General features: G+C 49.1%; 55 protein-coding genes and 2 tRNA genes. 32 read left to right on the forward strand and 25 right to left on the reverse strand.

Going from position 1 to position 57,296, the window contains the following annotated elements:
- Positions 1–501: 501 nt before the first annotated feature.
- Together ACN4EG_RS12625 and ACN4EG_RS12630 are read right to left on the reverse strand one after the other, a co-directional pair.
- A tRNA-Leu gene (locus ACN4EG_RS12625) sits at positions 502–583 on the reverse strand.
- Between the two features lie 82 nt (positions 584–665).
- Entirely contained in the window at positions 666–998 is a 333-nt protein-coding gene (locus ACN4EG_RS12630; protein WP_431629887.1) for a hypothetical protein, read from the reverse strand.
- 92 nt (positions 999–1,090) lie between these two features.
- On the opposite strand from ACN4EG_RS12630, the gene ACN4EG_RS12635 reads away from it, so the two are divergent.
- Positions 1,091–1,405, forward strand: a complete 315-nt coding sequence (locus ACN4EG_RS12635; protein WP_431629888.1) for a hypothetical protein — start codon at positions 1,091–1,093, stop codon at positions 1,403–1,405.
- Between the two features lie 126 nt (positions 1,406–1,531).
- A complete protein-coding gene (locus tag ACN4EG_RS12640) occupies positions 1,532–1,903 on the forward strand; it encodes an alr0857 family protein (RefSeq protein WP_431629889.1) in 372 nt (123 codons plus the stop codon).
- Here ACN4EG_RS12640 and ACN4EG_RS12645 read toward each other — a convergent pair.
- Positions 1,830–3,254: a 2-succinylbenzoate--CoA ligase gene (locus ACN4EG_RS12645; RefSeq protein WP_431629890.1), complete on the reverse strand. Its 1,425-nt coding sequence runs from the start codon at positions 3,252–3,254 to the stop codon at positions 1,830–1,832. The genes ACN4EG_RS12640 and ACN4EG_RS12645 overlap by 74 nt on opposite strands.
- Before the next feature lie 412 nt (positions 3,255–3,666).
- On the opposite strand from ACN4EG_RS12645, the gene ACN4EG_RS12650 reads away from it, so the two are divergent.
- On the forward strand, positions 3,667–4,578 hold the full coding sequence (locus ACN4EG_RS12650) for an Rpn family recombination-promoting nuclease/putative transposase (RefSeq protein ID WP_431629892.1): 912 nt from the start codon (positions 3,667–3,669) through the stop codon (positions 4,576–4,578).
- A gap of 136 nt (positions 4,579–4,714) precedes the next feature.
- Positions 4,715–4,891, forward strand: coding sequence for a hypothetical protein (locus ACN4EG_RS12655; RefSeq protein ID WP_431629893.1), 177 nt, complete (start codon positions 4,715–4,717; stop codon positions 4,889–4,891).
- 51 nt (positions 4,892–4,942) lie between these two features.
- On the opposite strand, the gene ACN4EG_RS12660 is transcribed toward ACN4EG_RS12655, so the two are convergent.
- The 3 genes from ACN4EG_RS12660 to ACN4EG_RS12670 all read right to left on the reverse strand — a co-directional run bounded on the left by ACN4EG_RS12660 (position 4,943) and on the right by ACN4EG_RS12670 (position 7,124).
- Complete coding sequence (locus tag ACN4EG_RS12660) at positions 4,943–5,887, reverse strand: o-succinylbenzoate synthase (protein WP_431629895.1); 945 nt, start codon at positions 5,885–5,887, stop codon at positions 4,943–4,945.
- A 59-nt stretch (positions 5,888–5,946) separates the two neighbouring features.
- Positions 5,947–6,888 (reverse strand): 2-carboxy-1,4-naphthoquinone phytyltransferase, encoded by a 942-nt coding sequence (gene menA, locus ACN4EG_RS12665; protein WP_431629897.1) that lies wholly within the window; start codon positions 6,886–6,888, stop codon positions 5,947–5,949.
- Positions 6,889–6,965: 77 nt separating this feature from the next.
- On the reverse strand, positions 6,966–7,124 hold the full coding sequence (locus tag ACN4EG_RS12670) for a hypothetical protein (protein ID WP_431629899.1): 159 nt from the start codon (positions 7,122–7,124) through the stop codon (positions 6,966–6,968).
- A 262-nt stretch (positions 7,125–7,386) separates the two neighbouring features.
- On the opposite strand from ACN4EG_RS12670, the gene ACN4EG_RS12675 reads away from it, so the two are divergent.
- The 7 genes from ACN4EG_RS12675 (at position 7,387) to ACN4EG_RS12705 (ending at position 15,851) form a co-directional block, all read left to right on the forward strand.
- Entirely contained in the window at positions 7,387–8,802 is a 1,416-nt protein-coding gene (locus tag ACN4EG_RS12675) for an isochorismate synthase (RefSeq protein WP_431629901.1), read from the forward strand.
- A 71-nt stretch (positions 8,803–8,873) separates the two neighbouring features.
- Positions 8,874–10,730, forward strand: coding sequence for a 2-succinyl-5-enolpyruvyl-6-hydroxy-3-cyclohexene-1-carboxylic-acid synthase (gene menD / locus ACN4EG_RS12680; protein WP_431629902.1), 1,857 nt, complete (start codon positions 8,874–8,876; stop codon positions 10,728–10,730).
- Positions 10,731–11,187: 457 nt separating this feature from the next.
- Positions 11,188–11,709: a hypothetical protein gene (locus ACN4EG_RS12685; RefSeq protein WP_431629904.1), complete on the forward strand. Its 522-nt coding sequence runs from the start codon at positions 11,188–11,190 to the stop codon at positions 11,707–11,709.
- A gap of 160 nt (positions 11,710–11,869) precedes the next feature.
- A complete protein-coding gene (locus tag ACN4EG_RS12690) occupies positions 11,870–12,853 on the forward strand; it encodes an alpha-ketoacid dehydrogenase subunit beta (protein WP_431629905.1) in 984 nt (327 codons plus the stop codon).
- Between the two features lie 153 nt (positions 12,854–13,006).
- Positions 13,007–14,428 (forward strand): protein translocase subunit SecD, encoded by a 1,422-nt coding sequence (secD, locus tag ACN4EG_RS12695; protein ID WP_431629906.1) that lies wholly within the window; start codon positions 13,007–13,009, stop codon positions 14,426–14,428.
- Positions 14,425–15,408 (forward strand): protein translocase subunit SecF, encoded by a 984-nt coding sequence (secF, locus tag ACN4EG_RS12700; RefSeq protein ID WP_431629907.1) that lies wholly within the window; start codon positions 14,425–14,427, stop codon positions 15,406–15,408. The genes secD and secF overlap by 4 nt, the downstream gene beginning before the upstream one ends.
- A 17-nt stretch (positions 15,409–15,425) precedes the next feature.
- A complete protein-coding gene (locus ACN4EG_RS12705; protein ID WP_431629908.1) occupies positions 15,426–15,851 on the forward strand; it encodes a hypothetical protein in 426 nt (141 codons plus the stop codon).
- Positions 15,852–16,208: 357 nt separating this feature from the next.
- Here ACN4EG_RS12705 and ACN4EG_RS12710 read toward each other — a convergent pair whose 3' ends face one another.
- Both ACN4EG_RS12710 and ACN4EG_RS12715 read right to left on the reverse strand, forming a co-directional pair.
- Positions 16,209–17,363: a hypothetical protein gene (locus tag ACN4EG_RS12710; RefSeq protein ID WP_431629910.1), complete on the reverse strand. Its 1,155-nt coding sequence runs from the start codon at positions 17,361–17,363 to the stop codon at positions 16,209–16,211.
- Between the two features lie 397 nt (positions 17,364–17,760).
- The gene (locus ACN4EG_RS12715; protein WP_431629912.1) at positions 17,761–18,441 is read right to left on the reverse strand and encodes an Npun_F0813 family protein; all 681 of its coding nucleotides are present in this window, start codon (positions 18,439–18,441) and stop codon (positions 17,761–17,763) included.
- A gap of 457 nt (positions 18,442–18,898) precedes the next feature.
- On the opposite strand from ACN4EG_RS12715, the gene ACN4EG_RS12720 reads away from it, so the two are divergent.
- From ACN4EG_RS12720 to ACN4EG_RS12760, 9 genes are all read left to right on the forward strand, one after another.
- Positions 18,899–18,971, forward strand: a tRNA-Arg gene (locus ACN4EG_RS12720).
- Positions 18,972–19,567: 596 nt separating this feature from the next.
- A complete protein-coding gene (locus tag ACN4EG_RS12725; protein WP_431629913.1) occupies positions 19,568–20,176 on the forward strand; it encodes a DedA family protein in 609 nt (202 codons plus the stop codon).
- A 142-nt stretch (positions 20,177–20,318) separates the two neighbouring features.
- On the forward strand, positions 20,319–20,975 hold the full coding sequence (locus tag ACN4EG_RS12730) for a VTT domain-containing protein (RefSeq protein ID WP_431629914.1): 657 nt from the start codon (positions 20,319–20,321) through the stop codon (positions 20,973–20,975).
- Positions 20,972–22,708 (forward strand): ABC transporter ATP-binding protein, encoded by a 1,737-nt coding sequence (locus ACN4EG_RS12735; RefSeq protein WP_431629915.1) that lies wholly within the window; start codon positions 20,972–20,974, stop codon positions 22,706–22,708. The genes ACN4EG_RS12730 and ACN4EG_RS12735 overlap by 4 nt, the downstream gene beginning before the upstream one ends.
- Positions 22,709–23,149: 441 nt before the next feature.
- Complete coding sequence (locus ACN4EG_RS12740) at positions 23,150–23,368, forward strand: hypothetical protein (RefSeq protein ID WP_431629916.1); 219 nt, start codon at positions 23,150–23,152, stop codon at positions 23,366–23,368.
- Positions 23,369–23,803: 435 nt separating this feature from the next.
- On the forward strand, positions 23,804–24,355 hold the full coding sequence (locus tag ACN4EG_RS12745; RefSeq protein ID WP_431629917.1) for a hypothetical protein: 552 nt from the start codon (positions 23,804–23,806) through the stop codon (positions 24,353–24,355).
- Entirely contained in the window at positions 24,352–25,527 is a 1,176-nt protein-coding gene (locus ACN4EG_RS12750) for a hypothetical protein (RefSeq protein WP_431629918.1), read from the forward strand. The genes ACN4EG_RS12745 and ACN4EG_RS12750 overlap by 4 nt, the downstream gene beginning before the upstream one ends.
- A 576-nt stretch (positions 25,528–26,103) precedes the next feature.
- A complete protein-coding gene (locus ACN4EG_RS12755) occupies positions 26,104–26,379 on the forward strand; it encodes a hypothetical protein (RefSeq protein ID WP_431629919.1) in 276 nt (91 codons plus the stop codon).
- Positions 26,376–26,516: a hypothetical protein gene (locus ACN4EG_RS12760; protein ID WP_431629921.1), complete on the forward strand. Its 141-nt coding sequence runs from the start codon at positions 26,376–26,378 to the stop codon at positions 26,514–26,516. The genes ACN4EG_RS12755 and ACN4EG_RS12760 overlap by 4 nt, the downstream gene beginning before the upstream one ends.
- Before the next feature lie 900 nt (positions 26,517–27,416).
- On the opposite strand, the gene ACN4EG_RS12765 is transcribed toward ACN4EG_RS12760, so the two are convergent.
- From ACN4EG_RS12765 to phoU, 4 genes are all read right to left on the reverse strand, one after another.
- On the reverse strand, positions 27,417–28,304 hold the full coding sequence (locus ACN4EG_RS12765; protein ID WP_431629922.1) for a hypothetical protein: 888 nt from the start codon (positions 28,302–28,304) through the stop codon (positions 27,417–27,419).
- Positions 28,305–28,718: 414 nt separating this feature from the next.
- Complete coding sequence (locus ACN4EG_RS12770; protein ID WP_431629923.1) at positions 28,719–29,330, reverse strand: flavin prenyltransferase UbiX; 612 nt, start codon at positions 29,328–29,330, stop codon at positions 28,719–28,721.
- 134 nt (positions 29,331–29,464) lie between these two features.
- Positions 29,465–31,870 carry a ribonuclease R family protein gene (locus tag ACN4EG_RS12775; protein WP_431629924.1) on the reverse strand — a complete coding sequence of 802 codons (2,406 nt, stop codon included), beginning with the start codon at positions 31,868–31,870 and terminating at the stop codon, positions 29,465–29,467.
- Between the two features lie 543 nt (positions 31,871–32,413).
- The gene (gene phoU / locus ACN4EG_RS12780; RefSeq protein WP_431629926.1) at positions 32,414–33,067 is read right to left on the reverse strand and encodes a phosphate signaling complex protein PhoU; all 654 of its coding nucleotides are present in this window, start codon (positions 33,065–33,067) and stop codon (positions 32,414–32,416) included.
- 453 nt (positions 33,068–33,520) lie between these two features.
- Here phoU and ACN4EG_RS12785 point away from each other — a divergent pair, with 453 nt between their 5' ends.
- Positions 33,521–34,489 (forward strand): hypothetical protein, encoded by a 969-nt coding sequence (locus tag ACN4EG_RS12785; protein ID WP_431629927.1) that lies wholly within the window; start codon positions 33,521–33,523, stop codon positions 34,487–34,489.
- 179 nt (positions 34,490–34,668) lie between these two features.
- Positions 34,669–34,929: a DUF2584 family protein gene (locus tag ACN4EG_RS12790; protein ID WP_431629928.1), complete on the forward strand. Its 261-nt coding sequence runs from the start codon at positions 34,669–34,671 to the stop codon at positions 34,927–34,929.
- Between the two features lie 49 nt (positions 34,930–34,978).
- On the opposite strand, the gene ACN4EG_RS12795 is transcribed toward ACN4EG_RS12790, so the two are convergent.
- From ACN4EG_RS12795 to ACN4EG_RS12835, 9 genes are all read right to left on the reverse strand, one after another.
- Positions 34,979–35,752 carry a hypothetical protein gene (locus ACN4EG_RS12795; RefSeq protein WP_431629930.1) on the reverse strand — a complete coding sequence of 258 codons (774 nt, stop codon included), beginning with the start codon at positions 35,750–35,752 and terminating at the stop codon, positions 34,979–34,981.
- 31 nt (positions 35,753–35,783) lie between these two features.
- A complete protein-coding gene (locus tag ACN4EG_RS12800; RefSeq protein ID WP_431629931.1) occupies positions 35,784–36,149 on the reverse strand; it encodes a methyltransferase family protein in 366 nt (121 codons plus the stop codon).
- A 159-nt stretch (positions 36,150–36,308) separates the two neighbouring features.
- The gene (locus tag ACN4EG_RS12805) at positions 36,309–36,653 is read right to left on the reverse strand and encodes a hypothetical protein (RefSeq protein WP_431629932.1); all 345 of its coding nucleotides are present in this window, start codon (positions 36,651–36,653) and stop codon (positions 36,309–36,311) included.
- Between the two features lie 77 nt (positions 36,654–36,730).
- Positions 36,731–37,066, reverse strand: coding sequence for a hypothetical protein (locus tag ACN4EG_RS12810; protein WP_431629933.1), 336 nt, complete (start codon positions 37,064–37,066; stop codon positions 36,731–36,733).
- Positions 37,067–37,333: 267 nt separating this feature from the next.
- Positions 37,334–37,855 (reverse strand): hypothetical protein, encoded by a 522-nt coding sequence (locus ACN4EG_RS12815; RefSeq protein WP_431629934.1) that lies wholly within the window; start codon positions 37,853–37,855, stop codon positions 37,334–37,336.
- Between the two features lie 132 nt (positions 37,856–37,987).
- Positions 37,988–38,692, reverse strand: coding sequence for a hypothetical protein (locus tag ACN4EG_RS12820; protein WP_431629935.1), 705 nt, complete (start codon positions 38,690–38,692; stop codon positions 37,988–37,990).
- 299 nt (positions 38,693–38,991) lie between these two features.
- Positions 38,992–40,095, reverse strand: a complete 1,104-nt coding sequence (locus ACN4EG_RS12825) for a tRNA (guanine-N1)-methyltransferase (protein ID WP_431629936.1) — start codon at positions 40,093–40,095, stop codon at positions 38,992–38,994.
- 62 nt (positions 40,096–40,157) lie between these two features.
- Positions 40,158–41,717, reverse strand: a complete 1,560-nt coding sequence (locus tag ACN4EG_RS12830; protein WP_431629937.1) for a pyruvate kinase — start codon at positions 41,715–41,717, stop codon at positions 40,158–40,160.
- A gap of 136 nt (positions 41,718–41,853) precedes the next feature.
- On the reverse strand, positions 41,854–42,843 hold the full coding sequence (locus tag ACN4EG_RS12835) for a CHAD domain-containing protein (protein ID WP_431629938.1): 990 nt from the start codon (positions 42,841–42,843) through the stop codon (positions 41,854–41,856).
- 500 nt (positions 42,844–43,343) lie between these two features.
- Here ACN4EG_RS12835 and ACN4EG_RS12840 point away from each other — a divergent pair, with 500 nt between their 5' ends.
- Complete coding sequence (locus tag ACN4EG_RS12840; protein ID WP_431629939.1) at positions 43,344–44,852, forward strand: DUF697 domain-containing protein; 1,509 nt, start codon at positions 43,344–43,346, stop codon at positions 44,850–44,852.
- A 45-nt stretch (positions 44,853–44,897) separates the two neighbouring features.
- Here the strand turns inward: ACN4EG_RS12840 and ACN4EG_RS12845 are convergent, their stop codons facing one another.
- Both ACN4EG_RS12845 and ACN4EG_RS12850 read right to left on the reverse strand, forming a co-directional pair.
- Positions 44,898–45,743 (reverse strand): Uma2 family endonuclease, encoded by an 846-nt coding sequence (locus tag ACN4EG_RS12845; protein ID WP_431629940.1) that lies wholly within the window; start codon positions 45,741–45,743, stop codon positions 44,898–44,900.
- 182 nt (positions 45,744–45,925) lie between these two features.
- Entirely contained in the window at positions 45,926–46,909 is a 984-nt protein-coding gene (locus ACN4EG_RS12850) for a phosphotransferase enzyme family protein (RefSeq protein WP_431629941.1), read from the reverse strand.
- Between the two features lie 553 nt (positions 46,910–47,462).
- Between ACN4EG_RS12850 and ACN4EG_RS12855 the strand changes: the two genes are divergently transcribed.
- On the forward strand, positions 47,463–48,197 hold the full coding sequence (locus tag ACN4EG_RS12855) for a GntR family transcriptional regulator (protein ID WP_431629942.1): 735 nt from the start codon (positions 47,463–47,465) through the stop codon (positions 48,195–48,197).
- A 23-nt stretch (positions 48,198–48,220) separates the two neighbouring features.
- On the opposite strand, the gene ACN4EG_RS12860 is transcribed toward ACN4EG_RS12855, so the two are convergent.
- Complete coding sequence (locus ACN4EG_RS12860; protein ID WP_431629943.1) at positions 48,221–49,099, reverse strand: metal ABC transporter permease; 879 nt, start codon at positions 49,097–49,099, stop codon at positions 48,221–48,223.
- 33 nt (positions 49,100–49,132) lie between these two features.
- A complete protein-coding gene (locus tag ACN4EG_RS12865; protein ID WP_431629945.1) occupies positions 49,133–50,011 on the reverse strand; it encodes a metal ABC transporter ATP-binding protein in 879 nt (292 codons plus the stop codon).
- Positions 50,012–50,233: 222 nt separating this feature from the next.
- Between ACN4EG_RS12865 and ACN4EG_RS12870 the strand changes: the two genes are divergently transcribed.
- From ACN4EG_RS12870 to ACN4EG_RS12905, 8 genes are all read left to right on the forward strand, one after another.
- On the forward strand, positions 50,234–51,298 hold the full coding sequence (locus ACN4EG_RS12870; protein WP_431629946.1) for a metal ABC transporter solute-binding protein, Zn/Mn family: 1,065 nt from the start codon (positions 50,234–50,236) through the stop codon (positions 51,296–51,298).
- A 553-nt stretch (positions 51,299–51,851) separates the two neighbouring features.
- Entirely contained in the window at positions 51,852–52,058 is a 207-nt protein-coding gene (locus ACN4EG_RS12875) for a hypothetical protein (RefSeq protein WP_431629947.1), read from the forward strand.
- Between the two features lie 215 nt (positions 52,059–52,273).
- Positions 52,274–53,353, forward strand: a complete 1,080-nt coding sequence (gene leuB / locus ACN4EG_RS12880; RefSeq protein ID WP_431629949.1) for a 3-isopropylmalate dehydrogenase — start codon at positions 52,274–52,276, stop codon at positions 53,351–53,353.
- Between the two features lie 197 nt (positions 53,354–53,550).
- Entirely contained in the window at positions 53,551–54,087 is a 537-nt protein-coding gene (locus ACN4EG_RS12885) for a hypothetical protein (protein WP_431629951.1), read from the forward strand.
- Positions 54,088–54,330: 243 nt separating this feature from the next.
- On the forward strand, positions 54,331–54,915 hold the full coding sequence (locus tag ACN4EG_RS12890; protein WP_431629952.1) for a low-complexity tail membrane protein: 585 nt from the start codon (positions 54,331–54,333) through the stop codon (positions 54,913–54,915).
- Positions 54,916–55,179: 264 nt separating this feature from the next.
- On the forward strand, positions 55,180–55,383 hold the full coding sequence (locus ACN4EG_RS12895) for a hypothetical protein (protein WP_431629953.1): 204 nt from the start codon (positions 55,180–55,182) through the stop codon (positions 55,381–55,383).
- A gap of 188 nt (positions 55,384–55,571) precedes the next feature.
- Positions 55,572–56,633, forward strand: a complete 1,062-nt coding sequence (locus ACN4EG_RS12900; protein WP_431629954.1) for a permease — start codon at positions 55,572–55,574, stop codon at positions 56,631–56,633.
- A 31-nt stretch (positions 56,634–56,664) separates the two neighbouring features.
- The gene (locus ACN4EG_RS12905; protein WP_431629956.1) at positions 56,665–57,138 is read left to right on the forward strand and encodes a Tab2 family RNA-binding protein; all 474 of its coding nucleotides are present in this window, start codon (positions 56,665–56,667) and stop codon (positions 57,136–57,138) included.
- Positions 57,139–57,296: the final 158 nt, after the last annotated feature.

The following is a 57,296-nucleotide window of genomic DNA, read 5'->3' on the forward strand; positions in this document are numbered from 1 at the left end:
AACGCAGCAGGCTTGTGGAACTTCTACTTAGATGCAGCATAAGTTAGATAACAGTCAGGGCAAACCCTGTCCCAGAGCTGGTTTTATTTCCCAACAACTCTAATGTCATTCCAGACTTGGCGCGGGCTCATCGATCGAGGTTTTTGCAACATTGATCCGTTCGTTTTCCCAGGATTGGATCGATCGAGGTTCTAGCAAAGGCGATCGGCTCATTTTCCCAGGACCCCGTCCACGGAAGCAGAGAGGGTGGTCATTGAGAGCGATTGTGTTTCTTTCTCCCTCATTCGTGTGATGCAAAGTTCGATCGCCACCTCCAAAATCCTGAGTAAAATCGAAGAGGAATGTTGAGCCTGAGGGCAACCATATGAATGTCTGCTCTACGGCGATCGATTCGGTTACAGATTGATACGATCGAAGGTGGAAGGGGTTCGATCTAGAAATTGTGACCCTAGCTTAAAGTGCTCAGTAAGGCAAGGTTTAATAGATAGACTTAAAACCTGATGCGGATGAAAGGACTTGAACCTTCACTTCGTGAGAAACCAGAACCTAAATCTGGCGCGTCTACCAATTCCGCCACATCCGCGTGACATGTACCACTATAGCAAAAAAAAATCCATTCGGGCGATCGGAGCACAATCTTCCCAACCCCGATCGCCCAAACCGCCTCAGGACAAACTGTCGGGATGGATAGGCACCAAATTGCCTTCGGTGGTGAGGCCCAAAAGAATTTCTTCGCCCGATCGAATAATTCGACCCGAAATCGAGCATCTTTCCTCGCGCTCAGATGTAGCGTTAAAAGTCGCGCGGATGTCAGAACTGGACACATTCGTAAACAGGTCATTGGAGCGCTGCTGCACATAATTCCAAAGGATATCGCGTATGAGCGCCTGATAACCCTGATTGCCCGAAAGCGTTTTAAGTCGTTCCTTTAGTTCTCGCTCTAGACGAATGCTCGTGACTTCCATTTCTGTGGTGGGGATGCGGGTTAGTGCTTGCATGACAGTCTTCCTCCAAAAAAACTAGACAGGGGTGTATTACGAGTGTAGTATTTTAATTGTAATCTGTCGAAGCCTCATACTACATTTTTGCCATGAATACGCTACGACTGCTACCCCTGCTAGATTTACAAGATTTGCGAGTGTTTCTCGTGCTGGCAGTGATGCAGGTCGTTGCTGGGCATCTGATGATCTCTTGGCACCGAGCGATCGCTTGGCAAACTGTGTTCCCCGGAATCGTACCGCATAAGCTTGTAGATCCACGAAATATTGTTTGTAAATCCTCTCTATATCGAATTTTTAGCAGTTTTCTACTACTGCTCCACCTTAAACCAGCGAGTCTTCAGCCTTCTACTTTCCCACACCACCACCGCAGCCGCAGCCATGCCGCAACCCTCATGGCCTGCTAACCCTCGAAACCATTGAAAGCATTGTCGTTTCGTGTCTCCGCTTCCCCAGGGTTTGAAGCGGAGCTTTCTTATCGTCATCCACTTTCGTTAATGCCAACCTAAAAAAATTTAATAGGTCAGAGGAAAATGCTGAAAATTACCTATACGGAAACGGGGGTCTATTTAGAGCGCCTCTATTACACCCTAGAAGAACTCGTTGCAATGCGGGTGTCCTTGGCAATGCGTCTGGGCCAGCGGCTCTGCGTCGAACCGGGAACGGCGACAATTCTGTTGCCCCTTCGCTATAAAAATGCCCTGAGCGCCCTTGATCGGGAAACCGAGATTGCTTACTGCGTCTGCGATTCTGAGTTTCTAGAAGTGGAACTGCACGGCACTTGGATCGCCCAAGATGTCCAGATTCAAGACGGGGTATTCATTACAGAAGTTAGTGATCGGGCGGAATATATTCTGATGAAATTGTGGCGGGATTCGCGGGATTTCCTAGCCTTGCCACGATGAGGGATCGTAAAAACGCTCGATTAATTTTTCCTTGGGGGTTGCGAGGCAGTTGGTCTAGGGCAATCCATTTTTTTGGCTGTTTGTACCGACTCAGTTGTCCCGCGATCGCCCGTTGGAGTTCCTCGACGGGCATTTCCGGCTGACGGGGCACATAGGCCGCCGCCACCTGTTGGCCCCAAGTGGGATCATCCAGCCCCAAGACACAAACATCTTGCACCCATGGAGTCGATCGAATCACCGCTTCCACTTCAGCGGGAAAAACATTTTCCCCCCCAGTAATAATTTTGTCGCTGGCCCGCCCCAGCAGATGCAGATATCCCGCTTCATCTAAGTAACCCACATCATCGGGAATGAACTGCGCTGGGTCACTGGAGTCAGCGTCGCTCGCGATCGTTCGATCGGGGAAATAACCCACCATGCGCGATCGGGCTTGAATGGCGATCGTGCCCACACTTCCCGCTGGCAAAGGGTCACCCGCTGCTGATTGGATCATAATTTGGGCATGGGGTAAGGGTCGGCCAGCCCCAGTTTTGCCCGCGAGAAATTCCGCTGGCTTTAGCGTAGCTACTTGGGAGGCCGTTTCCGTCATACCGTAGGTTGGGGCGATCGGCCATTGCCGCGATCGCGCTTCCCGCAGCAGCCCGTCCCAGGCCGGAGCACCCCCCAGCAGAATTGCCCGCAGCGATCGTAGAAAACTCGAATCGATCGGGGATTGCATCAACCGTTGCAACTGCGTCGGCACGAGGGACAGAAAAAATTCCTCTGGTGCAATGGGTGGTAACTCGCCAGATTCCAACGATTTCCAATCCTGGAGACACAGTTGCCCCCCGGTGATCAGCGATCGTAAAAACTGCATCAAGCCGCTGACATGGTAAAGCGGCAAAACGCAGAGGGAATGGATGCGATCGACGGCAAAGTGGGCCTGCATCCCCAGAACCGATGCCCGCAACGTTTCCCAAGTATGTACCGCAAACCGCAGTTGGCCGGAGGTACCCCCAGTGGGAATCAGGATGCTGGATGCGTGCTTTCGCAATGGCGGCGGAACTGTGCCCCAGAGGTCGCTCGGTTGCACAAGGTGATTCAGTTGTTGCCATTCTTGCGCACCCCAATCGGGATTGCACAGGAAGAGGACGCTAGGGCAAGAACAGGCAGCCAAAAAGTGAGCGAGAAATTGGCTGGGTTCCCGTTCCGCTAGAAAAATAATGGGTCGGCTAGTGGGTTGATCTGGCGATCGAACACCCGCCTGAAGGTGATCCAAGCGCTCCTGAGCGAGTTCCAACACCTGCCGCTGATCAACCCCGATGAGCCAAGGTTCCGTCGATCGTTGCTTGAAAAGATCTAAAGGCGTCATAGGCACAAGCTCTCAATCACCAGTTCTCATCACGCGATCGGTATTTTAAAACTCGCGCTTGTTTAATTTTAAGATCTTGTTTGCAATGAACAATATGAAAATTATGATTTGTTTTGGTACATTTTTTGTGTTTCGATTTGATAAAACTTGTAAGAAACCAAAGTATTTCAGGATTTTTACCAAAAATTGCTTTGATGTCTTTCAATCAAGAATTTAAATGATTACTCCATTAATCACCCAGCACTCTATTTTTCATCCTAATATTATTTTTCATAAATTAATAGATAATAATTAGATTCTGTCAAAGGACAGATAAATGGTCATCGTGGTACACGATCGTAGTAGTTTATCTAGTAATCGTTTCAGTCACCGCTTAGTAATTTTCAATTTGATCGACTAATCTCCCTATTTCATGAGTCCACAAAACAACGAAAACACTGACTACGACAGCCCTTGGAAATCATTTATTGAATTGTATTTCCATGATTTCTTGTCGTTCTTTTTCCCGCATATTGAAGTAGATATTGACTGGTCAAAGCCCATTCGCTTTCTCGATAAAGAACTCCAGAAAGTGGTGCGCGACGCAGAGCTTCCTAAACGCTATGCCGATAAGCTCGTTCAGGTGCATCGATTGAGCGGTGAACAGGCGATCGTGATTTGTCATATCGAAGTGCAAAATGATGGGGAAGCCGATTTTGGTGCGCGGATGTTCAGTTACAATTACCGCCTGCGCGATCGCTACAATTGTCCCGTGGTGAGTTTGGCCATTTTGACGGACGATAGCAGGCAGTGGCGACCCAGTGGCTTTCAGGCTGAACTGTGGGGCTGTTCGACAGAGTTTCGGTTTCCAATCATCAAGCTGATGGATTACGAATCCGATTGGGCAGGGCTAGAAGCCAGTCGCAACCCATTCGCGGTGGTGACGATGGCGCAGTTAAAGACCAAGGAAACTCACAATCAGCCCCAGGAACGTAAGAATTGGCGCTATCAGCTGACGACAATGCTCTATGACCAGGGCTATGGGGAGCAAGATATACTGGAATTACACAACTTCTTGGACTGGTTAATGAAGTTGCCGAAAGCATTGGAAAAGCAGTTCCAGTTGGAGTTAAAAGCTTTTGAGGAGGCGAATCAGATGAAGTACGTCACCACGATCGAGCGCATGGCCAAGGAAGAAGGCAGAGCTGAAGAGAGAGTTGCAACTCAAACTGAGATCGCAATCAAAATGCTCCGAAAAAATATGCCACTGGAGACGATCGCTGAAGTCACAGGACTACAGCTCGAACAAGTCCAAGCCATCCAAGTTCAGTTACAACAAAACTAGAGATCGATTGCTGGTACTAAAGCTGTAAACAATACCCCGATCGTTACGATCGTTCAAATGATTGGTCTCATCTTCATCGAGAGACTTAAAGCACAGAACTTCCAACTTGTTGAAGGCTTTTGAGGAGGCGAATCAGATGAAGTACGTCACCACGATCGAGCGCATGGCCAAAGAGAATGAACGAATTGCGACTCAAACTGAGATTGCAATCAATCTTCTAAAACAAAATTTAACGATCGAAGCGATCGCCCAAGCTACTGGACTAACGATCGAACAAGTCCAAGCCCTTCAATCTCAGTTACAGCAGAACTAGCGAGCGATCGCTGATACTAAAACTGTAAGAAATATCCCATGAAGGCTTGGATCACAGAATTTCCGACCCTGCATCAACTCCCTCAAAAGGATTGTGAAATCTTTGAACGAACCATTGATCCGTCCCGTATCCTAACGCGCGGGAAGTGCCACAGTGGATCGCGAAATGAATACCTGCATTGCGACCGATCGAGGTTTCAAATACTGACGAAAAAACCGTATCTATGGTGTAGCGTTGGCAAAGGGTTTGGAGCCGAGAAGGAAATCCTGCGATCGCTGGCTTGATGACATAAATACCTCGCCAACCGTGTTGGTAACAGGTTTGCAATTGCTGAACAGTGGCGATCGATTCATCTAAGGCAATAGGCGTTGGATAGGTTTGGCTGAGGCGTAAAGTAGCATCGAATTGATCGATCGCCAACGGTTGTTCCAGATATTCGATCAGACCTTCAGCACAGTGGTCTAGCCAACGCTGGGCTTGCTCGATCGTCAGGCCACCATTGGCATCTAACCGCAGTTGAACATCGGAAGGCAATTGCCTTACCAGTTGTCTAAACCCCGTTAATTCTGTTTCCAGATCCGCCACACCAATTTTCCATTTAAAGATCCGAAACCCCCGTTCGTAGAGCGATCGCCATGCCCCCAATGCAGCTTCACCCGTGGGCAACAGTCCCGCAGTCACGATCGATTGATTGGAAATACTAGACTGCAGCAACAGGGCAGACTCAAACCCAAATTGACAGGCAGGTAATCGATCGGGAATGGCTTGAATGGTCAATCGGGAAATTTTGGGTGGGAGCGATCGGCAAAATTCTAATGCCTCTGCTAACGTTTCCGAGCCAAACCAAGGGAGCGGCGCAATTTCTCCAAACTGAGCCAGTCCATCGGGCGGAATAAGCCGAACAATAATACCCTCCCGCACCGACCAACTTCCGTGACTCGTTTGCAACGGCTGCTTAAACGATCGACGATAGGGCAGAAAATCAAACTGAAACATGGGAGCCAATCGATCAAAGCAAACCGAAAATGCTACCGAAGTAACTACTAGAAATTAAACTAAAACGAAGGCAACAAAAATCCCAAGCCGAACAACAAACCACACCAAAAATGCATTTCCACCGCAATTAACCGACAGAAAGTTAAACGCTGGGGCTGGTTGTAATTGTCTAGAATGGTTTTGCAAAGCCGATAGGCTACGGGAATACTGAGGAAGGACAGCAGCGAAGCGATCGGAAATACCTGCGTGATTACCCCGATCGCCACCATAGCATAGACACTGCCGCAGACCCAACGCAACAACTGTGCCGATCGCTGGGAGCCGAATCGCACCACAGGAGACAATTTCCCGATCGCAGCATCATCCTTGACCTGATTAAAGTGGGAACAAAAGAGGATCACACTCGTAATCACCCCAACCACGATCGACGCGATTAAATTCACCGCCGAAAACGTTTGGGTTTGACTGTAGTAACTGGCCGACATTGCCAACGGCCCAAAGGCAAAAAAGCAGAGAATTTCCCCCACCCCCTTATAACTTAAGCGGAAGGGCGGGCCTTGATAAATGTACCCAATTCCACAGCAAGCCAGGATCAATCCAATCACCGTAAAATCTCGCTGCATCGCCGCGATCTCGGCAATTCCCAGTAACCCCAAGCCTAAAAAAGCATTGGAAATCCAAAAAATCAGCGACTTGTTCCCCGTGATGTTCACCACCGAGTTGAACTTGTTGACATCTACCCCGGTATCCGCATCAAACACATCATTGCTGAGATTCTCCCAAGCCAAAATCAGCACCGCAGACAGCAAAAACAGGCCAAACACCAACGCATTTAAGTGACGGGTTTCGGCATAGGCGATCGCGGAACCGACCCAAATGGGCATAATCGCCACACTATACATCGGCGGCTTAATCGCAGCCCACCACAGCTTACGACGGCTGAGCGCGGGGGCTATTGCTTGGGAACGATCGTTGGCTGGCTCAGGGGAGTGGATAGTCATTAAAATTTGCTAGACATAGTGCTATTTTATGGACTGCCTATCAGTTTCTCATTCTGAATTGCGGCATATTACAGTGGTTATAGAAACGTTACAGACCCGATACCTAGGGCGAATAAACCGTTTCCAGCTACCTTTTCCAGGAACTCCGAAAACCGATCGCGAGCCCAGCCCCAAAAGTTTTTACGGGCGATCGTCAGCCCTACGATCGCAGGCTTCTTCACTAGGTGGATCGCCACCCATGGATCATCAGCTACCTTTTACGTTGGCTATTTAATAAAGAATTATGTCGAATTGTGGGTATAGCCATGGGCGATCGTGGGAGGGAAGAAGCGAGAAAACCCAGCCAAGATCGACTCGAACCAGCAAGAATACTCACTAACCTCAACCTTTTACCAACTTGGGATCCAATAAAATCCCGTTACAGGCAGTCGTCTCCTATCCTTCCAAAGTCGATTAAGATCAACTTAAGAAAATTTGCCGCTTGAAGCCTGTTTACTCATGCCCGTTAGTCCTTATTCTCTAGACTGCTTCAAAACGCATCGTGATTTATATAACTTCCTTTTTGCGTGTAAGCAGGCATTTGTCAATACATCTCAAATTCAACTGATTAGTATTTCCTTTTCAATTCATGAAGTTGATCCCCTTGCGGTCTTACAAACCTGTGTAATGCCCCAGGAAAGGCACTTTTATTTTGAGAAAAGTGGACAACAGCAAGCACTGCTGGCGGTCGGTTCGGTCATGCAGTTGGAGTTGGAAGGGAGCGATCGCTTTGCCCAATCCCGTGACTTCATTCAGCGGCTATCCCAGCAAATCACCTTGGTTGGGGATCTAGACGCGCCTTTTGCGGGGGCGCACTTTTTTTGTGGCTTCTCCTTTTTCGCCCAATCCACCCCCGCCTGTACTGCCGGATCGGTACTGCTGCCCCAGTGGCAAGTCTCGCGGCTCGGCTCCCACAGTACGATCGTGGTTAATGTGTTGATCGACCACGGATTTGATCCGCAAATCCAAGCCACCCACATCTGGCAACAAATCCAAGCCATCCAAACCGCCACCCTAGACGGCGATCGCGGGGTGGATAATCCAATTCAAACGATCCAGGGGGTCAGTTCACCAGAAACGTTCCAACAGGCTGTCCAGCAAGCCCTGCAGGAAATTCACGATCGCAAACTTGCCAAAATCGTCCTAGCCCGCGCCTTTGATGTCGTCGCAGCGACCCCTTTCAATCTGGTCACCTCCCTCCACAATCTGCGACGGCTCTATCAGGACTGCTATATCTTTTCCAGCCACCACGCCCAAGGGGTTGCCGGGGGCCAAACCTTTATTGGGGCCAGTCCAGAACGGCTGGTCACCATGCAACACCATCGTTTGGAAACCGATGCCTTGGCTGGATCTGCCCCCCGTGGCCACACCGAAGCCGAAGACATTCGTCTGGCTAATCAGTTGCTATCCAGCGAAAAGGAAACCCACGAGCATCAACTAGTCATCGATTTTATTACCCAGCACTTGGGCAACTTAGGCTTGCAACCCAAGGTTCTCACCCCGCGTCTGCTGCAATTGCCGAATATTCAACATCTCCACACGCCGATCGCCGCCGAGGTTCCCGACAAAGTACATCTGTTAGATATTCTGGCGGAACTCCACCCCACCCCTGCTGTAGCTGGTGTGCCCCGCGAGTTAGCCTGTACCTATATTCAACAATTGGAACCCTTTGAGCGATCGTACTATGCGGCTCCCATCGGCTGGGTAGATGCCCAGGGCAATGGGGAGTTTGCAGTCGGCATTCGATCGGCAATTTTGCAGGGACGACGGGCGCGGCTCTTTGCCGGGGCGGGCATTGTGGAAGGGTCCAATCCCGATCGGGAACTGGTGGAAGTGCAGCTTAAACTTCAGGCTTTATTACGGGCACTCGCCTAGAATTCAGGGGACTCGCTTGGGGTTCAACAGACGGTGTAGGGTGGAGGTTGTCGCTTATTGCCTCAACCCCTGTGCTTGACTTTCGGAACCTCGATCTTCGGAACCTGAATACATTGTGGTCATCAGTTTTGGTGGAAACCTTAGTGCTGTGCGGGCTGAGGACGGCGATCGCCTGTCCAGGTTCCCGATCGGCTCCCTTAGCCGTGGCCTTTGCCCAGCATCCTAAGGTTGCAGCAATTCCAGTCTTGGATGAGCGATCGGCGAGCTTTTTTGCCCTGGGGATTGCCAAACACACCCATCGTCCTGTGGCATTGGTTTGCACATCTGGCACGGCGGGGGCAAATTTCTACCCAGCGGTGATTGAGGCGCGGGAAAGCCAAGTGCCGCTGTTGGTGCTGACCGCCGATCGTCCGCCGGAACTGCGGGACTGCAATGCAGGACAGGCGATCGATCAACAAAAATTATTCGGCTCCTATCCCAACACCGCCTGCGAATTGGCTACACCTGCGTTAGACCTTTTCCTGCTGCAATATTTGCGACAACGCATCGCCCAGTGTTATTACCAAGCGCAATATCCATTTCCTGGGCCAGTTCATATCAACATTCCCCTGCGAGATCCCCTTGCCCCGATCGAGCAGCCGGAGGTGTTGGCCTTTGCAGAGCAGATTCCCTCGCATTTTTTTGATCACCTAACGGCTGTAACGGGAGCAAGATCGTCCACCGAGGAATGTTATCTAGCAACGAGTCCACTGAATTCAATCCATGGATTTGGGCTGACGCCCCATCAAGGGCTGGGCCTCCAACCCCAAATGGCAACTTTTGGATTCACTGCTTGGTCTGGCAAACGTGGCGTCATCGTTGCAGGGGTGGCACAACCGCAACATCCCCAGGCTTACTGTCAGGCGATCGCGCAGTTGGCGAAGACGTTCGGATTTCCGGTGCTGGCTGAAGGGCTATCCCCGGTACGGAATCATGCTGGGTTGAATCCCTATGTTGTGTCCACCTACGACAGTATTTTGCGTAACCGTGCCTGGGTAGATCGCTTGCAGCCAGAGGTTGTGCTGCGGGTGGGGGATATGCCCACCAGTAAAGTGTTGCGGGAATGGCTCAACACGACCCAGCCTCACCAGTGGGTGATTGACCCGATCGATCGTTCCCGCGATCCACTCCACGGCAAGACAATTCCCATCCCAATGACCATTACAGAATTCGTGATGCAGTTAGGGTTAGACAATTCGATCGTCCCTTCGAGCGATCAACAGCCTACACCCGTCAATCGCTCCTATCTTCAGGATTGGTTGCTTGCTGAACAGCAGACGAGATCGACGATCGACCAAGCCATGGCGCAAATTTCCCCGCTATTTGAAGGCAAGGTTGCTTGGTGTCTATCGCAAATCCTGCCGCAGGGCACGCCATTATTCATCGCCAACAGTATGCCGGTGCGGGATGTGGAGTATTTCTGGCAACCCAACGATCGGCAGATTCAACCCTTTGTCAATCGCGGGGCTAATGGTATTGATGGCACTCTATCTACAGCATTAGGCATTGCCCAGGGGAACCAACCCACCGTCCTGCTCACGGGCGATTTGTCCCTGCTGCACGATACCAATGGATTTCTGCTGCGCCAATATTTCCAAGGCCACCTGACGATCGTGTTGGTCAATAACAATGGTGGGGGCATTTTTGGCATGTTGCCGATCGCCCAATTTGATCCACCCTTTGAAGCCTTTTTCGCGACCCCGCAAAATATCGACTTTGCCCAGCTTTGCCAGACCTATGGCATCGAGCACGAAACCATTACCGACTGGCACCATTTAGAACAGCAACTTAAAGTGCTGCCCGATCGCGGCATTCGGGTACTGGAAGTGCCCTGCGATCGCACCCAAGATGGGGGATGGCGCAGAACATTACTCAATCCCATGGCGTAAAGTAAACCCGCATTGCAGCCCAACTACTCCGACCACCCGACTACCCGACTACCCGACCACCCGACCACCCGACCATCTGACCATCCCCGTCAAGGATATTTCCTAGGAACCAGTTCTGGGTAAAAGTCGATCGTGCCATAACAAGATCCAGCCAACGTTCTCCGCAGAACTTGTGCCAGTTTAGAAACTGCCTAAAACAGGCGGATTTGGGGCTTTTGCCTGGAACTTTTGGAACAGCGGTTTCGACAAAGTAGGTATGCAATCCACACAGGATGAAACCAAATGCAATGAACAGTCAGTGAAATTTATTGAGTCGGTACAGGCAATGCAACGTTGAATGCAATTAACTCAGTAAAACTGATGATTTCACCCATTTTTTCAAGCAATTGGTTAAACCCTCTGCCGTAGGATTGCAGCCCCAAGCATCAATTCTGAATTATTTTCTGAGGATCGAACGATGAAACTCTCTCTGAAAGCCATTGCCTTTGCTAGTGTGTCCGCTCTGTTGGTCGGTTCCACGATCGCAGCAAGTTCCGCTTCTGCCCAGCCCGTACCGTTCAATGGCAGCTATGTGGGCGCAGGGGTCTCTGGCAGCGTCACGGGCGGCGGCGCGGGTAACGATGGCCCTAACTTTGGTGGTAACGTTCAAGGTCGCTTTGCCGTTCCTAACGCGCCTGTTTCTGTCCGGGGTACCGTTTTGTTCAATGGCAACAACAGCGCCATTATCCCCACACTGACCTATGACTACGCCGTGGCCAAAAATACCAACGTCTACGCGGGTGCTGGGTATTCCTTCGTTCAAAAAGATGGCACCAACTCCCCCTTGGGTAACCGGGATACGGCGGTTCTCAATGTCGGCGTAGAATCCCAAGTTGCGAAGGGTGTTGTGGTTTACAGCGACGCCAAGTACGGGATTAAAGGTTACGAAAGCGGCAAGCCTTCCGTAGGTCTGAGCGCAGGCGTAGGTTTGCAATTCTAAAGCCCGATCGACCTGTTCTAAGGCTCCCAGCAATCACCGAGATGGGCAATGACCGAGATGGACATTGAGCCATCTCGGCTTTGCTTTGCAGCAGGAACATCTTTTCTGAGTGACCATCCTCCTCTAAAATGGGAAGCTGGCTTAAGCGGTAGAGGAAGCAATGGCAGAGACGCTTTTATTCAACGCACTTCGAGAAGCGATCGACGAAGAAATGGCGCGTGACCCCAGCGTATTGGTCATGGGCGAGGACGTAGGTCATTATGGTGGATCCTACAAAGTCACCAAGGATCTCTATGAGAAGTACGGCGAATTGCGCCTTCTTGACACGCCCATTGCAGAAAACAGCTTTACCGGAATGGCCGTCGGTGCAGCAATGACGGGTCTACGTCCCATCATTGAAGGGATGAACATGGGCTTTCTGCTGCTGGCGTTTAACCAAATTTCCAACAACGCCGGGATGCTGCGCTACACCTCCGGTGGTAACTTCAAAATTCCCATGGTCATCCGGGGGCCGGGTGGCGTGGGTCGGCAACTGGGGGCAGAACACTCCCAGCGGCTAGAAACGTACTTTCAAGCGGTACCGGGGCTGAAAATTGTGGCTTGCTCCACCCCCTACAATGCGAAGGGCTTGCTGAAAGCGGCGATTCGGGATGACAACCCCGTGCTGTTTTTCGAGCATGTGCTGCTTTACAACTTGAAGGAAGATCTGCCCAGCGGCGAGTACATTTGCCCGTTGAACAAGGCGGAAATCGTTCGTCCTGGTAAAGATGTCACGATTCTGACCTATTCCCGGATGCGCTACCACTGTCTGCAAGCCTTGAAGACCCTGGAAAAAGAAGGCTACGATCCAGAACTGATTGACTTGATTTCCTTGAAACCTTTGGACTTTGACACGATCGGGGAATCGATTAAGAAAACCCATCGCGTCGTGATTGTCGAGGAAGGCATGAAAACGGGTGGGATTGCCGCAGAACTGATTGCATCGATCAACGATCGCTTCTTCGATGAACTGGATGCTCCGGTGATTCGTCTCTCCTCCCAGGATATCCCCACCCCCTACAACGGCACTTTGGAAAATCTCACGATCGTCCAGCCGCCCCAAATTGTAGAAGCAGTGAAAAAGATTACTGGCAAACAGTTCTAGGGAAGCCAGTCCAGAATTACAGCTTTCTAGAAATCTCTCTAGAAAGGAGATATTGAATTGATTTCAGTTGAGAGGAGCGATCGCGATCGCTCCTCTTTTTGGTAACACTCGCAACTGCGGGGTATCATAGCGTTTGTCACAACAGGATTCTGTATGGGAAGGCAACGTTGGTTATTAGGAGTCATTGTGGCGCTCGTGGCAGCGTCGGTCTTTACCTTGACTCAAATCCCCATTAAGCTTGGGCTCGACTTACAAGGGGGATCACAGCTCACGATTCAAGTGAAACCCTCCGAAGATATTAAAACGATTGGGGCACGGGAATTGGAAGCCGTGCAAATGGTCATCGATCGGCGGATCAATGGTCTAGGGGTTTCGGAACCCGTCGTGCAAACCGTGGGCCAGGATCAGGTGCTCGTGCAACTCCCCGGCGTCACGGATCCTGAGCAAGCCGAACGGGTATTGGGAGGCACCGCTCAGCTAGAGTTCCGGGAACAACGCCAGGGCACGGAAGGGATTTTCCAAGCGGAATATCAAAATAACCGGATTCTGCAAACCCAGGTTCAAGAACTCCGCAAAGTCAAGGGTGATCCCAAAGCTTTAGAAGATATCCAAACTCGTCTCAAGGCCAGCAACAAAGCGCTTTTAGAACTGTTTGATAAGTCTGGCATTATTGGCAAAAATCTACAGGATGCCTTTGCCACTTCTCCCGCCGGGGGAAACTTTTGGGCCGTGGATATTCGGTTTGACACCGAAGGGGGCAACAAATTTGCCGAAATGACTAAGCGGCTGGCAGGCACCGGGCGCAGTATTGGTATTTTCCTAGACGATGGCTTAATTAGTGCTCCGGTCGTCGGCCCAGAACATGCGGCAACCGGGATCACCGGTGGTGGCGCAACGATTACCGGGAACTTTACCGCACAGTCGGCCCAGGAACTCGCAATTCAGCTCAAAGGTGGCTCCCTGCCAGTGCCGATCGAAATTGTTGAGAACCGCACCGTCGGTGCGACCCTGGGACGAGACAGCATTGAACGCAGCATCTATGCCGGAGTTGGAGGTCTTCTCTTAGTCTTGGTTTTTATGGTGCTGTACTACCGCCTACCCGGCGCAATTGCTGCGATTTCACTGATGATTTACTCAATTTTGTCGATCGCGGCCTTTGATCTGTTGGGAGTGACGCTCACCTTGCCAGGGATTGCCGGATTCATCCTCAGCATCGGGATGGCTGTAGATGCCAACGTGCTGATCTTTGAACGCACCCGTGAAGAACTGCGGGCGGGCAAAACCCTGTATCGATCGGTGGAGTCTGGCTTCTACCGTGCCTTCTCTAGCATTCTCGACAGTAACGTCACCACTCTGATCGCCTGCGCTGCCCTTTTTTGGTTGGGTTCCGGTTTGGTCAAAGGGTTTGCCTTAACCTTGGCGTTGGGGGTTGTGGTGAGTATGTTCACTGCGATTACCTGTAGCCGCACGTTATTAATGACCGCACTGAATATACAAGCCTTCCGCAAGCCTTCTTGGTATTGCCCCGGTCTTACTTCGACAACGAATTCTTCTAAGGTGGAGGCTGCATCATGAAGCTTCAGGTCATCAAACAACGTAACCTCTGGTGGGCCATTTCCTCCGCCATGATTTTGGCGGGGCTGATTTCCATGGTGGTCTCTTGGACTCAGATTGGGGCACCTCTCCGGCCTAGCTTGGATTTCGTTGGTGGCACCCGGCTGCAACTAGAACTCGATTGCAGCAAAGTTGATTGCAGCAAGCCGATCGACCTCGATGGTGTGAGATCGGTGCTGAAAGACCAAGGCTTGGGGGGCAGCAGTGTCCAACAGGTGGGAGATAAAAATCAAAACCGACCTTCCCTCTCGATCCGCACGAATAACCTGAACGTGGATGCACGGGAAAAGTTATTGACAGCGCTCCAGGAAAAAGTTGGGGCGTTTAATCCCCAGGGAACCTTGATTGACAGTGTGGGAGCCACTCTTGGACAGCAGATCTTTTCCCAAGGGTTGTTAGCGCTATTGCTTTCCTTCGTTGGCATTACGGTCTATCTCGCGTTCCGGTTCCAGTTTGACTATGCCGTATTTGCGATCGTGGCCTTGGTGCATGACGTGTTGGTTACCGTTGGCGCATTCTCCATTCTGGGCCTCGTGGCGGGGATTGAAGTGGACAGCCTCTTTATTGTGGCGCTGCTCACGATCGTGGGTTTCTCGGTCAACGATACGGTTGTGATCTACGATCGCGTGCGGGAAGTCATCCAAGAGGATCCCGGCAAACATATCAATCAAGTGGTCGATGATGCGGTGAATCAGACCCTGACCCGATCGATCAACACCACCCTAACCACTTTGCTGACCCTTTTCGCCATCTTTATCTTTGGTGGAGAAACGCTGAAAAACTTTGCCCTTGCTTTAATCATCGGGTTTGCGATGGGCGCATATTCCAGCATCTTTATTGCAAGTAGTCTCTTAGCGCTATGGCGAGAAAAAACAGGTAAAGCCGTCATGGCCGTACCCAGTCTAGAGGTCGATAGCAACGATGCTGAAATAGCAAACTAAGTGCCTGAGGCCGGAGAATGTCTGAAGATTTTCAGCCAGAGTCTGAAGTAAAGTCTGAAGTACCGGACTATCTCAAATTTGACTTAGATACAGCAGCCGATCGGCTCCACCGTTTAACCGTTGTGGGACGATGGCTGCTAGTTATTTTTCTGTGGCTGACCTTGGGAACTTGGAGCCTGTGGAGTTTGCGAAATTCGATCGCGCTGCTCCAGGAATATTTCACTTGGTCAGCGGTTCGATATGGCCTGATTTTTCACCCTTTCCCAGCGATCGGGCTAGTCACTTGTATTGCCATGACCCTCAGTGTGCTGATCTGGCAAAGTCGCAATATTCTATGGGGATTACCTCAACACGATCGGGATCAACTGAAAAAAAGGACGATCGCGATCCGACGCAAAGGAAGACAGCATCCACTCTGGCGCTGGGTCTTTGGTGCAGATTAGGTCTTTGGTGCAGATTAGGTCTTTGGTGCAGATTAAAAGTTACTCACCCTAAAAAACGTGAGTTCGAGAAGCAAAATTGGCCCTCACCTGGCCCCTGTTGAATGGAGAATTCACTTGACGTATTTGGGGAGGAGAGTCCCCTCAGCAGTAAGGTCATTCTCTGACGCCATGCCAAAGCAAACGGCCTTGAGGGGAAGACGCTCCCCAATCCTTACTGTGCAGCACGACGATTGATTCGTACCCCGACTTCATCAAATTCACGTTACAAACTATCCAAAAAACGAAAGGGGTGCAAATCTTGCACCCCTTTAATCATCATTCTTGTTGGAATCAGAATTGCTGCAACCCCTCCAATCCCTAGCCCCGCTTACGACCTCGGCGCGATTGGCTCAGGTCATACTCCAAGGCTGCTCCTAACCCAAACAGCACACCGCTAAAGACCCAGCCTACTTCTGGCAAACTACCACTCTTGTAGTTAGGATCGGCACTATTATATCGGAACCACATATCTGCCACATATAGCCAAAACGCAGCGAAGGCAATCATGCGCCAAGAGAGCGAGAATCGTCCTCCCCAAAAGGCCAGAAGCAATGTCGTTGCAATAATCAACAAAAACACATCGGCAATGATGTAGAAGCTATTAATCGGTTTCTTAAATTGTCCAAGGAATTGTTCCACAGTCAGCACCCACGCTGGCGCAGGAACTTCGGGTTCTACAGCTTCGCTGGGGGCAGCAGAAGGGGTTTTGGGTGCAACGGGTTGGCTGCTAGGTTTCGGTGCAGGTGTACTGCTTGGAGAAGTTGTTGCAGCCGTTTTAGGCGTTGCTTTTTGGGGCTTGGCAGATACCGTAGGACTGGGCTTAGTTGTGGTCGCCTGCGCCAAGAGAGGATTCCCTGAGCCATCTGAGCCCGCTGGAGCTGTCGCAGCGATCGCAGGAGCAGTCCAATCCCAGCCCTGGAATGCCATTGCTTGCTTTTCTAAATTCTTTTCCGCATTGTCAGCTTTGACACTAATCAATACGCCCGCTGCAACACCGATCGCCCCGATCGCTACGACAATAAACCATTGCCTCGGATCAAGATTCAGCCGACGATCGAGAACCGCCGTCACCATGCCATAGCCCAAGGAAATATAGGTGACTAGATAGAAAACATCTCCCGGCGAAATATCTGCGGTGCGCCCGAGTACGGTTTCCCAATAGGTGAACAGGATGCCACCGATCGCATAACACAGCATCCCAATCCCAATCCCAATCCACACCTTGCGACCACTGACGACTTGGTTACTAAACGCATTGCGAAAACAAAGTAAAGAAGCTGTTGCAAAGGCTCCAATCTCAAATAGTCCAGTACCTAAACCATACAACCAATACCAGAAGCTGTCTGAGGTGGGTGTCGCGTTAACGCCCTGGGGCCCAAACAGCAAAAAAAACATCAACGCTGCAAAGGCCCAGAGTACTTCAAATAACACAATAGCTTGGACGGAGAGTCCACGAGAGGCTGGCTTATCCATAAACTGTTGATGATTCGAGCAATTCCTGACAAAAATGATGCAAGTGAATGCAAGGCTATGTTACAGGTTGGCGGCGCGATCCAACACATTTTCCTGACGAAGTAACAATCTGTTATGCAAATCGTTGTTCAATGCCTCAGTGTTCAGAGCCTCAGTTCACTACCAGTGCGGCACGCCTGAACAGAGGTTGACTAGGCAGTAATGCCTGTGCTGCATCATACTGGCAACTCCCCAAAATGACACAGACTATTACAGCCATTACAGAGCCCCATATCAAACATTGAGATACAGCATGTAGACCACCTTGATATACAAAACGTTGACAGCAGGGCTTGCAGAATAGTGTTGATAGTCACTTAAGATTTCACGCAGAACTCATGGGAGTCTTCACTCATCTTCACTGCCAGAGAGACCCTGCTTGAGACCGTCCTAACCATTCTAAAAAGGCTTTACGTTCCTGAGAAGACAAGTCCTGCAACGCATCTAGCACACTGCGCGTGAATCCAGTGTTACCAAAATATGACTTTCCTAATCGATGCATTTCTTGCAATAGCAAAACCATCTGGGATTCTTGCCAAGGAGGGGGTTGGAGACTGTTGAGCGGATCCGCAGTTAGTAGTTGCTGGACAGCATCAGCCGTTTCTGCTTGGGCAAAGCGCCCTTTCTGAAACACAGCCATCACATCACGTTGAAATGCGTTGCCCTGCTTTGTTCCCATGAGATCTTCAATATCCAAGTACATGGACTGAAGCATTAATAGGCAAGCTTGTACTAGCAGAGGGGATCCACCCTCTCCGTTAGAAGATGAACCAGTCGAAGGAATGTCGCTTGTTAGTTGATCTAAACGCACCTTTCCCCAAATGCTGTAGCGTTCAGGTTCTTCCAGTAAGACGCAGGCTTTGCCCTGATTATCAGTCAACTCGCGCCATAGGGAACGAGCCTCCTCTTCTTGGGTGGCTTGGAAGACGTTCAGCAATCGAAAAGTCATCCCTTGATAAGTCAGAATGGGAATCTTCTGATCTTTTCGAGGGTGCTGAACACTTGAGATGTCTACATCCTGCCGTTTCAAAATGAACATAACGATGCAAGGCTAATGCTGATCTAGGTCAGGGGCGGGCGGCAGTTGCCGAGGCTATTGTGCACAGAAATGGTTGTTTTGTACACAGCCATAGGTCAAAGAGGGATCAAAACTCGCGCATAAAGCAGGAGAAGATGGGTGCTTAGCCCACTTAGAAACCCTAAATGTCAAGTTAAATGTCAAGTTTTGGAGAGGCAATCAACAATCGAGTGTGATTACAACCTGACTTCAACACTAACTTTATATGTCAAAAGGTTCGGGTTGACACAGATAGCACAAAATTTTGATGGTGGTCGGGGCAGGAGAGCCGATGGAGAATTGTTCAAGAATTTGGGACAAGATGGGCCGATCGAGGCGTTAGATTTCTCTCAGGGGCTGTCCGAAGTTTTCCAGTTTGCACTAAAATTTTAGGGAGTTGTGCAATTTCTCCGTTTCAAATTGCACCCTATTGAACGTTGGGCCCTTAGCTCAGTGGATAGAGCAACCGCCTTCTAAGCGGTCGGCCACAGGTTCGAATCCTGTAGGGCCCGTTCTTAGTTAATCTTCTTCGAGGCTACAGTTTGGAATACCGTTGCTTAGAACTTTGTTGCTGGAGCAAATGGCTTTCACTAGCCTTTGATCACTCGTCATGGTGTGGGAACTCGCAGCCCTTGGATGACCGAGATGCTGGGATAGTCGGGTGATACAAGGGCTTGACCTTCAGCGATCCCTAAACCTATGTCTGGGATCTGCACTAGTATCTGCATATGATGATCGTTCGGTCTGTCTGCGGGTTAACCATCTGTAAGGGAGTGAACTTTAGCAAAGTGTCAGGGATCAGCTAGAACCATCCTGTAATTAGGGATGTTTTGGCGAAAAGAATAGAGTTTGAGTCCCGATCGGTTTACTTTCCAGCGGTCTACTTTAGATTGGCGTTTGTACTTAACGCAATTTTCTACTCTGGTTGGAAGTTTCGTAGAAATTTCAGCAACTACAGGTAGAGTATTTTTTGAATTAGTCCAAAGTTCAGTTGAGAAATGTGCGCCTGATGGGGTTGAGATCATTGGCAGTTAAGAGCCTTGGCGGTTGAAAACACTGGCGATTAGGCACATTTCTCGCTGTTGAGAACATTTATTGTGAGGTAGTCATGGCGGAATGGATTAAGAACACGATGGAAGCGTTAGGGTATGGTGGCATTGCCCTACTAATGTTCCTTGAAAACATTTTTCCGCCTATCCCCTCTGAGCTGATCATGCCGCTGGCGGGCTTTACAGCCCACCAAGGTCAACTCAATGTTCAGTATGTAGTATTGGCTGGAGTGCTGGGGACCATGGTAGGCACCTTACCTTGGTACTATGCAGGCAAGATTTTGGGAGAACCTCGTCTCAGACGATTAGCCGATCGCTATGGTAAATGGCTGGGGATGTCCGGGGAGGATATCGATCGGGCCAATCGCTGGTTTTATCGCCATGGCAACATCACGGTTCTGATCTGTCGCTTGGTGCCCGGTGTACGGACGGTAATTTCTCTTCCGGCAGGAATCAGTGAGATGCCGATCGGTTCTTTTATGTTTTACTCCACCGTTGGCACAACCTTGTGGGTCAGTTTGTTGACCTATGCAGGATATATTTTGGGATCCAACTATGAACGGGTAGATGAATACTTGGCTCCTGTGTCTAAGATTGTACTAGTGGGATTATTACTGGCCTTTGGAATTTGGCTGTGGCGAAAACAGAATATTCAAAAACAAAAATAAGATTGCGGCGTCATTGAGATTACGACATCCAGAGCCTACCATCAGGTAACGCCGTCAGGCATTTTGGGAGCTAGGCTCGCCTGAGCGATCGGCTTTGTGTTGGCGTCAGCTATATCTATTTGGAGTGTTGTTAGGACTTGCCATGCATTTTGATACCGAACACCTACGCCAGTGGCTGATCCAGGTTGGGCCTTGGGTGGGACATTTAGCCATTTGGGCGATCGTCTTTGCTGAATCAGGATTATTGGTTGGCTTCTTTTTGCCAGGGGATAGTTTGCTATTCACTGCTGGTTTTTTGGCATCGGTACGAATTGACCCCCAGGTGGTAACTTCAGCCACTGTCCTCCATTTATCCTGGCTGGTTCTGGGTTGTATGGCCTGCGCGATCGCGGGAGACAATGTGGGCTATGCTACAGGCGCTCGATTTGGACGCAAGCTGTTTCAGCGCGAAGATTCCCGCTTCTTTAAACGCAAGCATTTGATCACAGCGCAAAACTTTTATCAGAAGCATGGGAAAATGGCGATCGTTCTAGCACGGTTTACTCCGATCGTGCGAACCTTTGCTCCAATTGTGGCGGGCATTGGCGCAATGAACTATCGCACCTTTTTGGTTTACAACGTTGCAGGTGGAATGTTGTGGACGTTGGGTCTTCTCTTCCTGGGGTATAACCTTGGACAAGTGATCGGCCCGGAAAAGGTGGATCAATACCTTCTGCCAATTATTGTGGCCATTATTGTGGTCTCTTTCATTCCGTCCCTGATTCACATTTACCAAGAGCGAAAGGCGAGTCGCCATTGAAAGCGAGTTCTAACTACCGTTCAAATTACTGGCACCTTCTGCCCTATGTGCGACGCCAGTGGCGGACGATCGGCCAAGCGATGGTCTGCGTTGTCATCTTCAGTGCCATTTGGCCGGTTTTGGCTGCGAAATCAGAAGTTCTGTTTGACTCAATCGGTCGGGGCAAGGTGAATCAGGTCATTGATCTGGTCATTTTTGCAGCGGGAATTTGGGCTGTGCAAAAGGTGGCCCAGTTCGGTATGGATTCCCTCATGGCCAAGGCAGCACTGGCGGTTTCTTTCGATCTGCGGAAGGATGCCTTTGCCCATCTCCAGTCCCTCAGTCTGAGCTATTTCGAAAAAGCCAAGACGGGCGATTTGAGCTACCGCATGACCGAAGATGTCGATCGCATTGGGGAAGTCATCAACAAGCTGTTCCATCAGTTTGTGCCCTGCATCCTGCAACTGATCGGGGTGTTGGGGTTCATGATTTATCGCAGTTGGCAGCTCACCTTGGCAACGCTCATCATTGCACCCTTGATGGCAGTGCTGATCGGTTGGTTTGGGGAACAAATGCGGCAACTGTCCCACCGGAGCCAGCGGCGGGTGTCTGACCTGTCCTCTATGTTGGTGGAGAATTTTAGTGGAATTCGGTTGATCCAAGCCTTCGCAGCGGAAAAATATGCCATTGATTTATTTGCGGAAGAGGCGGAACGCAATCGGCAAGCCAAGTACGTGACAGATAAATTGCGGGCGATCGAATATCCCGTCGTGGGCTTTTTGCAAGCCTTGGCCTTTTGCTTTTTATTTTTCCTAGGCGTCTGGCTCATTTCCCAAGGCACGCTGAAGCCGGAGCAATTTGGCAGCTACTGCGTGGCTGTATCGATGCTGATTGACCCAATTAATATCCTGGCTAGTAATTACAACGAATTTAAGCAGGGGGAAGCTTCCGTCGATCGGATTTACGAACTCATCGCTATTCAGCCCACGGTAATGGATGCGCCCCAGGCGATCCCACTGCCAGAGGTGTCGGGCAAAGTTGAGCTGGTCAATGTCAGTTTTGCCTACCAGCCCGATCGTCCCGTGCTACGAGATTTGAGTTTGTTGGCGGAACCGGGACAAATGATTGCTCTGGTCGGCTCCTCTGGGGCGGGCAAATCGACCTTGGTTAACTTAATTCCTCGGTTTTACGATCCCCAAGATGGTCAAATTCTGATTGATGGGATTGATATTCGCCAAGTGACTTTACGCAGTTTGCGACGACAGATTGGCATTGTGCCCCAGGAAACGACGCTCTTTTCTGGCACGATCGCGCAAAATATTGCCTTTGGCCAAACGGAAATTGATTTAGACGCTGTACAGGAAGCGGCTAAGATTGCCAATGCCCACCAATTCATCATGCAGTTTCCCCAGGGCTACCACACTTGGGTTGGGGAACGGGGGGTCAATCTCTCCGGCGGTCAACGGCAACGCATCGCGATCGCCCGAGCGGTTCTGCTCAATCCAAAAATCCTGATTCTTGATGAAGCGACTTCTGCGCTAGATTCCGAATCTGAAGCGCTGGTTCAGGAAGCCCTAGAGCGCATCATGGAAGGCCGCACGGTGTTTATTATTGCCCACCGTTTAGCCACAGTTCGTAGCAGCGATCGGATCCTGGTGATGGAAAAGGGGCAAATTATCGAGTCAGGTAACCACGAGCAACTTTTGGCTGCCAACGGTCGCTACGCCGGATTCTACGCCCAACAATTTTCTTGATGTAAGATTGGGTGGCTGTACCCAGTCCTTTTGGTATACGGGTATCTAACGATACTCGATCGATTTTTGAGATACGGATTGACAGTGCCCTACTTTAGTTTGTACGGTTGTCTTTCATAGCGATCGCCATGGACATCCTTCTTTCACGAGACGGTTTGTACGAAGCATGGGGTCGCTGGGTTCCCAGAAATTTAGGGCACTACCCTTCGTTGTACCACCAACTCCGGGTAGCTATTCCCCCTCGCTGTGCTAGCAGCAAGGCGGCTTGATGAGGATTTTAGCATCTGACCGAGCCACTCTTGTTTGTGATGTCAAACGGGGTGGCTCTAAATTTTTGGGCTTTCTTCCGCCCTTATCCCCAGCCCTTCTCCCCCAGATTAGGAGAAGGGAGCAAGTTTGCAGCGGGAAGGGATTCACTACAAACAGGAGAAGCTCAACATTATGGCAAAGGGTTTTAGCGATCGGGGCGATCGTTCGATTCAACATGAGAAACAACGCTTACAGTTCCACTTAATCGGTCATCCAGAATTCATCCAAGACACGATTAATCAATTGCATGTCCATCGGATTGCGGACAGGATTCATTGGAGTCAACCGATGAAGATTGTGCATTCCGACGGGCAATACATCAGCATTCTCAGTCGCGAACGGTTGCGATAACAGTTTTAAAACGGAGGTGTTCTATAGTTTTACTCATCTGGCAGACTGTAGAACACCTCCGCTAGAAGCAGAGATGGTGATAGTTGAGAGCGATCGTGTAGTTTCTCACTCATCTGTGTGATGCAAAGTTCGATCGGCTTTTCAGATTGTTTCGTGGGCAGTCGTTTTCGAACAAAAATCTAGAAAGACTTCATCATTGGCCTTGTCTAACCGATCGTTGCACCTGACTGGCAATGTTACACTGTCCTCAGCAAAGTCAACTCACAGCAGGTGAACTTTGCGTTGGGCTGCTTCATATCCCGGTGGGGCAGTAAATCAGGGCTATTTGTGAGTATCAAAGGTTGATCTACCTTAACACCTAGACACCTTTTATAGAAGCCAGTTAGATTGGTAGATAATTTTATTTATGCTCGTCTTCTGCGTAGGAAAACCACTTTGACTGAGAATAATCCACCTCTTCTACCTTTGCAAAATATGGCTGATCGTCATCAAGCCCTTACACCCTCTTTAGCTGGTAGCTATCTTGAAGCTGCAAGAGTATGCCTTGACCGACATCATGTTTCTCCAAAAGAATTTACCTTGGAAAATGATAGAGTTGAGTCTATCGCAAAAGTAGAATGGGAAGTAACAGACAGTAGAGTACAAGCGGCTTGGGCAAATGCAGATGATGCAACAAGAGATGGAGCCTATGCATTTGCAATTGCAGCTACAGAACTTCTGAAAGGGATGGTCGCTGTACGTCGAGCAGAAACACGTACTGGTGCTGATTATTACATTGCTTTATCAGGTCAGGATTTAGAGGACTTAGAGAATTGTTTTCGATTAGAGGTTTCGGGAACACATTTGGATAAGTCAGAAGTAAAAAGGCGACTTCGCATAAAACTTGATCAAGCAAGACAAGGTAATAGTAACCTACCTGCACTAGCAGCCGTGATTGGATTTCGGGTACAGTTGATATTACTTCAAACGGTCGATGAAGCATCATGAGTTGGTTAGTGCATCATACTCGAAGTGAAGGGTATGCGAACCAGGCAGAAGAGTTCAGCAGGCGACACGAAAGCGATCGCGCTGCTGAACTCTATCGTTTGGCTGCCGAAGCGGAGGCAAATGCACTAAATAATCTTGATCCTAGCAAAACGAGAACAATTGGTATAACGGCTGTCAGCGCTGTCTCTCTCTATTTCAAAGCTCAGGAGTTTTTGCAGGCGAGGAAACTTGCTCATAAATGGTTAGCTACTGACCTCCTCCCCCTTTTTGCTATAGAAGAGTTAGAAGATTTACTGCAAATTATCCGCTTTGAGGAGTCTCGCGTAAAGTCAGGGATTCAATTCATTGAAGGTGAAGTACTAGTCTCTGTAAAAGGTGGAGAAGTTTTATATGGTGCTGCTCCTTTAGAGCTTGTTCTCCGGAAAGTAGATCAGATTAGTAAAATTTTTTACAGAACTACTGAAATGCTCTTAGACCTTCCACTTCGTAAACGTGGAAGCCCAACTCAGGATGTCAAGAAATATTGTGATCCTTGGCTTTTCCAAGCAGTTCCAGGCAGTTATCAATTTTCAGTACAAGTTCGGAAGCCGCAAGACCATGAGCAACTTAGTCTTAGTCTTCCTGGTATGTCTGCTGCTGATGTCGAGTTGCGTGTAGAACAAATCACCAAAAAATTCCTTGATGTTATTCGCGCAGCGACTCAAGATCCAGAGGGTGAATTGATAGAGGTTGTTCCCCAGGAAGATTACCGGAAAGCATTTTTAAAGTCGGCACAAGATCTTGCGCCACCAGTAACAGGTAAAACGTTTAACCAGATTGAAATCAAATCAAGTAGTGATGATGAACCACGTCCTGTAATCCTATTACCTGAAACTCGTTCAGTGATCAAAGAAGCCTTAAATAAATCCGAGCCTGAACCTCCAGAACTGCCGGAATATAAAGTTACATCTCTCAGAGGTACTTTGCGAAACTTACATTTAGATGATGATTGGCTTGAGATAAGCATCAATGGGAAGTCCCAAAAAATCTATGGTGCTGGAGAAGAAATTGATGATCGAGTTGGACCTATGGTAAACCGTGGTGTTGTTGCAGAGGTTCTTGAAAGATCCGACAAATCGGTTGAGAAAAGATACTCCTTGCGTGACTTGCAACTAGAAGAAGACTTGTTGTAACACCAGCCGCCCAATCTGGTCGAGGAGGGAATTTAACCCTCCCCTCCCACACCACCCATCGTACGGGTTCGCAATGGGCGGATCAGATCGATGCGCAAACAACACTGATGACTTAAGCGTAACCTTAAGCTTTCTTCCAAAGTTGCTTAATTGAGAGCAATCCCTGTTTCTTCAACCATTCATTCGTCATTCCCGTTTGCGTTGCCAACGTCTTTAACAAGCGCCAATAGCCTTTACGACTAATGCCCGTCAAAAAGGTAACTGGCTCATTAACCCAGGAACCCGTCCGCGAAAGCAGCGATCGTGGTATTTGGGAGCGATCGGGGTGCTTTCCCCCTCATTTGTGTGATGCAGAGTTCGATCGGCTTTTCAGATTGTTTCGTGGGCAGTCATCCCAAGTTAAATCTTCAGAAAATCTTCCTCATTAGCCCAACTTCATTTTTAGTGTTGGAATTTTCTACTGCCATTTTTTCTACTGCCATTTCAGGATATTTGTGATTGTTGCAATCGTCTACGTTGGGATCAGTATAATCGGGCGGGTTATGATGGTAGGCATGATGTTGAAGGGTTAAGCATATGGCAATTCGGCAACCCCGCTATAGTAAAGAAGAATTTGCCCGCCGTGGCAATGAGATTTATGAGTCTCAGGTGCGATCTCAGGTCGAAGCTGGCAATCATGGAAAGATTGTAGCGATCGACATTGAAACTGGAGCCTTTGAAGTAGCTGACAATACGATCGCGGCTACGGATCGCCTTTATGAGCGTGTACCTGATGCCCAACCTTGGGTGATTCGGATTGGACATCGCACCGTTTATCGATTTGGTTCTCGGAGCCTGAAGAAGTCTGTATGATGCAAGGTTTCGTGAATCAAAGTTGCGAGGCGATCGTTCTGGTGGTTGTAGGTCATAACAAAGCGCGGCAGCAAATGGTTCAGGCAGTGATCGATACAGGCTTTACCGGATTTTTGTCGCTTCCGTTATCTATTTGAATCGCTGGAATTGCCCTGGATATTCCGCGATTCTGCCACATTAGGCGATGGTAGCGAAGTCCTTTTTGATATGTATCGTGCCTCCGTCATCTGGCATGGACAATATCAAGTTGTAGATGTAGCAGCATCAGAGGCAGAGCCGCTTGTAGGCATGAGTTTGCTGTTTGGTTCTAAGCTGCTAGTTAAAGCAGTTGAGGGTGGCATCGTAACGATTGAAGCTATGACGTAGTTGATAGCCATTTCGTTGAGGCACGGTCTAACAACACAGTGGAGCGGACGGTACAGAGCCTTCGCGCTTCGTTTCAGTCCTATCTGCTGCCCCTCACTTTAGCCGTTATGCAGCGGAAACCATGGTTAGGACTAGCGATTTGAGATGGTTGTTCAGGCAAATGGAGGTGTTGCAGGAGTCTCATCGCCCCAATTGCCAAGGTTGAGCAAGTTCAAGACCTCGATACACTGATGAGTCTGGAAAGATGGGGAAAAGTTACAGGGATTAAGGGCGATCGCATCCCTTGGGCACTGGTTCCGCCGCGTGGGAAAAATCGCCGAAACCCTTATGATTCGCCAATTCAGAGGATTACGCTCTTGAACGGCTGTATCCCTTGCTGGATAAGGGTTTCAGCCCAAATTTCCCACAACACGGAACCAGTGCCCCCCCTAATATTCTCTTTGAAAATCTCAAATTCCGCACAACTTTTCCCTTCCCCTCGGACTCCAGGTCCCCGGTTAGCCCTGAGACCCAACACACCTTATGATCAGGGCTACCCCCCATGGTTAAAAGGGATCGTCTACCCCTCAAAATTGCCAACAACCAACGGAACTACAGAAGCGTAAAGGATGACAACGAGACACTTTTACAACTTCTGCATGACAACGATCGCTCAGAGATGCACTGTTTCTCTATTTCCCTGTAATCATCCAAGTTTCTGGTAATCGACCAAAACTCGGTAAATCAGGAAACTGGTAGGGCTGCAAGGTCAGGGTTTGCAAATTACCTTTCCGTACTAAATACCGCATTAAATGGGCAGAACCCGCTAGCAAGTCTGCACTCCCCCAGTCGATATTTTGGGATTCAGGCAACTTCGGTTTACCTTTAAATAAGCCTTTAATAAATTGCAAAATTCCCGATTCCGGTGAGAGTTGCAGATAGGTATAAACAGATTTACGAATTTGTGCTTCCAGCTTTGCTGGATCGTCGATCGTGCCATTTACAAGATTGATAGCAAAGCGCGATCGTAGGAATTGCTCAACATGATCACAGTAAGCAGCACTATTGTAATTTTGGATTGACTGAGAGAGGCTGATTTGAGAATTTTGGTTCAAATCTTGACCAATGACATAGGCTGCAACATTAGCGGCTAGATCACTATCAGACGCATAGCGATCGAGCACTTCCTGTACCGATGCAAATTGTGCTGATTGTTTTCGATAGGTCGCGATCGCGGAACCGATATCCCCAGCCCAAGCGGTGTGATCGGCTGTCCAAGTAGTCAGGTCAGCAGCCTGAAACCCTGGCTGTTGAATTTGGTCAGACAGGGCGGCAATAAAATGACCAAAATCAGTGATTTCTCCTGCCACCAAAACATTGCCGTCTAAGGCTCCATCGATAAATTTTTGAGAAAATCCCGTCGCGATCGTCCAACTGCGGGTGGTGTAAGCAGCTTTGGTATACCCCCGTAGGCGATTGACAATTTCATAGGTCGATCGGCCCTTCTGGGCCTGTTCAAAGCTTTGAATAAACTGGATCAATGTATCTAGGGTAGAGCCAATGGCCCGAAGCTCAGCCATGGAAAGTCACCTGAAAATTTACGAAGCATTAGCAGAATTGATTTGGATAGAGCAATAGTTCGATCGAAGGACTCGATCGTGATTGCTGGGGTATCTAGAGTTGGCTACAAATATCCCCAGTTATTATCTTGACTCAAATTCCCAATCCTGAACACTGTCAAACCATTTTTTCCATATCATGACGCATCCTGGGATGACATATCTAGGAGGATCAGGTTTCCAGGTGGTGGCTGAAGGTTTAATGGATACTGCATTACTTCTAAAGCGTTGAGAGGCAATATTTTTCATTAAAATTTTCATAACTACAATTTTCATAACTGTAATTTTTATGACTGTGATTTTTATAACTTTAATTTTTATGATTATGATTTTAAGGATGTAACTTAAGTAGGTAGTTTTAAGATTGCAGTGACATTACAATTTTTCTTTCCAGCGTTCGATCGAAACACAATCAATATCAAGTTGATCCAATGCACGGGCAACCACAAAATCAACCAAATCCTCGATCGTTTTAGGATGGCTATACCAAGCAGGGATCGCAGGGACAATCCTTGCACCAGCTTCTGCGAGAGTCGTGAGATTGCGCAAATGAATGAGGTTAAAGGGCGTTTCTCGGGGCACAATCACGAGCTTGCGACCTTCCTTTAATTGCACATCCGCCGATCGCTCCAACAAATCCGAACTGAGGCCAGCCGCCAACTTGCCCACGGTACTCATACTGCAAGGCATCACTAACATTCCAACCGTCCGAAAAGATCCACTAGCAATATTGGCTCCCACATTGCCAAAGGGATGACAGGTCAGTTGCCCGCCTTGCATGACCCCACATTTTTCTCGCCAAAACTTTTCCTGATGCAGCGGATCAGTCGGCATCTTAATCCCTTCTTCCTCCAACCAGACCATATAGACTGCTTTGGAAGCCACTAACTCAATCTGCCAATCAGCTTCTAACAAGAATTTGAGTGCTCGGACAGCGTAAATCAATCCTGAAGCTCCAGAAACACCCAAAATCAAAGGTCGCGCCATGTAGTTTACTATCCCTAGTGATGCAGAAGGGCACAGCGCATAAGTCTGTGCCCTAACATGAATTTCCAGCAGTCTACCAGAGGGATTTTAGCCAGTCAAAAGGCACTGATGCAAAATCCCTCGCAAGAATTGGTTTATTCGTCATCCCCATCAAAGTCATTGTCAAAATTCCCCCGATCGTCTTCCTCATCATCGGGCGCAAGGAAGATATCTTCACTGGCGGTACTGCCCCCGCTGACTGCAACCAGGTCAATTTGTTGACGGTAGTAGTCTACGCTCTTGACTTGGACTTCGATGCGATCGCCGAGGCGGAACTGCTTGCGATTTTTACGACCGACCAAGGTTTGCTGGCGAGAGCGGAACTCATACCAGTCATCCTTGAGGGAACTGACGTGAACCAAGCCCTCAACGAGTAATTCCTCAATCTCCACAAACAAGCCGTAGGACTGAACACCCGTAATAACGCCATGGAAGATTTCGCCAGTGCGTTCCTTCATCAGTTCGGCTTTTTTCAAGCCTTCCAAATCATTCTCCGCATCCTGCGCCACCTTTTCCCGCTCGCTCAGGTGAGCAACAACCAGTTCAAAATGGGAGGCAAGTTCCTGTTGCAGCTTGTCTGGCAGAACGTTCCAGGTAATTTCGCCATGGCAAGAACTATGGCGAATGTCTACCCCTTCCTTCGATCGAGCCGACTTACGATCGCGGCCTTCCTCAAACATGGCATGCAGAGTGCGATGGATCAGCAGATCAGGGTAGCGCCGTACCGGGGACGTAAAGTGCACGTAACCCTGCTCTAGGGCCAGACCAAAGTGGGGTTTGGCGGTCGTGCTGTAAAAGGCCGGTTTGAGGGTGGAAAGCAGCAGATAGGTCAGTACCCGCTCCGAGCCCCCGGACTCCGCAAACCGTCGCGTAAAGTTTTGGAAGTCAAGGGGAGAGACTTCTTCTTCATTCTCTAACGTGATATTAATGCCCATCCCCGACACCAACTTCATTAAGTCCTGGACAGCATTTAAATCGGGTGAAGGATGAACCCGATAGACCGCAGGCAACTCCAGCGCTTGCAGGTGCTGAGCAACGGTTTGGTTCGCCAACAGCATCAATTCCACCACCATGGAGTGGATAGGCAGGCTAGGGGAGAGCACAACGGCCCCTAAGGCCCCTTCATCGTCATAGTGGAACTTGCTGAAGGTGTATTTGGCTTCATCTTCGGGAGATTCGATCCCATCGGCACGGGCGTAGATCTTCTCCGGTAGGTTCAGTTCAAAGGCCCCCCGCGACTGCCGCTGTTCTTTAATGGCGTGGCTGAGACGATCGAGGTTGGCCAGCAGGTCAGCGATCGGTTCAAAGACTTCCAGTTCCTTGGACTCTTCCTCCGCCAGAATGGCCTCAGCCTGCTCATAGCTCAACTGATAATCCACCTGGATCACCGTCGGTTGAATCTCATACTCTAGGACTTCCCCTTCGTCGTTGAGGTTAAGCAAGACGGAAAGGGCAAGGCGATCTTTCCCCGGTTGCAGGGAGCAGAGATTATCCGTGATCGCTTCCGGCAGCATGGGAATCACGGTTTCGCCTAGGTAGATCGACACACCCCGCCGTTGAGCCACCCGATCGAGGGGCGTGCCCGGTTGCACATAATAGGCCACATCAGCAATGTGGATCCCCAATTGCCAGGTGTCGTCTTCCAGTTCCTCTAGGGTGATAGCATCATCGGCGCTGTCTTCGCTGTGGGCCTTGATCGTGATCGTGGGCACATCGCGATAATCAATGCGCTGTTTGAGTTCCGCCTTAGCAATTTTGTTGGGAAGCGCTTTGGCCGCAGCCAGGACATGGTCGGGGAAGCTACGGGGCAGGTCATGCTTGCAGCAAACAATTTTGATGTCATCAGCTTCGTCATCGGTGCCGAGGAGTTCCGCCACCTGACCGATCGGGCCCGTGCTCCCTAAGGGATAGCGCAGAACTTCGACATGCACGAGTTGATCCAGGGCTTCGTCAAGGTTGAACTCGCTATCTTCCAAGATGACTTCAAACAGGAGTCGATCGTCTAAGGGGACAGCTCTAAAGGATCCGTCATCTAGTTTTTTCAGCCGAGCCAGGATGGAGGGATTGGAGCGTTCCAGGATGAGGCGCACTTCTCCTTCGGGACTACGGCGACGGCTACCTTCTTTGGTGACGCGCACAAGAACCCGATCGCCGTTCCAAGCAGTATTGAGTTGGCTTTCGCGAATGTAGACATCCTCTGACTCTTCTGAGTTTTGGATCGCGAAGCAGAAGCCTTTGCTGGAACAACGCAGTTTACCTTCTACGACCCCATCTTCGGTTAATCGCCGGTATTTACCCCGTTCTTTCTCAACGACACCTATTTTTTCTAGGGCATCTAGGGCAATCTGTAACTTGCGAATATCGATGTCCGTCTGACACTCTAGCTTATGTTCTAGGGTTTTAGGGGCAACCAGTTTTTCTTCATCCAGATTTGCCAAAAGTTCGGCGATCGAAAAATCCATTGTAGCGATCTGTCCTCGTTGATGGTTTGCTTGCGGCATCACCCTAGTCCGGGGCACTTCAGCACAGTCGGCAAGCGATCACCTAGTTTGGAAAACACCCATCCAGTTCTAGATTGCTTAGGAGTCTTACATACACAACTCTCTGCAACCTATTGGAGGCACAACATCCAAGCCGATTTGGCTACACGCTCACTGAAGCATCTTCCCCAGCAGTGCTTCTGCAATCCCAAATATTATGCTTTGCCTAGGGCAGAACAACATAATATTTCTGTCCAGCAGAAGCGGATACTCACGGATCCGGAGCTTCCGCACTGTCTATATAATCGTTCCTCAGACCCGATCGCTCTGTCAACCCAATCACCCCAAAAGATTCAAGAAGATTCAAGAAATTGTCGAAGAATTGATACTTTTGCCATTGATGCCCGCATCATTCGCATGTTCACCCTGCGAACCGGGAGGGACTCAACGCCATTGTCGCGATCGTCCCGTTGATTCGGTCCCCGGATCCCAACTTCACTGAATATGGGCTCACAAGTCCTCACATCAATGCGGGCTTGTGAGCCCTAACGTTGCCTGCGAGCCCTAACGTTGACCAGTGACGATGTAGGAGACACGCTTGCCAATATTGGTAGCATGGTCGGCAATACGTTCCAGGTGACGGATGGCAAGAACCAGGAGGACGATCGGTTCAATCACGCCCTGCACCTCGGTTTTGTAGGTCAGCAGGTTATAGAGCATCTCGTAGTCAGAATCGATCGTGTCATCCTTAATCTTCATTTCCTGGGCAGATACGGCATCGAGATCCGAGAGGGCCGCCAGACTCATCGCCAGCATGGCTCGACAGCGATCGAACATGACTTTTACCTGGTCCAGATGGGGGGGATTTTCGTAGGGGAACAAACGAATGGCCACTTCTCCCAGATTTTTGGCATAGTCTCCAATTCTTTCCAAATCGCGCACCAACTGCATCATGGCACTCAGGAGGCGTAAATCTTGGGCCACAGGAGACTGGAGGGCGATGAGATTTACACAATCTAGCTCAATCTGCTTATATAGATTATCGATTTCTTTGTCTTGAATATTAATCTGGTCAGCAGCATCTAGGTCGCCATCAAATAGGGCTTGTCGCGCCAAACAACAGGAGTGTTCTACCAACGCACCCATCTTTAGAACATCTCGCTGAACCCGTTTGAGCTGTCGCTCAAAGTTAACCCGCATTGGTTCTTGACCCGCCATTGATGCATTCTTAAATACCATTCTGATTTATCTCCTGCCCCCAGATTTTATTAAGGAAATCTTTAAGCTTTCAATATAACAACTGTTAATAGATTATGCGGGTAGCCTAAACAACCTTATTGGGCTTCCCAGGGACTTTCGTTGAAGTTATGACGTTATGGATCCCTGTATTGGAGGAAAAAACTGGCCATGGGGAAACGAATCAGGGGAGGGATTGTGGGAACGATCGAACCCATTTGGCTACCCATCGATCGCCAAATTTGGGGAACTGAGCCTTGGATGGGTGGGCAAGCGGGGATTTTTCAGGAAAGTGTTTCAAAGGACTCAAGATCCGTTACTCTTGAGCCTAACAATTGATCATTTCTGGGATCACTCCTAGGGATTGCGGGGAGTGATGTCATCCCAGGAGACACGATCGTAGATAATGTCTGTCCTTACCTACCACAACACAGTATGAATATGTTGGCAACCCAAGCTCCCATGGCGGCGTCCAGTGCCGCTGAATCTGGCTCAAATTTTCGAGCGGTTTTATCTAGCCAAGCCTTGTTGAATCAACTCCGTGCCCATTACGCAACGGGCTGCTTACTGTCAGATTTGGTACAAACCCACAGTGACCAATTCATTGTGAAGGCGATCGTGGAAGTGGAGGGGCGGGCCTTGGCCTCTGCGCTGGCGAGTGCATCTACGGTGGAAGCAGCGGAAGACCGGGCTAGAATTCGGGTATTGGCCGTGTTAGGAATTTCGGCAACGGCTCCCTACGTTACATCGATGGCGATTCCGGTGGCAGATGCAGCAATGGGACGGCCTGAGATGGTCACGGAACTCTCTGGGGTAGCGAGCATTACCGAGGGGCTACCTGCTCTCAATGCAACCAGTTTTGATCCAGTGACAGGATCTGCGGCGGTGGTTTCTGCCGTAGATTCCACAGTGACCTCTACAGTGACCTCTACTGCAACGGCTGCCCCGAAGCGCAAGGGTAAGACGGATAAAGCCAAGGTGGAAAAAGTTTCCCAGGAGGATCCGATCGCGGCTGTTGCAGAGGTAGAACGCTTACCGGAGTTGGCTGGGACGGTACCGGAACCGTCGATCGCGCCTGAGGTGGAATCCCATACCCCGATGGATTTGCCAAGAGAGGCGTTTGAACCTGTGGAGTATGAGTATATTCCAGAAGAGGAGCCGGATTTTGGGGGAGCGGTAGCGCCTGCAGAACCGCCGATGGATTTGTCCGATGCGATCGCGCAAATTGGGACGGAAATCGATCGAATTGGTTGGACGAAGAAGCAGGGCAGTGCGTATTTGCAAGAAACCTACAGCAAGCGGACAAGGGCGGAGCTAACGGAGGCGGAGTTGTTTGCGTTCTTGAAGTATCTGAAATCTTTACCGTCTAAGATGCAGCCCAATTTAAGCCAGATTCCGTTTTAAGCCCTCTTAAAGCCCTCAATTTTTCGAGGAAGGCTGTGATGGCCTAGGGTGTTTTGAGACTACCAGAATCCTCAAAACACCCCAGCCTGATAACATGCTGATAACATTTTCAGAACACCTTGCCAGCCTCTTCCGTTCAGGGGAATAGGTTGTGTACGATCGTTAGGAGACTCTAACGGATGGGAATGCCTTGCCAGGTCAACAGTATTGTCAAGCTCAAGTCGTCAGAGTTTCCGGTGCCGCTCGTTGAAGCTGGCGTTCACACCGCTCGGAAAAGTGGCTACCGTATTTATCCGATCGAGGTGCCGTTGCAACTGGTTGATGAGCAATGGCAAGCCCAGGGAGAAGTGATCATTCAACGCCTCACCTGGGAAAACCAAACCACTACGATCGTCTATCGCATCCATCGCTGTTACGCGGTTCCCTTTGCGGTGAAATGATGACCTCTGGCTGGATACCACGGACGGGATGACGGGATAGGGGATTTCCCTAGGAAGCACTCAGGTAATTGCGAGCGTGAACCATCGGGGTCGGACTGTGAGCGTGGGTTCGGACATCGGTAAACTGGCCGACTGCATCCTCATTTTGAGCATAGGCCAGTAGTTCATAGGTCCAAGCCGTAAAAATATCAAATACTTTTTCGACTAACTCGATCGCGATCGCCTGCTCTGTCTCGGATAGCACAACTTGCCCAAGGAGTTGCTCACTATCGAGGGATTTGGCTGCATGACCATTTTCGAGATTGAAATGAAACTGACCAAAGTATTGATATTCTTGCTGATTCAGGTCTTGTAGTACTTGGGTAATTGCAGACGTTAAGCTAAATAAAACATTACCCGTTGCTTCGATCGCTTCAATGACAGCAATTTTATAAATTGGCTCCGCATGGAACGTATAAGCCGCTAGCTGGTAGGAAAGTTGCCGTGTAATTTTGGTTTCATCGCCCCAAAGAAAGCGCAGAGTCTCAACAAAACCCTTGGAGCCATTCAATCCCAGGCGATGCAAATCGGTTAAGAACCAGGGATAGTGGTGATCATCTTCATAGGTATGTTCATTCACAATATTTTGCAATGGACTTAGGGATTCATGGCTACGAAAGACATATTTATTGAGATCCCCAAAACTCATAATGAAATGAGCCATACAGGGCGCAAATGCCAACCGCCTTTTGGGCTCAATCGTAGCATCTTGCATAAAGGCAAATAAAGGCAATTGCTGGTAGGCTTGCTTTTTCTGTTCGATGAATTCCAGGATACTTTTCATTGAAACCTCTGAGAGAGCAGTTATGGAAGAGTTACACATTTTTTGAAAGGGACTTATACAGGAATGGCAATGGCAATGGTAATGGAATTAACATAGGCACCCGCGATCGGTAGTTCTCGTATATCTCACCATGCGCTTGGATCAAATCCCGTTCTTCAAACTGAATGGCAACCAGAATGTAAACCGTTGTGATTACAGCGAAAAATAAATGGGCAGCGGTCATTCTAGGAGTGGCCCAGAAGGCAAATAACCACCCGAGGTAAAGGGGATGGCGCACATATTGGTAAGGGCCAGGGGTTTTGAAGGCGATCGGGGTGTAGGGTTGGTTGCGTAAATACAAATAGACCTGCCGCAATCCAAAAAGGTCAAAGTGATTAATGACAAATGTGCTACCCAAAACGATTAACCAACCTAGGGCACAGAGTAGATTGAGAATGCCTTGCCCCGTGGGCTGGTTGACCTGCCAGACTAGTGGTCTGTCAATTTTGATTTTGTGCGTTAGTGATCTCCAGAATTCTTATGGAATAGTCGATTTGGAATAATGTCACTCACAATTTTAAACTTGACGCTCCACTAGCCCTCCCATCGGTCGCCATTGCCAAAATAAGACAAGTAACGCGACGCTCGACGCCAAAACATAGGTACTGCGCTCGATCGAGTCTGGAATCACCCGCCGCCACCGTTGCTTGAACCCAGGACGCGCCATCACACTATGCTGAACAGCAAACAGCCCCAATAGCAGAGAATTAACCAGAAGCGCTTCCATTAGCGATCCAGTCATCCCCGAATCCAACGCTTTTGGCACAATGAAATTGCCTACAAAACCGATCGCATACAAAAACGTGAATAGAAAGAGCACATAAACGATCGTGCCGTAAACAAAGGCAAGAACACGACCCATGATGACTAAAACCTCCACTGGGATGATTGTAAATAGCAACTTTGCAAATGAAGAATGACGAAGACAGGATCGCGTATTTATTGCCCCCCTTCATCGGGGTCATCCACTAAATTGATCTGAGATTCCTGGGAGAGCACCTTGATCGATCGGGTACCCGGTGCAAGTTTCCGAGTCCTACGAAATTCCGCCAATGAAGCAGCTTTTTCAGGTAAAGGAATAATCACCGTTTCAAAGCCGGGAAGACTTTGGCTAGGATAGATGTAATTCGGGTACAAAAACCAATATTCAGAATAGCGATCGGCCTTTGCGCTTCGAGCAGGGACATAGATCCGCCCCACTTCCTGCCCATTCTGAAAAATCCCCATAATTCCCTGTTCCATCTGGGCTGAAGCGGGTACAGAAAAGATTTGCATCAGAACCATGCAGACTAGTAAAACACAGGGGATGGGTAGAAATCTACGCTTGAGTTTCAAGGTGAAAGATTGCTTAAGTAAATGCATAAGGATACAACATTTTAGGAGTACAGGATAAACAGAGAACCAATGACGGTATGAATTGTGGAATGTATGAGTCAAAATTGACTGCTAGAAAACTATGGATTTTCACATTAAGCCCTAGTGATCTGGCAGCCAATCTACAAACATCACACGCACATCACACACATCACAAGAAGGAAAACGCTAGCGGCAACCGGGACAATCTTCGTAAAATGCTTTCACCATGGCGTCTAACTCTTTTCCATGGTTGACATATTCAGCCCACAGATCATCGTAACTCGTCACAAACGTCTGCCACTCACTCTTAACCGTATTCAGTTCAGAATCCGGACTGGAGCCAACATCCTTCAGCTTGGAACCTAAAACACCGATCGCCACCCGCGTGCGTTTCAGGTTTTCCACCACGGCATTCTTTTTAGGCCCCCAAGCCCAGCTCCGATCCTTCTCATGCAAGCGCTGTCCTGTGGCTTCTAATTTGTTTTGTACATAATCTAGATTGGCTCGCAGTTCATCGGTCAGATTGTAGGCATCTCTTAAGCGCTGGGCAGACACCGCATCCACTAACATAGGATAAAGTTTCTTGGCATTTTCCCAATTGGCTTTGCGCGACTCATCCAGTTGGGCATGGCTGGCGGGAACATGGGCCAGCAACATCGCCACAGACATGCCGATCGCAACCAAAGGGGACAGAGATTTCAGTTTCATGATGTTCTCCTAGCGAGGAATGAATTGTAAAAATAGACAAGGGAAATTGTTGGACTAGCAAAGTCATCAACCAGTACGGCAATCTAGCTGCACTACAGCAAAGACACCGTTCACGACTGCGATCGAGGCAATCTAGAGATCACCTGTTTGGCATTTCTGACAGATCTGAACACCTTTATCGGCATTAGCTGCAGCCTCTACGTGTTGTTTGTTACCTTCTTCCCAATAGGTAATCAACTGATTCGCGATCGCTTTGATGTCTGGATCGCTCTCGTTTTTAGCTTTGTCGATCGCATCTTGAAAGGCTTGCTTCACTGCAAGACGAGCGTTTTTACAGTTTGTGCCTTTAGTAATGCGGGTATCAATCTCTTTAAGGTCATTCTCTAGCCGACTGGTTTTATCCGCTAGAACATCGGACATCCGTTTAGTCGCATCATTGAGCTTATCAATTTTCTCCTGGATGCTCCGTTTCTCATCATCCGTCGCAGCTTTGGAGAGATCATTGTTTAAGCTTATCAACGTATTCTTGTTCTCATTAATCTTGCCTTGTAACCCGTTTATGTCTGCTCGAATCGATTTGGTTCCAAGGGAATCACAACTCCATTCCGTTTTGCACAAGTTGTTGACAATTTCTTGTTGTTCATTAGCAGTTCTGCGCAAATTCTCATAGGGAATGGATTCTATCCCTTTAGCATTAAGTGCTGCTTTCCAGTTGTCGAGGGATTGCGCCACGACGATGGTTGGAGAGACGGTACAAGCAGTTCCCACGATCGTGGCTAAAAGAAAGGCATAGCGTATCGATCGAAGGAAACGCACCTGTGGGAATAAATCATTCATTATTTTGACTCCCAGTTTAATAATCCGCTGGAATATAGGAGTTTAGATAGATAGCTTAGTTCAGTGAAGTGCAACGTTTCTTGCAAAGCCCTAGGAACCTGGCTCAACCTGTTATTCCTTTCCTCCAGACACCCATGCAATCTACTTTATTGATGAATCATTACAGACCTCAAACTCTGTATATTGCGTGAACTATTTATAGTTATAGAAACCTTTGCTCAAGTCCAGACCACTCTTATGGGTAGTCTTCAGGTCAACAGAAGAGTGCAGATGCAAACGATTCCTGGTCTTTCACAGAATTAAGTGAGATTTCTAGCAATTTCTACGCAGATTTTCAGAGAAGCATTGGTTTTAATGGCTTGTGGATCAATATGAGTATTGCTCGCCTGATATCCTGCATGAATTAATGCGTTGATTAACCGATCGCGAGCAGGAATATCCAACTTGCCGCGTCGCCCAATTTCGCCCAATGGAAAGTAATAGGGCGGGAGATTAGCCTCCGCTTGCATAATTTCCAGTAATGCCATGACCTTCAGCCAATGCCAGGTCTGCGCTAAATTTGCCATGGCTTGTACAAAGGCTCGATCGTGCAATGCCCCCACCCACAACGGCCCGGACACACTCATCGGCTGCGGCGGATGATGGTTTGCACAATGGGCACGACTGAGGTATCGCCAATCCAAGGTTTCATAGTGACCGCAATGGGAACAATAGCCCAGAAACCCATAGGATTTTGCTAAGTTCGATGTCTTAGGAAACACTCGAACCATAACGCGATAGGTTTGGCCAGAATACAGCGAAAATATGGGCTGAATACTGCAATGTTGTACAGCGGCTTGCTGGGCGATCGCACCTATCAAAATCCGCAATGCCTGTTCCTGGACTGAGGGATGCGATCTCGCATAGGCTCCATACAGTCGCAGACTTTCCTGGGGGAAGTGCCCAGAAACAATCCGGCCATCGGTACTGGTCAAGTACAGCAAACCACCATACTTCAATGCCTGCAGACTGGGGGCAAGTAAATCCGCCGGACTGCCAAAGCCATCAATGTCAATTAGGTCGTAGTAATCCCGATCGAGGGCACATTGCAAAAATACGCGATCGGCAGGTTCATGGGTGATGTGGTAGCGATCGGGCCCTAACACTGGTGCAAGGTTCTGTCGCAGCGTGTAATGCACCTCTGGATTCCCATCGTTGGCCCAGAGGTAGTCAGCCCCCGATTCTAAGGCGTAGCGCAGTATCCGTACCCCACAGCCCGTCATGGCATCTAATACCCGCAATTCCCCCGTTTGTTGCTTGTAAACGGCTGCAGCCAACACACCCAAATCCCGTGATCTTTGACTACTGGGGCGATAGAACGAGTGACCGATATTAAAGCTCGCTTTGCCTTCTTGTTGCATCATAGATCGTATTATGACGCAACCCTCTCCCAAAATTCCGCCCTCAAAACATTCTTGACAGACCTCTACCAAGAATGTAAAGCCCGTAACTGAGGCGTTTTCTTCATTTGGTGGTTTTCCATTCGTGTCAATACATCATCTAAAATCACAATCGCTTCCGCAATAAACGGGCCTTTATTTAACATGACACATTCCGCCCGTTCTGCCATTGCTGCGTCCGTCATTTCCCCACGGGAGGGCGCACCGTCTTTGACTAAACTCTCTAATACTTGAGTCGCCCAAATAACCGGGATATGAGCCGCTTCGCAAATCCAGAGAATTTCTTCCTGAATCTCGGCAAGGCGCTGATAGCCAATTTCAACAGCTAAATCCCCTCGGGCAATCATCACGCCAAAGGACTGTTTTCCTGCCGCATGAATCATAAGTTCCGGTAAATTGTGCACCGCGATCGCCGTCTCAATTTTAGCCACGATCGCGGGTCGCTGCGGTCGATCGCCCAGCCGCCGATCCAACTCCTGTTGCAGTAAATCAATATCTGCAGGTTGTTGAACAAAGGAATACCCAATCATATCCGCGTGGGTCGCCACAAAGTCTAAATCCTGCAAATCCTTAGGAGTCAAGGGGCTCAGCGGCAAGATGGTATTGGGGAAATTTAAGCCTTTTTCCGATCGCAGTTTTGCCCCCTTTGGTTTAGCATGAGTGACCTGTAGTAAAAGCCCGGATTGGCCATTTTCTAAGGGATAATTCGTTTCCACTACGCGAGTCCGAATTTTGCCATCGTCGATATAAACGGCTGTACCCACCGTCAGTAAATCTAAAATTTCTGGAACCGTACAACTAATTTGAAAGCGATCACTCGACAGGAGCGATTCGCCACCAGGCTTCTCAGCACCTATATTACCTTCTCGCGACAACACAATAAAATCCCCCGGAAACACTCGGTTACGATCGACTGGAGTCAGGACTTGGCCAGTCCGAATTTTTGGGCCACCTAAATCCATCATGACTTTACACATCGTTCCAGTTTCTTGTTCCGCCCGCTGTACATGGTCAATCATGGCCTGCCACAGATCAGCCGAGTCATGGGCACAGTTAATCCGCACACAGGTGGCTCCCCGGTAGACTATCTTCCGCACTAGGTCATAGTCGATCGCAGCTTCCGTTGGCAACGTCACCATAATCCGTACCCGTCTTTGGGAGCAGGGAGGGCCAAATAATTCGTTGGTACGTCGATGGAGCAAGCGATCGCCTTCAAAAAAGGAGTCCATCTCAGGATGCTTAATCGACTGAGCAGACTCCGGGTAACAAATGGCTTCTAATGTTGCAATCACGGCATCCAGATTGGGCCTGACGCGAGATTCAATGCGTCCTAAGGAGGATAAGCCCCAAGGCATGAGTGCTGTTTGTAAAGTTCGTAGGTCATATCGACGCAACGCTAGATACTCGGCTAAGTTTAGGGCACTGTCTAAAAACTCCGATCGTTGAATCTGCGATCGCCATTGGTTAAAAGTACATTGCCCTTCTTCAATAACCGCCTGACGCAGAGCCTTCAAAGTAAACAAGATTTCCTGGGGACTAGATAGATTGAGTACTCCAATCTTTTCTTCAATGCAATGCGCAATCATAGAAATTTCTCCTCAATGGGCGACTTCTGTTCAGTCACAGATATTTTTATGTTGAAAATTCTTGAATTCTCAAATTCTCAGAGTTCTATCAGTAGTGTTCCGTAACTATTCACCAAGATATTTTCAAGAAATCTCTCTACAATACAATCGGCGCTGACTCCAATGGATGATTGAATAACGAGCGCAGCGATCGTCGAAAGTCTAGGTTGAGATACTCTCGTTGTAGCGGTTGCCAATGGTACCAAAATTCTGTTTTTTCCTGTTGGATTATGTGCGCGATCGTCGGCAAGTCTTGCATCCAAGTTTCTCCTAATGTGGAGTTGAGAAACCCACAGAGAACCATCTGATCCTGAAGTGCGCCCAACCGATCTTGCATGGTTTTCCAGGCTTCAATTCGCTGCAGGTAAGTGGATTCATAAAAATCACTAAAAAACTCCGCCTGGTAGCGCACGCCTTTAATCACTTTCCGCAAGTCATGGAGTACAGTACTTCGTTGCTCGAGGTCACAGCGCAATGCTTCAATCTCTTCTAGGGGAATTAACTGGACTGCCCCTGCCTGCATCGTAGCCCCTACCAACCAGCCCGGGTGGAGCAACAATTGACACACCAACGGCAGCAGGAGATCCGGCAGGACTTGTACAACTGGTAAATGGCCCATTGGCGTATAGTTGGGCGTCTCAAGCCATTCCTGAATGGCTTGGCAGAGTGTCCGATAGCGATCGTCCTTAAGGATCGTTTTGAGCTCACGAAAACTTCTCCGTCGCCTTTGAGTTAAATGATGTAAAACTGGCTGGAATTTCGCGAGTTCCGCTGCTGGTAAAGCGGGTTGATAACGAGTCAGTAAGGTATCTTGCAAAACATCCAAATCCCGCGTTTTTCCGAGCCGTTTGGCAATCTTCCCGATCGATTGCTCACACACAACAGAGGGCAACACGATCGCAGAAGTAAACACCTTAATCGCTATTCTCAACCGACGCATTCCTACACGCATTTGGTGCAAAGGTTCAGAATCTTTATCCTTCAAAACTGCTTTTTCTTGATCCAAAAATCGATAGAAATTTTTTTGAATGATTTGGCACGCAAACTCTCCTAGGGCCATAGGGTGGGACAATGACTGCGATTTCATACGAATTCACCTCGCATGATTAGTTGTAATAGGTAACCAATCAGCTTAACAATTGGAATTTCACACTCCTATTGTCTCACGTCCCTTTTAGAAGAAGCATTTTGTAAGAAAAAATCAATTATTTAAATTACTTTGTTATATTTTATCGAATGATATTCGATTGGATTCCAGGATGATAGTTTGGGATAAATTAACATCATATTTAACATCCTTATTTTCACCCTATTTGCTTCTCTCTTAAACACTCTTTAAACTATTTTTAAATACACCTTAATTTCATTTAAGAAATAGCTTAACTCAATTGCCAAACAGTCTAATTTGATGATTAGAATTCGTTGGTATGTGTAAGGCATGAATCACAACGGAATAGATTTGCTAGAAGTGAAAGCGATGGTTTGCCATTTTCCAAGGAGTTCTAGCGTTGGAGTTCTAGCGTTCTAGTGTTCTAGGCTGCTTTACGGGGAGTTTCACCGGAGCTTGGCCGAGATGGATTTCCCTGAATGGATGTCCCTTCAGCCAAAGATTCGCCTAAGATAGAAACGATCGCCCCTCAGCGATCGCCCTATTCCTTTGCGCTAGAGTACCGATCCACCGTGGTTTCTCCGTCCTCCCGTCCCAATCCCCAAGATACCCACCTCAACCTTGCCCGTGCCAGTCTCCGGCAAACCGTCGTTACCTATTCCCAGCACCTGAGATCGGCGAAGAAGCGCATACCGAATCCAGGTCTGGAAACCCAGTTAGAAAGAGAACTAGCCCAACTGACTACCACGCTCAACAAAATTGATAATTACGTGGTACGAATTGCGGTTTTTGGGCTCGTCAGTCGAGGCAAATCGGCAGTGCTGAATGCACTTCTGGGGGAAAAAGTACTGGAAACTGGCCCCATTAACGGCGTCACCCAAAAGCCTCGGGTCATTGAATGGACACCGAAGGGGGGCTTTGTGCCTACGGAAAGTGCCTTAACAGCACAAAATACTAGCAAGGTGCAAATTGAACTGATTGATACACCGGGACTGGATGAGGTGGATGGCCAAACCCGCGCAGAGATGGCTCGAGATGTATCGCAGCAGGTGGATTTAATTCTTTTTATTGTGGCAGGGGATATTACGCGCACGGAATTCAAGGCTCTCTGTGATTTGCGTAAGGCCCAGAAACCATTACTGTTAGTGTTTAACAAAATTGATCTTTATCCCGATCGTCACCGTGGAGAAATCTACGAAAGTCTATTGGCGCTGGAGGGCTATGTGGGAGAGAGTCAGCAATTACGGCAATTGATTTCTCCTGAGGAAATCGTTCTGATTGCGGCTGATCCGGCTCCCATGCAAGTACGAGTCGAGCAGACCGATGGCAGTGTGAGCTATGAATGGGAAAAATTGCCACCTCAAATTGATGAATTGAAAATTAAAATTCTCACTTTATTAAATCGTGAAGGTCGATCGCTCTTGGCGTTGAATGCCCTCACCCAAGCGCGCGATGCAGAATTGCGCATGGCAGAACGGATTGTCAATGCCCGCAATGCCGAAGCGGAAACCTTAATTTGGAAATTTACCCGCTATAAAGCGATCGCGGTAGCCGCTAATCCAATTCCACTGCTGGATTGGCTAGGGGGAACCATTTCAGATGTAATTTTGATTCGGGAATTGGCAAACCTGTATGGCTTTCCCCTAACGCGCTACGAAGCCGGGAAACTATTAACCACGATCGTGGCCAGTTCTGGCGGTATGTTGCTCAGTGAGATTTGCAGTAGTATTTTTCTAGGGGCAGGTAAAACCGCCAGTGCTATTACTGCTGCGGAAAATCCACCGGGACTGGGAGCCTATGCAGGAGTTGCCGTTGCCCAAGCAGGAATTGCAGGATACGGAGCCTATGCTGTTGGACGTGCAGCCCAAGCCTATTTAGAACGGGGCTGCACCTGGGGCGATCGGGGAGCCAGTACCGTCATTCAGGAAATTCTCAATCAAGTGGAACCAAATACAATCATTTGGCGCATTCGACAAGAATTACTGTAGGGTTCTCCTACACCGTGCCTAGGTCATCATCGCTCTGCGATCGTATTATTCCGGGAGATTGTCGGGGTCAATTCCCTGCGATCGCAAGTAGGCTTCCAAACGGGCTCGGGCTTGTTGTTCTTGCATCACCCGTTGTTCTGCTTGTTCCTTGGCCTGCCGTTCTCGTTCCTTGGCCTGCCGTTCTTGTTCCTTGGCCTGCCGTTCAATTTCGGTTTCAGTCAGTAACCAATGACCTGCAGCATCACACCACCGTAACCAAGATTGCGGAATCCCGCGAAATGTCCCATGCCATAATCCCAGTCCTAGGCGAATTTCTGGTATGTAGATGAAGGGATTTTCAGGCGCGATCGCTTGTTCAGTGTAACGGCCATTCACTAACCGAAAATAGCGCAATTGATTGGTCTCTTGTTGGAAAACAATGTAGTTGGGAATTTGCAGGATTTGTTCATACACCGTGAACTTGCTCGGGGGTTTGCCCGGTTGTTGAGTCGGTAAGGGTCTAGCCGCAAATGGCCCTAAATCTTCTGCCTCCGTGCCAGGAGAGAGAAACTCAATCACCATCACCGGATTCACAGTCTCATCCCAGGTGACATAGCTAGAACGGGTGGTTTTACCCTGATACAGACGCGGCACACCAATCACAAGAAACCAATCTGGGCGCTTGTACCAGCCGGTATTACTGGGGTCGTAGTAGAGGTTGAGGTCAAAGGCGTAAAAGACTTCACTGGCAGCGTAATCCGTTAGACGTAACGTTTCGGCCAACAATTGCGGCTGTAGACCATGAAATTCGTCGGGCAATCCGGGCTCCAGAGGATCATCACTAGGGAGGTCATGCATGGTCGGCAAAGCATCCATGCAAGGCAGCACTTTGGTGGCAATCGGTTGCGTCATCGGCGAACTCTTCCTTAGCTGCGACACCCCAATTCTAGCACTGGGCAATGAATGTAGTCGATCGCCTAACCTAGCTCTGTCAAGCCAAAGTGAGCTAGGTGGATTCAACCCCGATGGTCATTCGCGGCTATTTCCGTTAAACGATCAGTCATCTTTCAAGGGCTACTATGAGATTAATTTTTCTAAAATAAATAGCAGTCATTCGATCGAAACATTTTTAACTGTTCTAGACGTTGATGAAAATAGTAATCATCTAAGCGGCAGTAATTATTCCATCGGGCATGGGTTAAACTGATCGCCCACGACCAAATAAAGGCCATTTGGGTCAGGCTACGGATGGCTTCCAGTTCAAATGGCTCTAAGGGCTGAACTGATTGGTAACCTGCTAAAAATGCTTGCCGAATCGATCGACTGGTTCCTGCGGTTAAAGCAGTTTTTAAAAACTTGGCAATTTCAAACGATCGCCAACTGTACCCACATTGGTCAAAGTCAAACAACGTCATTTGTGTATCTGACGTAAAATGGGCATTCCCGCTATGGGCATCGCCCCAGCACACAACCCAGTAGGGCGACTCCCTGGAATAATTCTGTAACTGCTGGTGGATCCGCGCTGATGCATCCAGTAAACAAGCGCGATCGTCCGCTGGCAAAAAGGGTTCAATGGCTGCAACAGAGTGATCCAGCAAATAGTTCAAATCCAAAACCTTGGGTTGCCCACTGGGCTGGAACGCTAAACTAGTGTGGTGTAATTTCGCGACCGTTGCCCCTAGGTTTTGGCCCTGAGTGGTATTTAAATCTCCGAGGGGAACCTGTCCCGGTGCATAGATGAAGAGTGATGCATAACGGGGGCCTTCCGGAGCCTGAATTTCCACTGATAACTGCCCCTCGATCGTCCGCAGAGGATAGGCAATGGGAAACCGTTGTCCATGGAGAAAGTCCAGAAACTCTAGCTCAAAATTAATTTCTGCTCGCGATCGCCAATGGTTATGGGATACCCGCAGCACATATTGACTATCCAGCGTTTCCACTACATAGATATCGCTTAAGCCTCGGTGCCAAAACTCACAACTCTGGATCGGCGCGATCGCATAGCGCGATAAAACCAGATCGGAGAGTGCATCACAGGCTAGCGTTGAATAGATAACCGGAAACACGGCAACAACCATAGATATTTCGTTAGAGAAGCAGGATAAATATTGTCTAGGGTCTGTAGTATGACTTTTTTAATTTAGGGAATTCAAGGAGAAATCAATAACTGGATATTATTGTTAGTGCTCTCTGATACGAAAAATGTGTCATAAGCAACGGTTTCAAAATTTTTCTGTTAAAAATATGACGATCGTGCATCAAAATCTTGCTATTTGCGACAATGCATTGATGGACTTAGTAGGTAATGATACTAATTTCACAATTCTGGATACATTCCTCGGATGAGTGACTGTAGAGCGACCCTAGACAAACTTCTGTTGTAATAAGGTATTGCAATAATCTGTATAGATGGAATCTGTAGGAATCTGCTAAGAAATAACATCCCCAATTCATCCACCCCCTCCTCTCCTATCCATCCCCTTGGAATTTTATTTGTACGCCGTTCCCTCACGCCTGAAAATCCCGAAAAATCCCTTGTTTCTATTCCAATTTTGACCTTAATTCCTTACGATTCATTTGTGGAGGAATTTTATCCTTCTAAATTTCTTGACAGACCCCTAGGCGGCTACCATGGCTTTGGCTCGATCGCGCTTGGCATCCCTGCCATTACATCAACAAATTTCTGAACAGCTGCGATCAGACATCGAAGCGGGGGTCTATCAACCCGGCGATCGACTGCCCAGCGAAGCCCAACTGATGACGCAATTTACCGTCAGCCGCATCACCATCCGACGGGCGATCGCCAACCTTGTGCAACAGGGCTTAGTTCAGTCCCAGCATGGCAAAGGCGTTTTTGTGTCTGCCCACGATCGAGCTATCTATTCCCTCTCCAGCCCCTTCGTCTGGTTCAACGAAGACATGGTTCGCCAAGGCTTAACTCCCTACATCCAGACCCTGGTATTTAAAGCCGTCCAGCCACCGGAAGCCGTGCGCCAAACCCTAGCCCTACCGCCGGACGGGACTCACGTTTACCTCCAGAAAAAGTTCCTCATGGTCAATCAAGTCGCCGCTGCCTTGGATATTACCTACCTCGTCCCGGATTTAGGCAAAACCTTCGCAGCGGAACTGAAGCGAAACATGACGTTTCCCGTCTTGGAACAGCACGGAATCAGCGTCGATCGCATCGATGCCTTGCTCTCTTGTCGTCAAGCGGATTCAGAAACTGCCACTGATTTGGGTTTACCCCTGGGCAGTCCTATCTTGGTTTATCACCACACAGCCTATAGCGGCGATCGCCCCATTCTCTATGGAGAAACGCTTTCCAGCGGCGATCGTCTCGCCTATTCTGTCACTTTAAAAAAATAAGCCCGACTTTCAGGATAGAGGCTTTACAGAGCATCCGTGGGGGGCAAACGCCGATCGCGCCACTGTTCTGTCAAAATGCCATGGCGCGGACTAAACAGCATCGCTAATAGGAAAAAGCTGGAAATCACCAACACGATCGCAGCACCGGACGGTAAGTTAAAGAAATAACTTAAGTACATGCCACTCACACTCGCAATCACTGCTAAAACCGCTCCAATCATCATCACTTGATGCAATCGAGGAGCCAACAGGTAAGCAGTCGCGCCTGGGGTAATAAGTAACGAAAGCACCAGCACGACTCCAACCGCTTTCATACTGGCTACGATCGTTAAAGCAATCAACACCATTAAGCCAAAATTCAACCACTGCACCGGGAGTCCTGTCGCTTGGGCTGAGAGTGGATCAAAAGTGTAGAATAATAATTCTTTGTAAAGCGCGATGACTAAAACGATCACAATCGCAGCAATGATTGCGGTATCTCGTACATCCTGATGGGTTACTTGAAGAATATTACCAAAGAGAAAGTGATTTAAGTCAATTTTATTATTCTTCTGAATAACTGTAATCAACGTAATACCCAACGCAAAAAAGGAAGACAGCACAATGCCCATAGCCGCATCTTCCTTAATCGGAGATCGGGTTCGAATCCAGGTGATTGCCACCGTACTGAGAATTCCAGCAATAAATGCACCGACAAATAAGTTAGTTCCCGTCAGAAACGCGATCGCTAATCCCGGTAGTACGGAATGGCTAATGGCATCGCCTAGGAGAGCCAACCGTTGTACCATCAGGTAACTGCCCACCAGCGCACAAATCACACCGACTAAAATCGCGACAATTAACGATCGCTGCATAAAGCTATATTGCAGCGGTTCTGCCAAGGCATTAAAGAAGTCCAACATCACACAGCACTCTAACAGGAAAACGCCACTACATTAGGCAGCTTGAGGTAACTGGAAAAAACTGCCATAGGCTTGGTGTAAATTCTCCGGCGTCATGACCGTCGCTCGATCGCCCTGGGCAATGAGACGCCGATTGAGTAACAGCAATTCATCAAACTGATTCAACGATGCCCCCAAATCATGGTGCACCACCAAAATCGTCTTGCCGTCTTGGGTCAATTCCCGCAGCAAATCAAAAATAATTGTCTGCGTTTTCTGGTCAACCCCCACAAACGGTTCATCTAGTAAAAATAAATCTGCCTGCTGTGTCATCGCCCGCGCCAGAAACACCCGCTGCTGCTGTCCGCCGGAAAGCTCCCCGATCGAACGATCGCGATAGTCCACCATACCCAGTCGTTCCAAGGCATCCAGGGCAATGCGGCGACTGGATGCACTAATCGGACTGAGCCACCCCGCCGATCGAATCCGCCCCATCAACACCACATCCCACACCGTCGCAGGATAGGCCCAATCAATCTGACTGCGTTGCGGCACATAGGCCACGCGATGGCGCTGCTGCTGAAACGGTTGACCATCGTAAAATACCTGACCGGAAACCGTGGGAATCAGCCCTAAAATGCCCTTCATCAGGGTACTTTTTCCGGCCCCATTGGCTCCCAGAATGCCCAGCATCTTACCCGCTTCCAGGCCAAAACTCACCTGTTCCAGAGCCACCACATTGCGGTAACGCACGGTCATATCGTCCACCCGCAGGATGGGTTTGAGCCGATCGTGATTTCGTTCCGCTCCTGTGGGATCAGCATAGCTCTGGGATTTTGTGGGCAAACCGACCAAAGGCCGTTGTCCAGGACGATGGGAATGGGAAGCCGAGGAACGGTTAGTAGTGGGGTGGAACCAGGGAAGAGACAGCATAGCGGTAAATGGGGATCGCAATGGTGAGGATGACCGATTGGGAGAAAAGCCCAGGGATTCCGATCGAGAAATCTAGGCTATTGACCCCAATCTAGAAAGTAAAAATGAAAGGATTATGAAAACCTAATTCCAATGTAGCGCAAAAAATGAAAGGATTATGAAAAGTCATCGTCAATGTTTTCCAAATCTCTGTTTTCCAAATCTCTGTTTTCCAGAATCTCTATGTCATCTCCTCTGCCTTCTCGGTTTCAGTCCTCCGTGCATCTTGCGCCAGGGATCGCACCAGGCTCTGCACGATCGCTCACTCTCCCATCTCACGCCCCACGATGGACCAGACGATCGCTGTTGGGTGTGATGGGTAGTCTCCTGGCAATCGGATTGGTAAGCTGTCGAATCACCGGATCCTCACCCCAGGAACCCCGTAAGCCCAGGGTGGTCGCGACCAGCACGATTTTGGCAGACTTGACCCACCGCATTGGCCAAGATGCAATTGACCTCCAAGGCATTCTGAAACCGGGGGACGATCCCCACACCTACGAGCCGATCCCCCGCGATACCGTAACCTTGGAAAAAGCTGATCTCGTGCTTTACAACGGCTATAACTTGGAGCCGGGATTGATTCGTCTGATGCAAGCCAATGCCCTGAAAGCTAAAAAAGTGCCCGTGGGGGAAGTGGTTACCCCCCTAAAACTAGATAAAGAAGGTGAACGGGTACCTGATCCCCACGTTTGGGGTAATGCTCAAAATGCCATGCGTATGGTCACCGTGATTCGTGATGAGTTAATCAAACTCCAACCACACAACCGCGATCGCTTTACCCAAAACGCCCAGGCTCTGCTGTCTGAACTGCAACGCCTCGATCGCTGGATCGCCGCCCAAATTCAAACGCTTCCCCCCGAAAAACGCAAACTGGTCACCACCCACGATGCCTTTCAGTACTACGCCCAAGCCTATGGATTAACCGTCGTCGGCACCTTGATCGGCATCAGCACCGAAGAACAACCTAGCGCCCAAACGGTCAAGCAATTGGTGCAAGCAATTCGATCGTCCGGTGTCCCAACCATTTTTGCGGAAACGGCCATTAATCCTGCGCTGATTGAAACCGTTGCAGAAGAAGCCAAGGTTCAATTAGCAGAGAAACCGTTGTTCGCAGATTCGATCGGCGTTCCAGGGGAAGCGGGCGATTCCTACGTGGACATGCTGGTTGTCAATACGCAACTTATTGTTCAAGGACTGGGAGGAACGGTGCAAGAATTTCCGCAAGATACTCCCAGAGATACACCCTAAGGTAGACTTCCTTGCATTTATAAAGGTGTTCTAATTTACTGTATTCCAAATGGATTGGGACAAGTTGCATTATTTGAACCCTTAGCAGTCCATGTCTTCACTAACCTTTGCTTCACTTAATAATCCTTTGCTTCATTGCTAGACTTTCCGATTCAATAACTATCATTTTGTTGTTGTCCTAGTGATTTCTCCCGGTTCTAAATTAACTTCTCACTACTTCTTGCTACAACATTGCCTGTTGTTGTGAGTAACATTGCCTGCAATTTATTGGATTTCATGCAGTCTCTAGGCGCAGTCTCTAGGCGCAGTCTCTAGGCTAAGCGTAGTCTATAAGTACCGTGGACAGTCAGCATAGTAGATGGCTTGGTAGACAGCTTGATTTGCGAACCATGAATAAATTGCATCTACTCTGGGAGTTCTGAACATGTTGATCTTGACCACAAAACAATTAGAAAGCCAAAAAATCCCCTATCGTGGTAAATCTCGACTCGAGTTTGGGGGCCAGGTGTTTCATCGCGGTGAAACTTTGTCAAGACGTGTGTACTCTGTTGCGATGAATCTCTGTCGCGAAAGTCAAGCTCAAGGGGTGGATTGCCTGCTGGTTGAGCATGAGGAACATGTCACCATTTGGCGCGAAGTAGACAGTCCCCGTAAGTCGGTGCCAGTAGATACCCGCCTGGATTCCTTTATTTTCAATGAGCCGGCTGATGCAAAAGCCGAAAATCCAAAACCTGTGAAGTGGTTCGCCAAACGATCGTAAATGATCGGGATCGGTCATCACGATCGGTCATCACGGTTTCATCCTCGGTTACCACTGACCTTTGCCATCTCTAGGACGCCCCTCACGCTCCCCACGCCTACGCTACACTGACCAATTTTGAAATCTTCCTAATGTTTAAATCGATTGCTTCTAGGATCCCTTTTCCTCTAAGGTGAAGAACGGAGAATTTTGCGAAGGATCTGCGAAGGACAATCATGGCAAGCTACCGCATTACGCTGCTTCCTGGAGACGGCATTGGCCCTGAAATTATGGCGATCGCGGTTCAGGTGCTAACGCGCATTGGTGAAAAGTTTAATATCACGTTTGAGTTTCAGGAAGCACTCGTCGGTGGAGCGGCCATTGATGCGACGGGCGAGCCATTGCCCGCTGCTACCCTGGAAACCTGTAAACAAAGCGATTCCGTCCTGCTAGCGGCGATCGGCGGCTACAAGTGGGATACCCTGCCCCGCCACCAGCGCCCAGAAACGGGACTTCTCGCCCTCCGAGCAGGATTGGGCCTGTTTGCCAACCTGCGTCCGGCCACGATTCTGCCCCAGTTGGTGGATGCATCCAGCCTCAAACGGGAGATCGTCGAGGGTGTGGACATCATGGTGGTGCGGGAACTGACGGGCGGCATTTACTTTGGGCAACCGCGCGGCGTCGTAGAAACTGAAACAGGCGAAAAGCGCGGGTTTAACACCATGGTCTATAGCGAATCGGAAATCGATCGCATCGGTCGCGTGGCCTTTGAAGCGGCCCAGAAACGCCGCAAAAAATTATGTTCCGTAGACAAGGCTAACGTGCTGGAGGTGTCGCAACTGTGGCGCGATCGCATCACAGCCCTGGCAGCGGACTACCCCGACGTGGAACTGACCCACATGTACGTGGACAATGCCGCCATGCAGTTGGTGCGCAATCCCAAGCAATTTGACACGATCGTCACGGGCAACCTATTTGGCGACATTCTCTCCGATGCGGCAGCCATGCTGACGGGCAGTATTGGCATGTTGCCCTCCGCTAGCTTGAGTTCTGCGCGACCGGGATTGTATGAACCCGTCCATGGCTCGGCTCCCGACATTGCCGGACAGGACAAGGCCAATCCCCTGGCTCAGGTGCTCAGTGCGGCGATGATGTTGCGCTATGACCTGAATGAAGCGGCAGCGGCAGAAGCGATCGAACAAGCGGTAGTGACTGTCCTCGACCAAGGCTATCGCACCGGAGACATCATGTCTGAAGGAATGATTGCGGTCGGCTGTAAAGGCATGGGTGAAGCCCTCCTCGCCGCGATCGGGTAGTTCCCCATCGCGATCGGGGATTGCGGGGAAGTGAGAGTTTATCGATCGGAACCGATGTGAGTCGATCAATAGGTTGATCAATAGATCGGATATTGCTGAAATACTCCGTAAATGCCACCGAAACATGGTCGCGACACTGTGTTAAATCGTCTGCATAAGCTGTGTTGTATCCGTAGATATACAGGGGTGGTTACTCTGTGACCGTTTGTTCACGCTATTCACCCCTGAAAATCATGAAGATTCACAACATCAAAGGATTACTTTTGGTGACAGCCATTGTCGCTTGTGGGGTTGCCGTGGCACCCTCAGCCCAAGCTGCCGATCTACCCACAATTACCGTGGTGGGCCAACGCCCTAACACGATCACCCTGGACAGGCTAAGGGAGTTGCTGAACCCATTTTCTTGGGGATCCTCAGATTTTGGGGATAGCATACAGGAGCCCGGTGGAGAAGGGACGGCTTCAGAGCCAACGGTGGTGAGTCTACTGATTACGAATGACATGTTGAATGGGTGTGCTGCTTCTCCCCAAACCCGAGCCCAAGCAGTTTCGACGGCATTGTCTGCTGATGTAAAGTACAACCCCAACACGGCCCTTGTTTTGGGAACTGTTGTCGATGTCAGCTTTGGGGTCAATGCCTACGGCGGGCGGGCCGTTGAACAATTTACGATCGTCGCGATCGCCAATAATGTGGTTACTGTAAGCGCAGTACCTGGATCCTATTCCTGCAACTAGAGCATTAACCCTTAAGCATTAACCCTTAGGAAGAGGGGAAGGTCATCTCCTCTTCCCTAAAACAGCCTGCACCTAGCAATCTGGAAATCCTGACAAACCCTAGGCCCCGATCGCGAACTCGCAAACCAGGGCTGACTCGTAAACAATCACGAACAATGCCTAGCCGCTCCACTCGAAACAGGGGATAATCAGACCCAACTAATGTGTTCTTTGGGATACGGTAACGCTTCAAGTCCCGTGCATATGAATCGATTTTGGCTAGACCCCTATCTGTGGATCCACCTATCTGGAATTGTTGTGGTTCCGATCGCGCTTTTAGGCTGCTGGATTGCTTTAACGGCTGCACCGCCCAGCTTTTCTTCGATCGTAGAATTCCTGCTGATTTTTCTGATCGGCGTTCTGCCCATTCTTTGGATGCAATGGCAAAAGCCGTTTTATATTTACAGCATCTTAGTGATTGCAATCAATCCTGATGACCTCACCCCCAATCAACAGAAGATTTTGACCCTGTTTGAAAACTGCCGCAATCCACTGCTGTTGATGCTAGGCGCGATCGGTCTAGGCGTTCTATTGTGGCAGATACAGGCTGGGGCACAACTGGTCCCGCCGATCGTGCCGTTACCTCAAATTTTTCGATTACCCGCTGCCGCGATCGCCTTTTTTATGGCGACCCTGTTTTTAGAAGTTCCGCTCAGTGTTCTACGAGTCATGCTGGCAGGAGAAGATACATTTCTCAATGCACAGCCCCTCGCAATACACACTATCAGGCAGAAATTTACCATTGTGGGCCTAAAAGTTAATAAAATTCTTCCCACGACATCAGCGTAAAACGCTAGGATCATAGAGAAGTTTGTCTACAAAATGTTGTTCAGAATACAGCCATTTGGTAGGTTTTAGCCGATCTTGAAGAAAGGTTAAACAAGATTTGCAGTCATCACGAGTTTGTTTAGTAGCTGACCTTGACTAGTAGCTGACCTTAGCCAATTAGATTCTTCAATTTCATTGACCGATCGCGTTTCCATCAGATTCTTCCGTCAGACGCTTGTAGGTTCTCCCGTTCGCTGTCTTCCTCACGATTTATTTAAGGTATTTATGGCTAGTTCTCCCATGTCCAACCCAGATAAAGATCTCTCTGACGCGAAAGTTTGGGATAGCCTCAAACGCGCGATCGCGGATAGTTCCGGCTTTCAACGTTGGCGGATCGATCGCAGCCAAGACCAACGCTTGCAATCCGTGAGTTTAGATTTTCTCGTCCATATGTATTTAAGAGAAACGTTGGAAACGCTGGCTTATTAGTCCAATTCAAACCTATTTTGGCAAAATCCAGCAATTGGACAACAGTAACATCAATTTCTGAGCCCCTAAGGTTATTTATACCTTGGGGGCTCAGCATGATCAGGCCACCCTTTGCAGAAACCATTTGGATCGTCTCCCGATTGCGCTATGATCCCTAAGCTATCCTCTCCTAGGTTTGTAGGGCTGTAATGTATCAATTTAACAGCGCTTTCACCCTGTTTCTCAGCTTGATCGTAGAGGCTATGCCTTTCCTGTTACTGGGGGTTCTCTTCTCAGGATTGCTCCAATTTTTTGTCAGCGAACGAAGATTGGTAGCCTTACTGCCCAAAAATGCGTTCCTGGGATCCTTGGCAGGCAGTTGCATCGGTTTTTTGTTTCCCGTCTGTGAGTGTGGCAACATTCCCGTCGCACGGCGACTCTTGATGCAAGGCGCACCCGCTTCTGTCGCGATCGGATTTCTCCTAGCCGCTCCGGTGATCAACCCCATTGTGATTTGGGCAACTTGGGTGGCCTTTCGAGATCAACCGGAGGTCGTGTTTCTGCGGGTGGGATTATCCCTGGCGATCGCGACGCTATTAGGCTGGATCTTCAGTATTCAAAAAGATCTGCGGCCTTTTTTGCGCCCTGTCATTGCCGCTGCCATCACCGCCCGTCAGGAACGCCGTACCCAGGAACCGCCCTCTACGCCAAGCTGGAAAATCCTGGAAACCAACAAACCTCAAACCACCAGTCCGCTGTTAGGGTCTGGGATGTTTCTGCTCGGCCAATCCAACCAGCCGTTACCCACCGGAGACGCGATCGCCCTTCAAGCTGCCTTCACCGATGTTGTTAAGCAACCCTTGTCTCTGCGGCTGCGGCTGTTGGTTGAGGGAATAGCGCAAGAATTGCGGGAACTGGCGGGAGTGTTGATTTTTGGTAGTGCGGTGGCAGCGCTGTTGCAAACCTTTGTACCCCGCGAATGGGTTTTGAGCTTAGGACAAGATCCCGTTACTTCCGTCCTCGCCATGATGTTGCTGGCGGCGTTGGTGTCGATCTGTTCCACCGTAGATTCGTTTTTTGCGCTCTCCTTTTCTTCCTCGTTTACGACGGGTTCTCTCATTTCCTTCCTCGTCTTTGGCCCCATGATTGATCTGAAAGGGGTGGGGCTGATGTTGACCATGTTCAAACCGAGGGCGATCGTTTACCTGTTTGCGATCGCAGCCCAGTTAACCTTTATTTCCGGCATGGTTCTAAACTTCTACTTTGGATAGGTTTTGATCGTGAAGTTGAGGAGTATTACCCATGCTGAATCCGCCTGTGCCCATTCCAGAAACCCTATGGGGCGATCGCTGGCGATTTGCCAGTATCTTGGCTGGAGATTTTTGGGATCTATTCCTCGATCGGCCCATTCCGCTCTCTTTTTTGCCGGAAATCCACGCCCCGTTACGGGTAGGGCTAGCCTCTAGCCAACCATTGCCCGGTGTGGTGATTAACGGGGGGCGCAAGTCGATGCCCTTGGCACGCTGGTTAGCGGGGGTGGAACCGATCGCAGTCAACTACGTGGCGGGGGAACTGGATGGCGTGATTTTGCGGGCGGGGGAACGCGATCGGCATATTCTCACCACGGTGGCCGATCCAGAGGTGCGATCGGCGGGGGAAACGTTCATGGAACGGAAGCAGGCGGCTGAGGGCTTACATTTCCTGCTGATCCAACCCGATGATAGCGGTATGACCTACACCGGGGTTTGGCTCCTGCGCGATCCGGTAGAATCCTAGGTGCAAAATTCAGACTTGCCCTAGAACCCTGCAACCTGTACCCTAGACGCTGTTCGATTTGCGCGCGCTGGCAACTTTTTCACTCAGACACACCAAAACTTAGTCCCACTGAAACGTAGACCCAATCAACTGGTGATTGCAAGCCATAACGATCCCCC

This window comes from Alkalinema pantanalense CENA528 (assembly GCF_050753345.1).
In the GTDB taxonomy this organism is placed as follows: Bacteria; Cyanobacteriota; Cyanobacteriia; order Leptolyngbyales; family Leptolyngbyaceae; genus Alkalinema; species Alkalinema pantanalense.

What these genes read in the sequence shown, in the direction of transcription:
- ACN4EG_RS12660 (WP_431629895.1), bottom strand. Translation starts at nt 5,887, where the DNA reads ATGTTTCAGTTTGATTTTCTGCCCTATCGTCGATCGTTTAAGCAGCCG.
- ACN4EG_RS12790 (WP_431629928.1), top strand. Translation starts at nt 34,669, where the DNA reads ATGGGAATGCCTTGCCAGGTCAACAGTATTGTCAAGCTCAAGTCGTCA.
- ACN4EG_RS12895 (WP_431629953.1), top strand. Translation starts at nt 55,180, where the DNA reads ATGGCTAGTTCTCCCATGTCCAACCCAGATAAAGATCTCTCTGACGCG.
- ACN4EG_RS12630 (WP_431629887.1), bottom strand. Translation starts at nt 998, where the DNA reads ATGCAAGCACTAACCCGCATCCCCACCACAGAAATGGAAGTCACGAGC.
- ACN4EG_RS12835 (WP_431629938.1), bottom strand. Translation starts at nt 42,843, where the DNA reads ATGAAATCGCAGTCATTGTCCCACCCTATGGCCCTAGGAGAGTTTGCG.
- ACN4EG_RS12705 (WP_431629908.1), top strand. Translation starts at nt 15,426, where the DNA reads ATGTCTGAAGATTTTCAGCCAGAGTCTGAAGTAAAGTCTGAAGTACCG.
- ACN4EG_RS12815 (WP_431629934.1), bottom strand. Translation starts at nt 37,855, where the DNA reads ATGAAACTGAAATCTCTGTCCCCTTTGGTTGCGATCGGCATGTCTGTG.
- ACN4EG_RS12830 (WP_431629937.1), bottom strand. Translation starts at nt 41,717, where the DNA reads ATGATTGCGCATTGCATTGAAGAAAAGATTGGAGTACTCAATCTATCT.
- ACN4EG_RS12840 (WP_431629939.1), top strand. Translation starts at nt 43,344, where the DNA reads ATGGATGTCCCTTCAGCCAAAGATTCGCCTAAGATAGAAACGATCGCC.
- ACN4EG_RS12755 (WP_431629919.1), top strand. Translation starts at nt 26,104, where the DNA reads ATGGCAATTCGGCAACCCCGCTATAGTAAAGAAGAATTTGCCCGCCGT.
- secF (WP_431629907.1), top strand. Translation starts at nt 14,425, where the DNA reads ATGAAGCTTCAGGTCATCAAACAACGTAACCTCTGGTGGGCCATTTCC.
- ACN4EG_RS12825 (WP_431629936.1), bottom strand. Translation starts at nt 40,095, where the DNA reads ATGATGCAACAAGAAGGCAAAGCGAGCTTTAATATCGGTCACTCGTTC.
- ACN4EG_RS12795 (WP_431629930.1), bottom strand. Translation starts at nt 35,752, where the DNA reads ATGAAAAGTATCCTGGAATTCATCGAACAGAAAAAGCAAGCCTACCAG.
- ACN4EG_RS12715 (WP_431629912.1), bottom strand. Translation starts at nt 18,441, where the DNA reads ATGTTCATTTTGAAACGGCAGGATGTAGACATCTCAAGTGTTCAGCAC.
- ACN4EG_RS12875 (WP_431629947.1), top strand. Translation starts at nt 51,852, where the DNA reads ATGAATCTCTGTCGCGAAAGTCAAGCTCAAGGGGTGGATTGCCTGCTG.
- ACN4EG_RS12640 (WP_431629889.1), top strand. Translation starts at nt 1,532, where the DNA reads ATGCTGAAAATTACCTATACGGAAACGGGGGTCTATTTAGAGCGCCTC.
- ACN4EG_RS12845 (WP_431629940.1), bottom strand. Translation starts at nt 45,743, where the DNA reads ATGACGCAACCGATTGCCACCAAAGTGCTGCCTTGCATGGATGCTTTG.
- ACN4EG_RS12690 (WP_431629905.1), top strand. Translation starts at nt 11,870, where the DNA reads ATGGCAGAGACGCTTTTATTCAACGCACTTCGAGAAGCGATCGACGAA.
- phoU (WP_431629926.1), bottom strand. Translation starts at nt 33,067, where the DNA reads ATGGCGGGTCAAGAACCAATGCGGGTTAACTTTGAGCGACAGCTCAAA.
- ACN4EG_RS12900 (WP_431629954.1), top strand. Translation starts at nt 55,572, where the DNA reads ATGTATCAATTTAACAGCGCTTTCACCCTGTTTCTCAGCTTGATCGTA.
- ACN4EG_RS12865 (WP_431629945.1), bottom strand. Translation starts at nt 50,011, where the DNA reads ATGCTGTCTCTTCCCTGGTTCCACCCCACTACTAACCGTTCCTCGGCT.
- ACN4EG_RS12805 (WP_431629932.1), bottom strand. Translation starts at nt 36,653, where the DNA reads ATGGGTCGTGTTCTTGCCTTTGTTTACGGCACGATCGTTTATGTGCTC.
- ACN4EG_RS12635 (WP_431629888.1), top strand. Translation starts at nt 1,091, where the DNA reads ATGAATACGCTACGACTGCTACCCCTGCTAGATTTACAAGATTTGCGA.
- ACN4EG_RS12685 (WP_431629904.1), top strand. Translation starts at nt 11,188, where the DNA reads ATGAAACTCTCTCTGAAAGCCATTGCCTTTGCTAGTGTGTCCGCTCTG.
- ACN4EG_RS12730 (WP_431629914.1), top strand. Translation starts at nt 20,319, where the DNA reads ATGCATTTTGATACCGAACACCTACGCCAGTGGCTGATCCAGGTTGGG.
- ACN4EG_RS12855 (WP_431629942.1), top strand. Translation starts at nt 47,463, where the DNA reads ATGGCTTTGGCTCGATCGCGCTTGGCATCCCTGCCATTACATCAACAA.
- ACN4EG_RS12820 (WP_431629935.1), bottom strand. Translation starts at nt 38,692, where the DNA reads ATGAATGATTTATTCCCACAGGTGCGTTTCCTTCGATCGATACGCTAT.
- ACN4EG_RS12785 (WP_431629927.1), top strand. Translation starts at nt 33,521, where the DNA reads ATGAATATGTTGGCAACCCAAGCTCCCATGGCGGCGTCCAGTGCCGCT.
- ACN4EG_RS12870 (WP_431629946.1), top strand. Translation starts at nt 50,234, where the DNA reads ATGTCATCTCCTCTGCCTTCTCGGTTTCAGTCCTCCGTGCATCTTGCG.
- ACN4EG_RS12860 (WP_431629943.1), bottom strand. Translation starts at nt 49,099, where the DNA reads ATGTTGGACTTCTTTAATGCCTTGGCAGAACCGCTGCAATATAGCTTT.
- ACN4EG_RS12655 (WP_431629893.1), top strand. Translation starts at nt 4,715, where the DNA reads ATGAAGTACGTCACCACGATCGAGCGCATGGCCAAAGAGAATGAACGA.
- ACN4EG_RS12650 (WP_431629892.1), top strand. Translation starts at nt 3,667, where the DNA reads ATGAGTCCACAAAACAACGAAAACACTGACTACGACAGCCCTTGGAAA.
- secD (WP_431629906.1), top strand. Translation starts at nt 13,007, where the DNA reads ATGGGAAGGCAACGTTGGTTATTAGGAGTCATTGTGGCGCTCGTGGCA.
- ACN4EG_RS12750 (WP_431629918.1), top strand. Translation starts at nt 24,352, where the DNA reads ATGAGTTGGTTAGTGCATCATACTCGAAGTGAAGGGTATGCGAACCAG.
- ACN4EG_RS12775 (WP_431629924.1), bottom strand. Translation starts at nt 31,870, where the DNA reads ATGCCGCAAGCAAACCATCAACGAGGACAGATCGCTACAATGGATTTT.
- ACN4EG_RS12850 (WP_431629941.1), bottom strand. Translation starts at nt 46,909, where the DNA reads ATGGTTGTTGCCGTGTTTCCGGTTATCTATTCAACGCTAGCCTGTGAT.
- ACN4EG_RS12740 (WP_431629916.1), top strand. Translation starts at nt 23,150, where the DNA reads ATGGCAAAGGGTTTTAGCGATCGGGGCGATCGTTCGATTCAACATGAG.
- ACN4EG_RS12725 (WP_431629913.1), top strand. Translation starts at nt 19,568, where the DNA reads ATGGCGGAATGGATTAAGAACACGATGGAAGCGTTAGGGTATGGTGGC.
- ACN4EG_RS12905 (WP_431629956.1), top strand. Translation starts at nt 56,665, where the DNA reads ATGCTGAATCCGCCTGTGCCCATTCCAGAAACCCTATGGGGCGATCGC.
- ACN4EG_RS12770 (WP_431629923.1), bottom strand. Translation starts at nt 29,330, where the DNA reads ATGGCGCGACCTTTGATTTTGGGTGTTTCTGGAGCTTCAGGATTGATT.
- ACN4EG_RS12765 (WP_431629922.1), bottom strand. Translation starts at nt 28,304, where the DNA reads ATGGCTGAGCTTCGGGCCATTGGCTCTACCCTAGATACATTGATCCAG.
- ACN4EG_RS12675 (WP_431629901.1), top strand. Translation starts at nt 7,387, where the DNA reads ATGCCCGTTAGTCCTTATTCTCTAGACTGCTTCAAAACGCATCGTGAT.
- ACN4EG_RS12710 (WP_431629910.1), bottom strand. Translation starts at nt 17,363, where the DNA reads ATGGATAAGCCAGCCTCTCGTGGACTCTCCGTCCAAGCTATTGTGTTA.
- menA (WP_431629897.1), bottom strand. Translation starts at nt 6,888, where the DNA reads ATGACTATCCACTCCCCTGAGCCAGCCAACGATCGTTCCCAAGCAATA.
- ACN4EG_RS12890 (WP_431629952.1), top strand. Translation starts at nt 54,331, where the DNA reads ATGAATCGATTTTGGCTAGACCCCTATCTGTGGATCCACCTATCTGGA.
- leuB (WP_431629949.1), top strand. Translation starts at nt 52,274, where the DNA reads ATGGCAAGCTACCGCATTACGCTGCTTCCTGGAGACGGCATTGGCCCT.
- ACN4EG_RS12645 (WP_431629890.1), bottom strand. Translation starts at nt 3,254, where the DNA reads ATGACGCCTTTAGATCTTTTCAAGCAACGATCGACGGAACCTTGGCTC.
- ACN4EG_RS12760 (WP_431629921.1), top strand. Translation starts at nt 26,376, where the DNA reads ATGATGCAAGGTTTCGTGAATCAAAGTTGCGAGGCGATCGTTCTGGTG.
- ACN4EG_RS12810 (WP_431629933.1), bottom strand. Translation starts at nt 37,066, where the DNA reads ATGCAAATCTTTTCTGTACCCGCTTCAGCCCAGATGGAACAGGGAATT.